The 57,671-nt window shown below is 65.3% G+C and carries 47 protein-coding genes and 3 tRNA genes (2 of these 50 running past the window's edge); 19 read left to right on the top strand and 31 right to left on the bottom strand.

All coding sequences use genetic code 11. The annotated features are described in order from the left end of the window. Positions 1-2,145, top strand: the 3' portion of a protein-coding gene (locus EEB18_RS18090; protein ID WP_187139816.1) for a DUF11 domain-containing protein. Its footprint begins 2,955 nt before the window's first position; the window shows 2,145 of its 5,100 coding nt (coding positions 2,956-5,100); the start codon falls outside the window, past its left edge; it ends in the stop codon at positions 2,143-2,145. A gap of 102 nt (positions 2,146-2,247) precedes the next feature. Here the strand turns inward: EEB18_RS18090 and EEB18_RS18085 are convergent, their stop codons facing one another. The 4 genes from EEB18_RS18085 to thyA form a co-directional block, all read right to left on the bottom strand. Further along, positions 2,248-3,531, bottom strand: a complete 1,284-nt coding sequence (locus EEB18_RS18085) for a dihydrolipoamide acetyltransferase family protein (protein ID WP_187139815.1) — start codon at positions 3,529-3,531, stop codon at positions 2,248-2,250. 4 nt (positions 3,532-3,535) lie between these two features. After that, positions 3,536-4,576: an alpha-ketoacid dehydrogenase subunit beta gene (locus EEB18_RS18080; RefSeq protein ID WP_410468110.1), complete on the bottom strand. Its 1,041-nt coding sequence runs from the start codon at positions 4,574-4,576 to the stop codon at positions 3,536-3,538. Further along, on the bottom strand, positions 4,573-5,868 hold the full coding sequence (locus EEB18_RS18075) for a thiamine pyrophosphate-dependent enzyme (protein WP_056351246.1): 1,296 nt from the start codon (positions 5,866-5,868) through the stop codon (positions 4,573-4,575). Before EEB18_RS18075 ends, EEB18_RS18080 begins: the two co-directional genes overlap by 4 nt. A 93-nt stretch (positions 5,869-5,961) precedes the next feature. After that, entirely contained in the window at positions 5,962-6,921 is a 960-nt protein-coding gene (thyA, locus tag EEB18_RS18070; RefSeq protein ID WP_187139814.1) for a thymidylate synthase, read from the bottom strand. Positions 6,922-7,025: 104 nt separating this feature from the next. On the opposite strand from thyA, the gene EEB18_RS18065 reads away from it, so the two are divergent. Both EEB18_RS18065 and EEB18_RS18060 read left to right on the top strand, forming a co-directional pair. After that, positions 7,026-7,454, top strand: coding sequence for a JAB domain-containing protein (locus EEB18_RS18065; RefSeq protein WP_187139813.1), 429 nt, complete (start codon positions 7,026-7,028; stop codon positions 7,452-7,454). A gap of 109 nt (positions 7,455-7,563) precedes the next feature. Beyond that, positions 7,564-7,640 (top strand) — tRNA-Pro (locus EEB18_RS18060). 183 nt (positions 7,641-7,823) lie between these two features. On the opposite strand, the gene EEB18_RS18055 is transcribed toward EEB18_RS18060, so the two are convergent. Then, on the bottom strand, positions 7,824-8,702 hold the full coding sequence (locus tag EEB18_RS18055) for an N-formylglutamate amidohydrolase (RefSeq protein WP_262407993.1): 879 nt from the start codon (positions 8,700-8,702) through the stop codon (positions 7,824-7,826). Between the two features lie 138 nt (positions 8,703-8,840). Here EEB18_RS18055 and cpdR point away from each other — a divergent pair, with 138 nt between their 5' ends. After that, positions 8,841-9,218, top strand: coding sequence for a cell cycle two-component system response regulator CpdR (gene cpdR / locus EEB18_RS18050; protein ID WP_056351240.1), 378 nt, complete (start codon positions 8,841-8,843; stop codon positions 9,216-9,218). Between the two features lie 71 nt (positions 9,219-9,289). Next, positions 9,290-9,364, top strand: a tRNA-Val gene (locus EEB18_RS18045). A 60-nt stretch (positions 9,365-9,424) separates the two neighbouring features. Here the strand turns inward: EEB18_RS18045 and EEB18_RS18040 are convergent. Next, positions 9,425-10,216, bottom strand: a complete 792-nt coding sequence (locus EEB18_RS18040) for an SDR family oxidoreductase (protein WP_187139812.1) — start codon at positions 10,214-10,216, stop codon at positions 9,425-9,427. Positions 10,217-10,316: 100 nt separating this feature from the next. Between EEB18_RS18040 and EEB18_RS18035 the strand changes: the two genes are divergently transcribed. The 5 genes from EEB18_RS18035 to EEB18_RS18015 all read left to right on the top strand — a co-directional run bounded on the left by EEB18_RS18035 (position 10,317) and on the right by EEB18_RS18015 (position 16,095). Continuing rightward, on the top strand, positions 10,317-11,186 hold the full coding sequence (locus EEB18_RS18035; RefSeq protein WP_187139811.1) for an alpha/beta fold hydrolase: 870 nt from the start codon (positions 10,317-10,319) through the stop codon (positions 11,184-11,186). A 19-nt stretch (positions 11,187-11,205) separates the two neighbouring features. Continuing rightward, entirely contained in the window at positions 11,206-11,952 is a 747-nt protein-coding gene (locus EEB18_RS18030; protein WP_187139810.1) for an energy transducer TonB, read from the top strand. 191 nt (positions 11,953-12,143) lie between these two features. Then, the gene (locus EEB18_RS18025) at positions 12,144-14,567 is read left to right on the top strand and encodes a TonB-dependent receptor (protein ID WP_262407992.1); all 2,424 of its coding nucleotides are present in this window, start codon (positions 12,144-12,146) and stop codon (positions 14,565-14,567) included. Positions 14,568-14,576: 9 nt separating this feature from the next. After that, positions 14,577-15,341 carry a tetratricopeptide repeat protein gene (locus EEB18_RS18020; protein WP_187139808.1) on the top strand — a complete coding sequence of 255 codons (765 nt, stop codon included), beginning with the start codon at positions 14,577-14,579 and terminating at the stop codon, positions 15,339-15,341. Between the two features lie 70 nt (positions 15,342-15,411). Further along, a complete protein-coding gene (locus tag EEB18_RS18015) occupies positions 15,412-16,095 on the top strand; it encodes a Fe2+-dependent dioxygenase (RefSeq protein WP_187139807.1) in 684 nt (227 codons plus the stop codon). Here EEB18_RS18015 and EEB18_RS18010 read toward each other — a convergent pair. The 8 genes from EEB18_RS18010 to hutI form a co-directional block, all read right to left on the bottom strand. Next, complete coding sequence (locus EEB18_RS18010; protein ID WP_262407991.1) at positions 16,092-16,955, bottom strand: FAD:protein FMN transferase; 864 nt, start codon at positions 16,953-16,955, stop codon at positions 16,092-16,094. The two genes, EEB18_RS18015 and EEB18_RS18010, sit on opposite strands and share 4 nt — an antisense overlap. A gap of 92 nt (positions 16,956-17,047) precedes the next feature. Next, a complete protein-coding gene (locus EEB18_RS18005) occupies positions 17,048-17,887 on the bottom strand; it encodes a DUF4198 domain-containing protein (RefSeq protein WP_187139806.1) in 840 nt (279 codons plus the stop codon). Positions 17,888-17,907: 20 nt separating this feature from the next. After that, positions 17,908-18,432, bottom strand: coding sequence for a DUF2271 domain-containing protein (locus tag EEB18_RS18000; RefSeq protein WP_187139805.1), 525 nt, complete (start codon positions 18,430-18,432; stop codon positions 17,908-17,910). An 11-nt stretch (positions 18,433-18,443) separates the two neighbouring features. Then, on the bottom strand, positions 18,444-19,085 hold the full coding sequence (locus EEB18_RS17995) for a PepSY-associated TM helix domain-containing protein (RefSeq protein WP_187139804.1): 642 nt from the start codon (positions 19,083-19,085) through the stop codon (positions 18,444-18,446). Between the two features lie 108 nt (positions 19,086-19,193). Further along, a complete protein-coding gene (gene hutU, locus EEB18_RS17990) occupies positions 19,194-20,855 on the bottom strand; it encodes a urocanate hydratase (protein WP_187139803.1) in 1,662 nt (553 codons plus the stop codon). Beyond that, positions 20,852-21,655 carry an N-formylglutamate deformylase gene (gene hutG / locus EEB18_RS17985; protein ID WP_187139802.1) on the bottom strand — a complete coding sequence of 268 codons (804 nt, stop codon included), beginning with the start codon at positions 21,653-21,655 and terminating at the stop codon, positions 20,852-20,854. Before hutG ends, hutU begins: the two co-directional genes overlap by 4 nt. Further along, positions 21,652-23,172, bottom strand: coding sequence for a histidine ammonia-lyase (gene hutH / locus EEB18_RS17980; protein ID WP_187139801.1), 1,521 nt, complete (start codon positions 23,170-23,172; stop codon positions 21,652-21,654). The genes hutG and hutH overlap by 4 nt, the downstream gene beginning before the upstream one ends. Next, complete coding sequence (gene hutI, locus EEB18_RS17975) at positions 23,163-24,350, bottom strand: imidazolonepropionase (RefSeq protein ID WP_187139800.1); 1,188 nt, start codon at positions 24,348-24,350, stop codon at positions 23,163-23,165. Before hutI ends, hutH begins: the two co-directional genes overlap by 10 nt. A 66-nt stretch (positions 24,351-24,416) precedes the next feature. Here hutI and EEB18_RS17970 point away from each other — a divergent pair, with 66 nt between their 5' ends. Both EEB18_RS17970 and EEB18_RS17965 read left to right on the top strand, forming a co-directional pair. Then, positions 24,417-25,766 (top strand): formimidoylglutamate deiminase, encoded by a 1,350-nt coding sequence (locus EEB18_RS17970; RefSeq protein WP_187139799.1) that lies wholly within the window; start codon positions 24,417-24,419, stop codon positions 25,764-25,766. Next, positions 25,763-26,422, top strand: a complete 660-nt coding sequence (locus EEB18_RS17965) for a UTRA domain-containing protein (protein WP_187139798.1) — start codon at positions 25,763-25,765, stop codon at positions 26,420-26,422. Before EEB18_RS17970 ends, EEB18_RS17965 begins: the two co-directional genes overlap by 4 nt. 3 nt (positions 26,423-26,425) lie before the next feature. On the opposite strand, the gene EEB18_RS17960 is transcribed toward EEB18_RS17965, so the two are convergent. The 4 genes from EEB18_RS17960 to EEB18_RS17945 form a co-directional block, all read right to left on the bottom strand. Continuing rightward, positions 26,426-26,872 (bottom strand): hypothetical protein, encoded by a 447-nt coding sequence (locus EEB18_RS17960; protein ID WP_187139797.1) that lies wholly within the window; start codon positions 26,870-26,872, stop codon positions 26,426-26,428. A gap of 78 nt (positions 26,873-26,950) precedes the next feature. Next, complete coding sequence (locus tag EEB18_RS17955) at positions 26,951-28,243, bottom strand: tetratricopeptide repeat protein (protein WP_187139796.1); 1,293 nt, start codon at positions 28,241-28,243, stop codon at positions 26,951-26,953. Positions 28,244-28,399: 156 nt separating this feature from the next. Next, positions 28,400-29,461: a helix-turn-helix transcriptional regulator gene (locus EEB18_RS17950; RefSeq protein WP_187669020.1), complete on the bottom strand. Its 1,062-nt coding sequence runs from the start codon at positions 29,459-29,461 to the stop codon at positions 28,400-28,402. An 80-nt stretch (positions 29,462-29,541) separates the two neighbouring features. Beyond that, positions 29,542-33,036, bottom strand: a complete 3,495-nt coding sequence (locus EEB18_RS17945) for an autotransporter domain-containing protein (protein WP_187139794.1) — start codon at positions 33,034-33,036, stop codon at positions 29,542-29,544. A gap of 317 nt (positions 33,037-33,353) precedes the next feature. Between EEB18_RS17945 and EEB18_RS17940 the strand changes: the two genes are divergently transcribed. From EEB18_RS17940 to EEB18_RS17920, 5 genes are read left to right on the top strand one after another with little or no spacing between them, the layout of a single operon-like run. Beyond that, entirely contained in the window at positions 33,354-35,573 is a 2,220-nt protein-coding gene (locus tag EEB18_RS17940) for a TonB-dependent receptor (RefSeq protein WP_187139793.1), read from the top strand. 2 nt (positions 35,574-35,575) lie between these two features. Next, complete coding sequence (locus EEB18_RS17935) at positions 35,576-36,787, top strand: cytochrome P450 (RefSeq protein ID WP_187139792.1); 1,212 nt, start codon at positions 35,576-35,578, stop codon at positions 36,785-36,787. Further along, positions 36,784-37,668, top strand: coding sequence for a helix-turn-helix domain-containing protein (locus tag EEB18_RS17930; RefSeq protein ID WP_262407990.1), 885 nt, complete (start codon positions 36,784-36,786; stop codon positions 37,666-37,668). The genes EEB18_RS17935 and EEB18_RS17930 overlap by 4 nt, the downstream gene beginning before the upstream one ends. Before the next feature lie 12 nt (positions 37,669-37,680). Further along, positions 37,681-38,793, top strand: a complete 1,113-nt coding sequence (locus EEB18_RS17925; RefSeq protein WP_187139791.1) for an NAD(P)-dependent alcohol dehydrogenase — start codon at positions 37,681-37,683, stop codon at positions 38,791-38,793. Between the two features lie 12 nt (positions 38,794-38,805). Continuing rightward, positions 38,806-40,239, top strand: coding sequence for an aldehyde dehydrogenase family protein (locus tag EEB18_RS17920; protein ID WP_187139790.1), 1,434 nt, complete (start codon positions 38,806-38,808; stop codon positions 40,237-40,239). 198 nt (positions 40,240-40,437) lie between these two features. Here the strand turns inward: EEB18_RS17920 and EEB18_RS17915 are convergent, their stop codons facing one another. The 12 genes from EEB18_RS17915 to EEB18_RS17860 all read right to left on the bottom strand — a co-directional run bounded on the left by EEB18_RS17915 (position 40,438) and on the right by EEB18_RS17860 (position 56,238). Continuing rightward, a complete protein-coding gene (locus EEB18_RS17915) occupies positions 40,438-41,436 on the bottom strand; it encodes a threonine/serine dehydratase (RefSeq protein ID WP_187139789.1) in 999 nt (332 codons plus the stop codon). 9 nt (positions 41,437-41,445) lie between these two features. Beyond that, complete coding sequence (locus EEB18_RS17910; RefSeq protein WP_187139788.1) at positions 41,446-42,576, bottom strand: DSD1 family PLP-dependent enzyme; 1,131 nt, start codon at positions 42,574-42,576, stop codon at positions 41,446-41,448. 34 nt (positions 42,577-42,610) lie between these two features. Further along, a complete protein-coding gene (locus tag EEB18_RS17905) occupies positions 42,611-44,041 on the bottom strand; it encodes a CapA family protein (protein ID WP_187139787.1) in 1,431 nt (476 codons plus the stop codon). Beyond that, positions 44,041-45,318: a M20/M25/M40 family metallo-hydrolase gene (locus EEB18_RS17900; protein ID WP_262407989.1), complete on the bottom strand. Its 1,278-nt coding sequence runs from the start codon at positions 45,316-45,318 to the stop codon at positions 44,041-44,043. Before EEB18_RS17900 ends, EEB18_RS17905 begins: the two co-directional genes overlap by 1 nt. 33 nt (positions 45,319-45,351) lie before the next feature. Further along, on the bottom strand, positions 45,352-46,656 hold the full coding sequence (locus EEB18_RS17895) for a dicarboxylate/amino acid:cation symporter (protein WP_187139786.1): 1,305 nt from the start codon (positions 46,654-46,656) through the stop codon (positions 45,352-45,354). 162 nt (positions 46,657-46,818) lie between these two features. Then, the gene (locus tag EEB18_RS17890) at positions 46,819-47,760 is read right to left on the bottom strand and encodes an alpha/beta hydrolase (RefSeq protein WP_187139785.1); all 942 of its coding nucleotides are present in this window, start codon (positions 47,758-47,760) and stop codon (positions 46,819-46,821) included. After that, entirely contained in the window at positions 47,760-50,651 is a 2,892-nt protein-coding gene (locus EEB18_RS17885) for a TonB-dependent receptor plug domain-containing protein (protein WP_187139784.1), read from the bottom strand. The genes EEB18_RS17890 and EEB18_RS17885 overlap by 1 nt, the downstream gene beginning before the upstream one ends. 524 nt (positions 50,652-51,175) lie before the next feature. Next, a complete protein-coding gene (locus tag EEB18_RS17880; RefSeq protein ID WP_187139783.1) occupies positions 51,176-52,159 on the bottom strand; it encodes an isoaspartyl peptidase/L-asparaginase family protein in 984 nt (327 codons plus the stop codon). Positions 52,160-52,212: 53 nt separating this feature from the next. Then, positions 52,213-53,349, bottom strand: coding sequence for an NAD(P)/FAD-dependent oxidoreductase (locus EEB18_RS17875; RefSeq protein WP_187139782.1), 1,137 nt, complete (start codon positions 53,347-53,349; stop codon positions 52,213-52,215). Continuing rightward, positions 53,346-54,515, bottom strand: a complete 1,170-nt coding sequence (locus tag EEB18_RS17870) for a P1 family peptidase (RefSeq protein WP_187139781.1) — start codon at positions 54,513-54,515, stop codon at positions 53,346-53,348. The genes EEB18_RS17875 and EEB18_RS17870 overlap by 4 nt, the downstream gene beginning before the upstream one ends. A gap of 223 nt (positions 54,516-54,738) precedes the next feature. Next, the gene (locus EEB18_RS17865) at positions 54,739-55,635 is read right to left on the bottom strand and encodes a LysR family transcriptional regulator (RefSeq protein ID WP_187139780.1); all 897 of its coding nucleotides are present in this window, start codon (positions 55,633-55,635) and stop codon (positions 54,739-54,741) included. Between the two features lie 510 nt (positions 55,636-56,145). Beyond that, positions 56,146-56,238 (bottom strand) — tRNA-Ser (locus EEB18_RS17860). A gap of 250 nt (positions 56,239-56,488) precedes the next feature. On the opposite strand from EEB18_RS17860, the gene EEB18_RS17855 reads away from it, so the two are divergent. Together EEB18_RS17855 and EEB18_RS17850 are read left to right on the top strand one after the other, a co-directional pair. Beyond that, on the top strand, positions 56,489-57,253 hold the full coding sequence (locus EEB18_RS17855) for a DUF1134 domain-containing protein (protein ID WP_187139779.1): 765 nt from the start codon (positions 56,489-56,491) through the stop codon (positions 57,251-57,253). Positions 57,254-57,409: 156 nt separating this feature from the next. Then, on the top strand, positions 57,410-57,574 hold the full coding sequence (locus EEB18_RS17850) for a hypothetical protein (protein WP_187139778.1): 165 nt from the start codon (positions 57,410-57,412) through the stop codon (positions 57,572-57,574). A gap of 28 nt (positions 57,575-57,602) precedes the next feature. Here EEB18_RS17850 and EEB18_RS17845 read toward each other — a convergent pair whose 3' ends face one another. Beyond that, on the bottom strand, positions 57,603-57,671 hold the end of the coding sequence (locus EEB18_RS17845) for an adenine phosphoribosyltransferase (RefSeq protein ID WP_187139777.1). It continues 486 nt past the right edge of the window; the window shows 69 of its 555 coding nt (coding positions 487-555); its start codon lies off the right edge, out of view — the gene reads right to left on this strand; it ends in the stop codon at positions 57,603-57,605.

The raw sequence follows: 57,671 nt of genomic DNA, 5'->3' as shown, positions 1-57,671 counted from the left end.
GTCGCGGCGACCGCTTTCGCCGCCGATACGCCGTACCGCTTCCGCCGCGACGAGATCCAGGGCAACGGCCTGACCGGTCCGTATCAGCTGGACGCCAAGGATATCTTGCCGAACAGCGAGCGGATCGTCATCGAGACGCGCGACCGGCTGCATAGCGAGCGGATTATCGAAACGCGCAGCCTGACGCGCCATATCGATTACGACATCGATTATTTCGCGGGCACATTGCGCTTCCGCGAGCCGGTGCTCAGCCGCTCGTCGGGGCTCGACCCGCAGTTCATCGTCGCCGAATATGAAGTCGACGGCATCGGCGAGCGTGTGCTCAACGCCGGTGGCCGCGTCAGCTATCAGTCGAACGACGAGAAACTGCGCGTCGGCGCGACGCTGATCCACGACGAAGACAGCAACGCCAAGACCAACCTCGGCGGTGTCGATGCGCGCTATCGCCCGAGCGTCGACACCGAAATCCGCGCCGAGCTGGCGGTCAGCGATGCCTCGGCCAAGGCCGGCAGCGCGGTCGCCGCTGCCGGGCGCGCCACCGCCTGGCTGATCGAGGCCGAGCATCACAGCAGCACGATGGATGTGCTCGCCTATGTCCGCGAACGCGAAACCGGCTTCGGCGCCGGCCAGCTCAACCGCGGCGAGGACGGCACGCGCAAATTCGGCGTCGATGCCCGGCTGCGCGCCACCCCTACGCTGTCGGTTACCGGCAGCGCCTGGCAGGAAGATTATCTCGACATCGGGTCGCGCCGCCGCGCCGCGCGCGCGCTGGTCGAGTATGACAATGGCACCACCGTCGCCCGCGCCGGGCTGACCCACGCCGACGACCGGCTGTCGGACGGCACAGGCAACACCTCCAACATCGTGCAGTTCGGCGCGACCCAGCGCCTGTTCGAAAAGCGCTTCGAGCTCGACGCGCAGACCGAATTCGCGCTCGGCGGCAAGGATGCGAGCGTCGATTTCCCGACCCGCCACCGCCTTGGCGCGCGTTTCGCGGTGACCCGCGACGTCAACCTCGTCGGCAGCTACGAGATCGCCGACGGCGACACGATCAAGGCGCGCACCGCGCGGCTCGGTTTCGATCTGGCGCCCTGGGCCGGCGCCCGCTTGCTCGCGACCGCGAACCAGCAGGAAATCGGCGAATATGGCCCGCGCAGCTTCGCGGCCTATGGCCTCTCGCAATCGCTCCAGCTCGGCAAGAAGCTGACGGTCGATATTTCGGTCGACGGCAATCGCACTCTCGGCGGCATCCGCGCCGGCGATGTGCTCAACGTCGAGCAGCCGGTCGCCTCGGGCGGTTTCCTCGGCGGAAACGGTATGCTGACCGAGGACTTTCTCGCAATCAGCACGGGCGCGACGTATCGTAGCGAGCGCTGGACGCTGACCGGGCGCGCCGAATATCGCGATGGCGAGCTTGCGAACCGTTACGGGTTGACGCTCGGCGGCCTCCGCCAGCTCGGCGAAGGCCGTGCGCTCGGCGCGCTCTTCACTTACGCCAAGGCGAGCGGTGTCGGCACCGTGCCGACCACCGAGGTCATGAGCTTCGAGATGAGCTGGGCGCACCGCCCCGCCGAATCGCGCGTGTCATGGCTCAACAAAAGCGAATTTCGTTCGGACAAGGTCCGCGATGCCATCGCCGGCCAGCCCGGCCCGATCGGCGGCGGCGCGCTGACCATCGACGGCGACGCGACGAGCCGCCGCGTACTCAACAGCCTGTCGATGAACTGGACCCCGATGGGCAATCGCGATCCGGACGGCCGCCGCAGCGACGACCGGATGTGGTATGAGCGCGGCGAGTTCGGCTTCTTCTGGGGCACGCGCTATAATTTCGACAAGTTCGGCGCCGACGACGTCAAAGGCTGGTCGAACCTGCTCGGCGCCGATTTCCGTTTCAACCTCGGCGAACATATCGATGTCGGCGCGTCGGGCACCGTGCGTGTCGGCACTGGCGGCGACACGGTCAGCTGGGCAGGCGGGCCGACTGTCACGCTGGCGCCGATGAAGAACGCCAATATCACATTGGGTTACAACTTCTCGGGCTTCCACGACCGCGATTTCGAGGACAGCCGCTATTCGCGATCGGGGGCCTATGTGACCTTCAAGCTGAAGTTCGACCAGACGAGTTTTCAGGGGTTGGGGTTGTAACCGGCCGAACAAATAGCTCCGTCATTGCGAGCGAAGCGAAGCAATCCAGAGTGGCGTAAACCGCTCTAGATTGCTTCGCTTCGCTCGCAATGACGAGGTGTCTCAGTCCGCGAACAGCAGAACCGGCGTCTCGACCAGCTTCTTGAGCGCCTGGACATAGCTCGCGGCGTCCCAGCCATCGACGACGCGGTGGTCGCAGCTGATCGACAGATTCATCAGCTTCGCGCGGCGAATCTCGTCGCCGTCGAACACGGGCCGCTCGACGATCTTGTTCGGGCCGATGATCGCGACCTCCGGCCGGTTGATCACCGGGGTCGTCGCGATACCGCCGAGCGGACCGAGCGAGGTCACGGTCAGCGTGCCGCCGGTCAGTTCCTCGACCTTCGCCTTGCCGGTGCGCGCAGCTTCGGCCAAGCGCGTGATTTCGCTCGCGAGTTGCCAGACATTCTTGTCCTGGGCGTCGCGGATCACCGGGACCATCAGTCCAGCGTCGGTCTGCGTCGCCATGCCGAGATGCACCGCGCCATAACGCGTCACCACGCCGCCCTCGTCGTCGTAGCGCGCATTGATCATCGGGAATTGCGGGATGGTGCGGCAGATTGCGACGATCAGGAAGGGCAGCATTGTCAGCTTGGGACGGCCGCCGCGATTGGCATTGAGGTCGGCGCGCATATCCTCCAGCGCCGTGACGTCCATTTCCTCGACATAAGTGAAGTGCGGGATCGCGCGTTTCGACGCCGCCATATTCTCGGCGATCTTGCGGCGCATGCCGATGACCTTGATCGGCTCGTCGGCGCGCGCGCGGCTCGCGCCGGGGGCATGATAGCCCTGCCCGCCGCTGTAGCGGAGGAAGGCGTCGAGGTCGGCATGGCGGATGCGGTCGCCCTCGGCGTGGATCTGGCCGAGATCGACGCCAAGATCCTTGGCGCGCGCGCGGACAGCGGGAGACGCGAGGACCTGACGGTCGTGTGCGGGCGCGGCTAACGGGGCCAACACAGGTGCAGGAGCCGGCGCAGGCGTCGCAGCGGGAACCGGCGCAGCGACTTCGGCGACCGACGCTTCCTCGGCACCCGGCGTTTCCGCGACGATTTCTTTCTCGACCGGCGTGTCGGCGGGCGGCGCTTCGATCTCGCCATCTCCATCGCCGTCGGTCTCGATCACCGCGAGGGTCGACCCGATCGGGATCAGGTCGCCGACCTCGCCCGCCAGTTCGACGACCACACCCGACACGGGCGATTCCATTTCGACGGTCGCCTTGTCGGTCATCATGTCAGCAAGCTGGGCGTCTTCCTCAACGCGCTCGCCGACCTTCACATGCCAGGCAACGATTTCGGCCTCGGCGATGCCTTCGCCGATGTCGGGCAGACGGAATGAATAGCGGGCCATGACGTCAGTCCTTCAAAATCTTGGTGAGCGCGGTCGCGATGCGCACCGGGCCGGGGAAATAGGCCCATTCGAGGCTGTGCGGATAGGGCGTGTCGAAACCGGTGACGCGTTCGACCGGCGCCTCGAGATGGTAAAAACAACGTTCCTGGACGAGCGCCGCCAGTTCGGCGCCGAAGCCCGAGGTGCGCGTCGCTTCATGGATGATCAGGCAGCGGCCGGTCTTTTGCACCGACGCCTCGATCGCCCCGATATCGAGCGGCAGCAGCGTGCGCAGGTCGATGATCTCGGCATCGATGCCCATTTCCTCGACGATCGTCTTGGTGACATGGACCATCGTGCCATAGACGAGGATGGTCAGCGCTTCGCCGGCGCGAACCGTCGCGGCCTTGCCGAGTTCGATGCGGTAATGACCCTCGGGAACCGCGCTCGCTTCATGCTTCGACCAAGGCTCGACCGGGCGGTCGTAATAGCCGCTGAACGGGCCGTTATAGATGCGCTTGGGTTCGAGAAAAACGACGGGGTCGTTATCCTCGATCGCCGCGATCAGCAGGCCCTTGGCATCATAGGGGTTCGACGGGATGACCGTCTTCACGCCGCAGATATGCGTCATGATGCTCTCGGGCGACTGGCTGTGGGTCTGACCACCGAAGATGCCGCCGCCGAAGGGGGTGCGCACCGTCATCGGGCAGATGAAGTCGGCCGCCGAGCGATAGCGCAGCCGTGCGGCCTCGCTGACCAGTTGGTCGAGCCCCGGATAGATGTAATCGGCGAACTGGATTTCGGGGACCGGGCGCAGGCCATAGGCGCCCATGCCGACCGCGACGCCGATGATGCCGCATTCGTTGATCGGGGTGTCGAACACGCGGGTCTTGCCATGCTTTTTCTGCAGGCCCGCGGTGGCGCGGAACACGCCGCCGAAATAGCCGACATCTTCGCCCATCACCACGGTGTTGGGGTCGCGTTCGAGCATGACGTCCATGGCGCTGTTGATCGCCTCGATCATGTTCATGGTCTTGGTGGTCGCTTGAGTCTCGGGGGCCATCATTCGGGCTTCCAATTGGGGCCGAATTTGGCCTCTTGCTCGGCGAGCATCTGATCGCATTGTTCCTTGAGGTGCCAGGGCATCTCCTCAAACACGTCCTCGAACATGGTCTCGAACGGCTGATGCATGCCGTGGCCAAGAATACCGAGCTTTTCCGATTGCTTCTGGGTCGTCTTGACCAGATCGTCGAGTTCGGTGCGCTGCGCCGCGTGACGGTCTTCATCCCATTCGCCGAGAATGATCAGATGCTGCTTCAGCCGCGCGATCGGGTCACCGAACGGCCAGATCGTCGGCTCATCGGACGGGCGATAGGCGCTCGGGTCGTCGGAAGTGCTGTGGCCTTCGCTGCGATAGGTGAAATGCTCGATCAAGGTCGGGCCATTGTTGGTGCGTGCGCGATCCGCCGCCCATTGCGTCGCGGCGTAAACCGCGAGCGGGTCATTGCCGTCGATGCGCAGCCCGGCAATGCCATAACCAACCGCACGCGCGGCAAAGGTCGTGCGCTCGCCGCCAGCGAAGCCCGAGAAGCTCGAAATCGCCCACTGGTTGTTGACGACGTTGAAGATCACCGGCGCGTTGTAGACGGTCGCAAAAGTCAACGCCGAGTGGAAATCGCCCTCGGCCGATGAACCTTCGCCGCACCAGACGGTCGCGATCCGGCTGTCGCCCTTCGATGCCGAGGCCATCGCCCAGCCCACCGCCTGCGGATATTGGGTCGCCAAATTGCCCGAGACGCTGAAGAAACCGTGCTCGGGTGCCGAATACATGATCGGCAGCTGGCGGCCCATCAGATGGTCGCCGCGGTTCGAGTAGATCTGGTTCATCATCTGGATCAGCGGATAGTCGCGCGTGATCAATATGCCCTGCTGGCGATAGCTGGGGAAGCACATGTCCGACCGGTCGAGCGCCATGGTCGAGGCGACCGAGGTCGCCTCTTCGCCGGTACATTTCATGTAGAAGCTGGTCTTGCCCTGGCGCTGGGCGCGGAACATGCGATCGTCGAAGGCGCGTACGAGCATCATAGTGCGGAGCATCGCGCGGAGACGCTCGGGCGCGATCTTCGGATCCCACGGCCCCTTCGCCACCCCGTCGAAATCGAGCACGCGGACGAGGCCGTAGCACAGCTCGCGCATCGCATCGGGTTTGGTGTCTTCGCTGGGGCGCGGGGTCGCATCGACGGAGGGCACCGCGATATCGCCGAAGTCGGGGGTGTCGCCCGGACGATAGCGCGGCTCGGGGATATGGAGCGACAGCGGCGGCAGGTTGCTCGCCGGCATCCGAGGCGTCTCGGGCATATCTTCTTCCCTTTTGGCGCGAATCGACGCGCCTAGTTATATTTCAACGTGGCGACATATTATTACCGTCTCCACAGGATTGCAACGCCGGCGTCAGACCGCCACCGGCGCTGAAATATGCGCTTGCGGGGCATAGGCTTCGACCGCGAAATCCTCGAATTTATAGTCGAAAATGCTCGGAGGCCGGCGAAGGATGCGCAGCTTCGGCGCCCCGCCGGGAATGCGCGACATCTGCTGTTCGACCAGGTCGGCGTGATTGAGATACAAATGCACGTCGCCCCCGGTCCACACCAGTTCGTGCGCGTGCAGCCCCGCCTGCTCGGCGACCATGCGCGTCAGCAATGCGGCTTCGAAGACGTTGAACGCGAAACCCAGGCCGAGGTCGCACGAGCGCTGGAAGAGCAGGCACGATAGCCCGCCATCGCTGCGGACGTGAAACTGATAGGTCATATGGCACGGGGGCAGCGCCATGCGGTCGAGATCGGCGACGTTCCAGCCGGTGAAGATATGGCGCCGCGACCCCGGATTGGTCCGGAGCGATTCGATGAGCGCCGCGATCTGGTTGTGCCCCTGCTCCGAACGGCGGAACAGCCCCTCACCCGCCGACTCGTAGCGCGGCCAGTTGACCCACTGGTGGCCATAGACCGGGCCGAGGTCGCCCCATTGCGCGGCGAAGTCGTCGTCCGCGATGATCCGCGCCTCGAAATCGGCGGCGTTGATGTCGTCGCCGGTCGCCTTGCGATATTTTTCGAGCGGCCAGTCGGTCCAGATTTTCACCCCCTGCGCCACCAGCGACCGGATATTGGTGTCGCCGGTGAGGAACCACAAAAGCTCGCGCAGCGCGGTTTTCCAATAGACGCGCTTCGTCGTCAGCAGCGGGATAGCATCGTCCGCAAGCGAGAAACGCATCGTCTCGCCAAACAGCGAGCGCGTGCCGACGCCGGTGCGGTCGACGCGCTCGTCGCCCTCGACCCAGATGCGGCGCATCAGGTCGAGATATTGCAGTTCATAATGGATGGACTCAGGCAAGATTCGCTCCCGGCTTCTCGTCATTGCTAGGCTTCATGCGACGAGGCGGCAAGACTCGCCCCCCGATCCTCCATTGCGGGCCAATCCTGCCTTGGGCTTTGCCCGGCGGCGGCGCATGAAGGCGCGTCATGACACGATATGAAACCATCGAGGCGCCGGGCGCGCAGCCGGCGTCGCCCGGCTTTGTGCCGCGCGACGACGAAGAAGAGTTGCCGCGGCTGCTGCTGCGCCCCTGCTTTCCGGTCGACGGCGAAATATTGCTGATTGCCGGATTCGACGCGTTCGACCGGTTGCTGTGCCTCGAACGCGCCGAAAGCGACCGCGCCGGGCGCTGTATCGTGCCGCCGCCGGTCTGGCGTGCGGCGCTCGAGACGAAACCCGCGCAGATCGTGATGGCGCACAACCATCCGTCGGGAATCGCGCGCCCGAGCGACGCCGACCTCGCCGCGACGCGCGAATCCACGCGTTTCCTGGCGCTGCTCGGCGTCACCCTGTCGGACCATATGATCTTTACTGCCGATGGACATTTCAGCTTTTGGCGTGCCGGATTGCTCTAGTTGCCGCAATCGTGGCGACTATGCCGATTGGCGCTTGAAGTTCGCAAGATGCACGTCTAGGGGACCGCTCTGCCTTCGCGGCGGCCCCAGGCCGTCCGCAAAGATCGGTCGGGGAGTAGCTCAGCCTGGTAGAGCACTGTCTTCGGGAGGCAGGGGCCGGAGGTTCGAATCCTCTCTCCCCGACCAGTTTCTTTTGCAATCATCACCCCCTTGTAACCTGACGGCAGACACCCTAGATTGGTGTTACGCCGCTGTGGTTTTCCCCCTTTCCATCGCGGCGCAGTGTCCCACCGAAAGGTGCGGGCGCGTCCTCCCTGGACCCTGGCCACCTCGTACTCCGGTACGAGGTGGTTTTTTATTGGGCAGTCGTTATTCGGCAGCTTGGGGCAGTGCCACGGCGCCCGGCCAGGCCCGCGCCACATCGCCCAACAACCCGTAAAACCAGTCGCTTAACGGACCCAGCTTGTCGGCGTCGGGCGACCGGTCGCGGCGCAGATAGAGGCTGCGGTCGATCTCGATCTGCACGGCGTGTACGCCGCGATCGGGACGGCCGTGGCTGCGAATGATATGTCCGCCGGCATAGGGCTGGTTGCGCGACACCGGAACGCCCAGCCGCTCGGCGGCCGTTACCACCGTATCGACCAGCCAACCGTCGGCCGTATCGCCGAATCGGTCACCGATGACGATCCGCGCGCCATGCCCCGCCTGCCCCACCGGAATCGACGGCATGCTGTGCAGGTCGATCAATATCGCATGGCCATGGCGCCGGCGCGCGCCCTCCAGCGCGTCGGCGAGCGCCTCGTGAAAGGGGCGATGCAGCGAATCGAGCCGCCAGGCGAGCGCCGCCCGGTCGATCGGCCTTTTCCATAAAGGCCCGACATCGGCGAGCCGCGTCGGCACGACGCCCAGCCCCGCGCGCTCCTTGCGGCCCGGTGCCGAATATTGCGGGCGCAGCGCGGGGGCGACTTCGCCCGGCGCCATCTGTCCTTCAGCGCGATTGCAATCGGCCACCGCACGCGCCCACAACGCTTGCACCACGGACGCGCCGGCCTCGCCTGCGCGCGCGGCGATCAGGTCGGACCAGCTGTCCTCGAGCCGTTCGAGTTCGAGCCGCGTCGCACGCGCCGCGGCGAGCAGTTCGGGCGGATAGATGCGCCCCGCATGCGCCACCGACACCACGATCGGCGTGGCTGCGGTGTCCGGACGCGTGACCGAAACGGCGTTGGTCGAAAGGAAAGGGCGCGTCATCGGCACGGGGTGGCAAAAATCCGACGGAGAATCCAGCGCCGCCTGAATTTGTTAAGTTTGTGGCGCTATGGGACGGTTTCGATATAACGGTGTCGCCGCGTGAAGGCGCCGCCGTGGGACCTGGGGGCTGTTATCCGCATGATTCGCATATTGCTGGCCGAAGATGACGATGTAATGCGCGAATATCTCGCGCGGGCGCTGACCAGCGCCGGTTATCACGTCACCGCGGTCGACCGCGGGACCGAGGCGGTTCCCTATATCGATTCGGGCACCTTCGACCTGCTCCTGTCGGACATTGTCATGCCCGAAATGGACGGAATCGAGCTCGCGCAGCACGCCGCGAAGGTCGCACCGCAAACGCAGGTCATGTTCATCACCGGTTTCGCCGCGGTTTCGCTGCGCGCCGAGGAAAATGTGCCGCAGGCGAAGCTGCTGTCGAAGCCGTTTCACCTCAAGGATCTGGTGCGCGAGGTCGACAATCTGTTCGGCCGCGCCGACCGTTCGAACCAACAATAAGGACGCCCGCTGCACCGAAGGGCTTGCCAAGCGGTGCGGGGCCTATTAGGGGGCGCGTCACCCCAAGGGATGGGCGTGTAGCTCAGTGGTAGAGCACTGTGTTGACATCGCAGGGGTCGCAAGTTCAATCCTTGCCACGCCCACCATTAAAAACGCCGCTACCCCAATGGGTTGGCGGCGTTTTTACTTTCCAGGTTCGTCGCGGTTTACGCCATGCCACGCGCCAGGTCGCCGCGCGATGCGTCGCCGATCTGGCTGCCCCCGTCGCAGTCGAGGATCGTCCCGGTGATATAGCCCGCAGCCGGGCTGCACAGGAACACGGCCGATTCGGCGACCTCCTCGACCTCGCCCCAGCGCTTCATCGCGATGCGGTCGAAATGCGACTGGCGCGACGCCGCGTCGGGCGCGAGCCGCGCCATGCCCTCGGTTCCCGCAATCGGCCCCGGCGAGATGCCGTTCACCCGCACCTCGGGGCCCCATTCGAGCGCGAGGACGCGGATCAGCTGGTTGATCCCCCCCTTCGCGGCGCAGGCGTGCGCCTGCAGCGCCGAGGCGTTGATCGCCTGCCCCGCGGTGATCGCGATCAGCGACGCGCCGGGTCGGTTGAGCAGGTCGTGGCAACCGCGGAACACGTTGAAGGTGCCGTTGAGGTCGATATCGACCACGGTGCGGAAGGCGTTCGCCGACATGCCGAGCACCGGGGCAAGGAAATTGCCCGCGGCGCCCGAAATGACGATGTCCATCGGCCCGAATTTGTCGGCGACGGTCTCCATCACATCGCGAATCGCCGCATAGTCGCGCACATCTGCCGACAGGCCGATCGCGTCATGGCCGATTTCACCGGCCGCGCGCTGTGCCTTGTCGGGGTCGCGGCCTGCGACCGCGACCTTGGCGCCGAGTTGGGCAAAGCGTTTGGCGATGCCCAGGTTGATGCCGCTGGTGCCGCCGGCGATGAACGCCGTCTTGCCCGCCAACAGATTGTCGCGAAAACTGCTCATGCTCTTCCTTCTCCCTGTCCTGTCCGCCATTCCTGCCCGCATGGGGTTGACGGAATGGAATCGGTGGCCTTTTGAAACCCGACAAGACAGCAAGGATCAAATGATGGCAAGCGGCCCCACTTCGAACAGCTTCATCTCGCAGCGGCTGAAGCTGCATTATGCCGATTGGGGCAATCAGGATGCGCCCCCGCTTTTGCTGGTCCATGGCGGGCGCGACCATTGCCGCAGTTGGGACTGGGTCGCCGAGAAATTGTGCGACCGCTATCACGTCATCGCGCCCGACCTGCGCGGTCATGGCGACAGCGCCTGGTCGCCCGACGGCAATTACGAGATCGGCGCCTTCGTCTACGACCTCGCGCAATTGATCCACCAGCTCGACCTCGCCCCGGTGACGATCGTTTCGCATTCGATGGGCGGCAATATTTCGACACGCTACACCGGCCTTTATCCGGAGAAGGTCCGGAAACTGGTATCGATCGAAGGACTCGGTCCCTCGCCCGCGGTACAGGAGGAGCGCACGAAGACCCCGTTCGACGAACGGATGCGCCAGTGGATCGCCGACAAGCGTCAGGCGGCGGGGCGGCAGCCCAGGCGCTATGCCACGCTCGACGAGGCGCTGGCGCGGATGATGACCGAAAATGCCTATCTGACCGAGGAACAGGCGCGCCACCTGACGATCCAGGGCGCGAGCCGCAACGAGGATGGCAGTTGGAGCTGGAAGTTCGACAATTACCTGAACATCTGGACGATCTTCGACATGCCGCAGGAGGAGTTGCACAAGCTGTGGGCGAATATAACGTGCCCGACGCTCCTTCTCTATGGTGCCGACAGCTGGGCCTCGAACCCCGAAAAGGACGGGCGCATCCAATATTTCAAGACCGCGCAGGTCATCGAATTCGAAAACGCCGGCCACTGGCTGCACCACGACCAGTTCGACCGGTTCATGTCCACGCTAGACACTTTCCTCTAAACCGACGCCGGTTGCGCGCATGGGCGCGCGGTTGGGCGTCGAAATGACCTATTCGGGGCAATTGCCGGCGCGGCAACGCGCCATCGCAGGCGGCGCTGCGCTGGCCGTCGTACTGACGGTCGGTATCGGGCTGGTCAGTGGGCTCGACTTCGCCGTGGTGCGCAAGGCGAGCGAGACGATCCAAGCCTTCGCCCTGCCCGTTCCCCCGCCCGAGCCGCGAGCGGCTCCCGAAAGCAAAAACTCTAACGCGCCCGCCGGTGATGCTTCGGCCGCCAACCGGCAAGCCAGGCCAGCGCCTCTCGAAGCGCCCAAGCCTATCATCCCGCCCGTCAAGCCGCCCCCGGTCGCAGCGGCGCCCAAAGCGGAAAGCGGTAACGACGCATCGGCAGGGGCCGCGCCGGTCGCGGGTCCGGGCAGCGGCGCCGGCGGGCGCGGCGACGGCTTCGGCGCGGGCGGATCGGGCAGCGGCACCGGCGGCGGCACGCGCCCGGTGTGGCGCAGCGGAGCGATCGCCGACCGCGATTATCCCAAAGCGGCGCGCCGCGCCAAAATCGGCGGTGAAGTCGAAGTCCGCTTCACCATCGAACCAAGCGGTCGCGTCACCCGTTGCCGCGTCACGCGATCGAGCGGCGACGCGTCGCTCGACGCGACCACGTGCGGCCTGATCGAGGAACGCTTCCGCTTCCAGCCAGCGACCAACGCCCGCGGCGATGCGATCGCCAGCGAATATGGCTGGCGCCAGCGCTGGTGGCTCGAAGGCCGCTGATCGTCGCGCCGATTGTAACAGAAACCGCAACGAATATGAGAATGATTATCAATATGGATTGACAGTGCGAACGACTCTCAATAGCGGACCCCTCGCAACGAAGGGGAAATATTCCAATGTCCAACAATTCAGCGGCTCTCCCGAGGCTTCTCGCACTCTCGTGCGTCGGCTTCATCGCCACCGCGCCGGCCATGGCAGCCGATCTGGCCGACGATTCGTCAGCCGACGGCGAACAGGACCGCGATACGATCGTCGTCAACGGCCAGCAGGTGCAGGTCGATACGCCCAAGGCCGTTGCGCCGCTGCTCGATACGCCGCGTTCGGTCGTCGTCGTCGACAAGCAGGTCATCAAGGAAACCGGCTCGGCCACGCTGGTCGAGGCATTGCGCACCGTTCCCGGCATCACCTTCGGCGCTGCAGAGGGTGGAAACCCGATCGGCGACCGCCCCTTCATCCGCGGTTTTGACAGCCAGGGCAGCACCTATCTCGACGGCGTGCGCGACATCGGCGCGCAGAGCCGCGAAGTATTCGCGGTCGAACAGATTCAGGTCGTGCGGGGTTCGGACTCGACGCTGGGCGGTCGCGGCAGCGCCGGCGGCTCGCTCAACATCGTGTCGAAAATGCCGCGCAACGAGAATTTCGTCGGCGGTTCGGTCACGGTCGGCACCGACAATTACAAGCGCGTCACCGGCGACGTGAACTATGTCATCGGCAGCAACGTCGCGGTCCGCATCAACGGCATGTGGCACGATCAGGATGTCGCCGGTCGCGACGCGATCTTCCAGAAGCGCTGGGGTGTTGCGCCGTCGATCACGATCGGCGTCGAAGGTCCGACGAAGCTGACGGCCTCCTATTACCACCTCGATACCGACGAGCTTCCCGACAGCGGCATTCCGTATTTCTACACCATCGGCAACGCGCCGCTTGGCGACGTCGTCTTTTCCGAACCGCTGATCGGTACCGGCACGACGCGCGACGGCACCACGGGCACCGTCGCGCGCGACACCTTCTACGGGCTGGTCAACCGCGATTTCCGCGAGAGCAAGACCGACCAGCTGACGCTGCGTTTCGATCATGATTTCGGCAACGGCATCAAGTTCCGCAACACGTCGCGCTACAACCACAATACGCAGGCCTATATCTACACGCAGCCTGACGACCAGCAGGGCAATGTGTTTGGAAACGCTGCCGCAGCGACACCTGCGAACATCACGGCCGGCGGCGGCTATGTGTGGCGCCGTGCCAACTCGCGCTATGGCTATACCAACAGCCTGACCAACCAGACCGACCTCTACGGCAAGTTCAGCACGGGCGGGATCGAGCACAGCTTTGCCACCGGCCTCGAACTGTCGTGGGAAAAAGCGCGCCGCGGCAGCTTCAACGTCACGACCCGCAATTTCGCGACGCCGGTCGCGAATCCGCCGGCAAACGCCGCAGCTTGCAACAATGTGCAGGTCGCGACGTTCAACTGCACCAGTCTTTTCAACCCGAATCCCAATGATCCGTGGGTGAATTATGCCAACGGCCTGTACACCGATATCGGACCGATCACGAAGACGCTGCCGATCCAGGAAACCCGCAACGGCGGCACGACCAAGTCGGTCTATGCCTTCGACTCGATGGCGATCGGCGACGCGCTGATCGTGAACCTCGGCCTTCGGTTCGACAGCTTCAAATCGAAAGTGACGCCGGGCCAGGCCGCCACGGCAACGAGCACATTCTCGCTGAGCCGCAAGGACGACATCGTCAACTACCAGGCGGGCGTAATCTACAAACCCGTCGCGAACGTGAGCCTCTATGCCTCCTATGCGACATCGGCGACCCCGCCGAACAGCTTGCTGGGCGAAGGTCAGGAGGGGAACAGCCTCGGGACCACGAACACCCAGGCGGCCGTCGATCTGCTGAACTCGCTCAAGGTCGAGAAGACGAAATCCTATGAATTCGGGGCCAAGGCCGACCTGTTCGGCTCGCGGCTGTCACTCACGGCTGCGGCCTTCCAGACGGAAACCCAAAATGCCCGCGTGACCGGTGAAAACAACACCGTCCAGTTCATCGGCGAACGCAAGATCAAGGGTATCGAACTCGGCTTCAACGGCACGATCATTCCGGGCTGGACCGCCTTCGGCGGCTATTCCTATCTGGATGCGGAGATTGTCGATGGCGGCTTTACCGCGTTGACGGCCGCCGCCGTTCCCGGACAGGCTGCCAAGACCGTGCTGGTTCCTTCGGTCAACAACGGCAAGCAGTTCCCGCAGACCGCCAAGCACAGCTTCACCATCTGGAGCAATGTCGAACCCACCAAAGGCCTGACGATCGGCGGCGGCGCCTTCTACACCAGCCGCGTCTTCGGCGGATATTCGGACAATCGTTCGGCGACACAAAATGCGGCGGGCGTCGTGACCGTGAACCCGGCGACCAAGGTCGTCTATCGCACGATTCCCGGCTACTGGCGCTTCGATGCGCGGGTCGGCTACAAGATCAACGATCAGCTCGACCTGTCGGTGAACGTCAACAACCTGACCAACAAGGTCTATTTCAATCAGGCTTATACGGCGCATTATGCCGGTATCGCGCCGGGCCGTTCGGCGATTGCGACGCTGAACTTCAAATACTAGGCCGATCCGATGGCGACGCTCGACATTGAACGGCTGAAAGCGATGAGTGCGGACGAACTGTCCGCGCTGCTTTCCCCCGACAATGTCGAGCGGTCCGCCGTCATAAAGCTGGCCGCCGAGGCCGGTTTCGCCGACGCACAGGCGCTCTACGGCCAGATGCTGCTCGACGGCAGTGGCATCGCGCAGGATCAGCGCGCGGCGATCGGCTGGTTCCACAAGGCCGCCGAACAGGGCCATGCGATGGCGATCAACATGATCGGCCGTTGTTACGACCTTGGCTGGGGCGTTGCGATCGACAAGGCGCGCGCCGCCGAATGGTTCAGGATCGCCGCCGACAAGGGGCTCGACTGGGGCCTGTATAATTACGCCACCCTGCTCGCGCTGGGTCAGGGCGTGGCCGAGGACAAGCCGGCTGCGCTGGCGCTGTTCCGGAAGGCGGCGGCGATGGGCAACGCCAAGGCGATCAACTTCGTCGGCAGCTTTTACGAGGATGGCTGGGTCGTCGACCGCGACATGGCGGTCGCCGCCTATCATTATCGCCGTGCGGCCGAAGGCGGCGATTTTCGCGGGCGGTTCAATCACGCCCGGATGTTGGCCTGCGCCGGGGACGTCGATGATGCACTGTTGTGGCTGGCGCGCGTAGGAGAAAACGCGACACCGGCCTTCATGACCAAGGCGGAGGCATGGCTATCCGCATCGGGCGATGAACGGTTGCGATCGGAAGGCATCGCCGCACTGAACCGCAACCAGTCCAGCGGCGACGCGACGATTTGATTGTCCACCCCCGCTGTGGCAGCAGCGTTTATCCATCTTATCCCGCGCCACGCGATTCAGGGACCCGGCCATGATGATTTCCGTCCCCAATCTTCTCGATGCCGAGGGCGTCGCCGCCGTCCGCGCGATCATCGATGCGGCGGACTGGATCGACGGAAATGCAACCTCCGGCCCTCAATCGGCGCTGGCGAAGAAGAACGAACAGCTCGCCGAAGGCAGTCCGGCGGCCCGCGAAGCCGCAGCGATCATCCTGAAGGCGCTGGGCAATTCCCCCTTGTTCTTTTCCGCCGCGCTGCCGCTCAAAGTCTATCCACCGCTGTTCAATCGTTATGGCGAGGGTCAGACATTCGGCACCCATGTCGACAATGCGATCCGCATCCAGCGCGGGTCCGACTTCCGTTTGCGCAGCGACCTGTCGGTGACGCTCTTCCTCGAAGATCCTGACGCTTATGACGGTGGTGTCCTCACCATCGAGGATGTTTTCGGTTCACAGCAGGTCAAGCTGCCGGCCGGCCACGCGGTCGTCTATCCGTCGTCGAGCCTGCACCATGTCACGCCCGTCACGCGCGGCACCCGCGTGGCGTCCTTCTTCTGGCTCCAGTCGATGGTGCGCGACGCCGGGGCGCGGCGGATGCTGTGGGATCTCGATCAATCGGTACAGCGGCTGACCGGACAGTTGGGCGGAGCCGACCGGTCGGTGATCGAACTGACCGGACTTTATCACAATCTGCTGCGGCACTGGGCCGACAGCTAGCCCAACATCTCGCGCCACGCGCGCGACACATATTCGCGCCCGTTCGCCAGCACACAGGCGGCGAGTTCCTTTTCGTCGGCGAGCGCGATCGCCGCATCGGCGCCGAGCACGGTCAGCGCCGTCGCCCAGCCGTCGGCCATCATGCAACGGCGATGCACGACCGTCACCGACCGCACGCCATTGGCGATCGGGCGGCCGGTGCGTGGATCGAAGCTGTGCGAATAATGCTGGCCATCGACCGCGAGCCCGCGGCGATAGTCGCCCGAGGTCGCGATCGACAGGTCGTGGAGCGCGATGCGCCATCCGGCACCGGCCCATGAAGGCGGCACCTCCACGTCGACCCACCAGGGATGGCCGTCGGGGCGAATCCCCTCGCCGCGCAACTCTCCCCCAACCTCGATCAGGAAATGGCGTACCCCGTTGGCGAGCAGCCAATCGGCGGCAAGGTCGACGCCATAGCCCTTGGCGATGCCCGACAGGTCGAGCAGCGCGCCTTTGCTGCGACGGATGCGCCGCGCATCACGGTCGAGATCGATACCCCCGTCGCTCGGCACCATGAAGTCGGGAAGCGTGTCGACGGGTCCGGCGGCACCGAAGCCCCACGCCTCGCTGAGTTCACCCATCGCGAGACTGAAAGCGCCCCCGCTGGCGGTTCCGATGTCGATGCCTGCGGCCACGACCTCGGCGAACTCGGCGGGAATGCCGTGCCATTCACCCGGCGGCGCGCGGTTGAAGCGCGAGAGGTCGGAAACCGCTTGCCATTGGCTCATCTGCGCCACGACGCGATCGAGCGCGGCCTGGACACCCCCACCCGTCCCGGCGGGCGGCGCAACGGCTTGCAGGGACCAGCTGGTCCCCATCGTTTCGCCGGCGAAGGTTTCGACGATCGCCCCGGCGTCGCGCCCGGCAAAAGCGGCTGGCGTGAGCGCGCGGGGGATCAGGATGCGATCGGTCAGGGCGCCAGCACTTCCAGCGTCGTGACATAGCTGGCGCGACGACGCGGCGGCGCATCGGCGGGCGGCGGGCCTTCACCCTCACCCTCGACCTGCGGCGTGGTAACATTCACCCAGTACATGCCGGCTTCGGGGAGTGTCAGCTCGACCTTGCCATCGGCACCCGTCCTGGTGTCGATCTGGCCGAGCTGGTCGCGATAGCGGATGCCGCCCGGGATGACGGTGACCGGCAGGTCGGCGGTCGGCTTGCCGTCGAGCAGGAACTGAAAGGTAAAGGCTTCGCCCGCGATCAGGTCGTTCGGATGTGTCACAGGAACCAGCTCGATGCCCTTGCCGGTCGGCTTGAACAGCGTGTTCGTCGGCTCGCCGACCGTCACGAAGATTTCGTTGCGGTTGTTCGATTCGGCGGTGCGCACATTGGTCGCGCCCGCAGGGATCTTTTCGGCGAGGTTGGCGGTCGTCGTGCCGCGCGGCAGGCGCTCGGTCTTGCCGTTCAGGTCATAGCTGCCCATCACGCCGTCGACGACCGAGGCGATCCGCCAGGTGCCCTTTTGCGTCAGGTGGACATCAAAAGTGCTGCGATAGCGACCGGTGGCCTTATTCTCGATCGTCGCCTCGCTGCCGTCGGGCGCCCAGGCCTTCAATGCGTCGAGGCGCATCGGCTGATGCTCGAAATAAAAGAGGTCGTTCGACACCGCGGCGTCGACCGTCACCCAGACGTCGTCGCCTGACAGCACCGTCGACGACGGCATCATCCACTGGCGGTGTGCGCTCGCCGGAACCGCGATCATCGCCGCGAGCACGGCGCCCGCCGCAAAACCCCAAAGCTGCTTTTTCATCGTCCTGCCCTTTCGATTGATCAGCGGAAGGCGACCGAAACGGTCCCCAATTCGGTCTTGCCCGCGGCGCGCCCGCCGGCCCCGGCCTTGCCCGGCCAGGTGAAGGGAATACGCAGCAATTCGCGGCCGCCGACTTCGCGTGCCGCCTCAACGACGAGCACATATTCGCCCGCCGCGAGCGCGCCGAGCTGGGCACGGCTGAAGCTGATCTTGTGAGTGCCCGGCGCACGCGTCGCGCCGGTAATGCCGTTGGCTGGAAATGTCATCGAGCGGCCCGAGGCACGCCACCACTGGCGCACGTCGCGCAGCCATTTGGTGCCTTCGTTCGCCTTCATGTCATGGTCGTACCAGACCGCGACGGTCTTCGCCGGGGCGCCTGCTTTCTCGACCCAGAAGGCGACATAGGGCTTGTGATATTCGGCAACCTTGAGCTGCGGAATGGTAATAGTGACGTCCATCGTCGCGGGCGCGGCGGCGAGCACCGGCACGGCGAGTGCGGCGCTCAGCGTTCCCCCGATCAGGATCGTACGCGTGGCTGGCTGCATGGACAAACTCCCTAGTGAATGAAGACGATGGCAATGGCGGCCGGGATCGCGAGCCCGGCGCCGACGAGCGGCCAGGTGCTCTTGCGCTTGGCCGAATGAAGCCACAGCAGGAACAGGCCGGTGATCCCGAAGACCAGGCAGGCGAAGGCGAAGATGTCGATGAACAGGCTCCACTCGCCGCCCGAATTGCGACCCTTGTGAAGATCGTTGAGATAGGAAATCCAGCCGCGGTCGGTGACCTCTCCGGTGACTTCGCCGGTCGCCCGATCAATGTCGACCCAGGCGTCTCCACCAGGCCGCGGTGCGGGCAGATAGACGTTCTCGGGCGCCCATTCGGCCTCGCCGGCCTTGACCGGGAAATTCGCCTCGACCCATGCGGCGACGGGCTTGGGAAGCGGTCCCTTGGCATCGGCGGGGTCGGCCTGGGCCAATTGCGCGAGCAGCGTCGGCGGGATCTGCGCGGTCTTTTCGGTGACAACGGGCGCCCCCTCGATGTCGGCGGCATGGTTCAGCGTGAAACCGGTGACCGCGAACAATACCAGCCCGATCAGGCTGATCGCCGAGCTCATCCAATGCCACATATGCAGCTGCTTCAACCAGAAGGTCTTGCGGCTCTTCTTGGTGGCCGGGCGCGAGGGAGAGGGTGCGTGCATGAAATCGTTCTGAAAGGAGGCGTTGCGCCGCCACTATCGAGAACGATTCTCAATTACAACAAATAATCCCGCATATCGGGCGCGTCATGCTTTGTTACAAAGCCCCCGTCACAGGCTTGGCAGATCCAGCCCCTTCTCGCGCGCGCAGTCGATCGCGATGTCGTAGCCCGCGTCGGCATGGCGCATGACGCCGGTACCCGGGTCGTTCCACAGCACGCGCTCCAGTCGCTTCGCCGCTTCGGGTGTTCCGTCGGCGACGATCACCATGCCGCTGTGCTGGGAATAGCCCATGCCGACCCCGCCGCCATGGTGGAGCGACACCCAGGTCGCGCCGCTCGCGGTGTTCAGGAGCGCATTGAGCAAGGGCCAGTCGGACACGGCGTCTGAGCCATCCTTCATCGCCTCGGTCTCGCGGTTCGGGCTGGCGACCGATCCCGAATCGAGATGGTCGCGGCCGATCACCACGGGCGCCTTGAGTTCGCCCGACGCGACCATTTCGTTGAACGCGAGGCCGAGCCGGTGGCGGTCGCCTAGCCCAACCCAGCAGATGCGCGCCGGCAAACCCTGAAACTGAATCTTTTCGCGCGCCATGTCGAGCCAGTTGTGGAGGTGGGTATTGTCGGGAAGCAGTTCCTTCACCTTGGCGTCGGTCTTGTAGATATCCTCCGGATCGCCCGACAGCGCCACCCAGCGGAACGGACCGATGCCGCGGCAGAAGAGCGGCCGGACATAGGCGGGGACGAAGCCCGGAAAGTCGAAGGCATTCTCCACCCCCTCGTCCTTCGCCACCTGGCGGATGTTGTTGCCATAATCGGTCGTCGGCACGCCCGCCGCCTGCAGGTCGAGCATTGCGCGGACATGCACCGCCATCGACGCCTTGGCCGCCTTCGCAACCGAAGCGGGATCGCTCTCGCGCTTGGCGAACCATTCGTCGAGGCTCCAGCCGGCGGGCAGATAGCCGTTGACCGGATCGTGCGCCGAGGTCTGGTCGGTGAGCAGGTCGGGGCGGATGCCGCGGCGGACCATTTCGGGCAGGATTTCGGCGGCGTTGCCGAGCAGGCCGACCGAAATCGCCTTGCCCTCGGCATGGGCTGCCTCGATCATCGCGATCGCCTCGTCGATGCTCGATGCCTGCTTGTCGAGATAGCCGGTGCGCAGGCGCATCTCGATGCGGCTCGGCTGGCATTCGATCGCGAGGCAGGACGCGCCCGCCATCACCGCGGCGAGCGGCTGCGCGCCGCCCATGCCGCCAAGCCCGGCGGTGAGCAGCCAGCGGCCCTCAAGACTGCCGCCATAATGCTGGCGGCCCATCTCGACGAAGGTTTCGTAGGTGCCCTGCACGATGCCCTGGCTGCCGATGTAGATCCAGCTGCCGGCGGTCATCTGGCCGTACATCATCAGGCCCTTTTTATCGAGCTCGTGGAAATGCTCCCAATTCGCCCATTCGGGGACGAGGTTCGAATTGGCGAGCAGCACACGCGGGGCGTTTTCGTGGGTGCGGAAGACGCCGACGGGCTTGCCCGACTGGATCAGCAGCGTCTCGTCGTCGTTCAGGCGACGCAATGCCTCGACGATCCGGTCATAGCTTTCCCAGTCGCGCGCGGCGCGGCCGATACCGCCATAGACGACGAGCTCGTGCGGTGCCTCGGCGACATCGGGATGGAGATTGTTCATCAGCATGCGCAGCGGCGCCTCGGTGAGCCAGCTCTTGGCGCTGATCTCGGGGCCGGTCGCCGGGCGGATCACGCGGCTGTTGTCGAGACGGGTCATGAACGTCCTTTCGCAAAATCGAGGGTTGCGGCGATCACTTGCTCCAGCACGGGCCGGATCGCGGGGCCGGGGTCGAGCGGTGATGGCCAGTTGACGGGCGTGATTGCATCGGGCTCGGCCATATAGCCGCGCTGCGCCAGCTCCATCTGGATCGCATGCACGCCGTCGTCGGGGCGACCATAGTGGCGCGTCGTCCACCCGCCCTTGAAGCGCCCGTTGACGACATGGCTGTGGCCGCTCGCGGCGCAGATATTGGCGACGACGGTCTCGAGTTCGGGGGCGCAAGCCGTGCCGCCGTTGGTGCCGATGTTGAACTGCGGCAGCTCGCCGTCGAACAGGCGCGGGACATGGCTGCGGATCGAATGCGCGTCGTAGAGGACGACCCGGCCATGCGCCGCTCTCAACCGCTCGAGTTCGGCGGCCAGCGTCTCATGATAGGGGCGGTGATAGAGGTTGAGCCGCTGCATGATCTCGGCTTCGTCCGGTTGACCGAAGCGGTAGAGCGGCTCGCCGTCAAAGGTGGTCGTCGGGCACAGCTCGGTGGTCGCCTGCCCCGGATAGAGCGACGCGCCCGACGGATCGCGGTTCATGTCGATCACGCTGCGGGAAACATCGGTCGCGATCAGGGTCGCGCCGAGGTCGGCGGCGAAGGCGTAGAGATCGGCAATCCACCAGTCGGTGTCGATCCGCGCATGCCAAGGCGAAACGAACTGGTCGTCGAAGCCCGCGAGATCTGCCCCGCCATGCGGGAAGGCGATGACCAGCGGCGCATCGCCGCGCTGGACGCGCAGCCAGGTCATGCCGCGAGGCCGGGCAGGTCCCCGGCGAGATCGACCAGCTTGCCCGACCGCACGATCACGCTCGCGGCTTCGATATCAGGCGCCATATGGCGATCTTCGTCGAGCGTCGGCACTTCGGCGCGCAGCGCGGCGCGAGCGCGTTCTACGGCTGCGCTCGATTTCAGGCCGCCATGGAAATCGCAGCCTTGCCCCGCCGCGAGCAATTCGATCGCCAGCACCGCGTCGACATTCGCCGCCATCTCGATCAGCCGTCGCGCGCCGTGCGCCGCCATCGACACATGATCCTCCTGGTTCGCCGAGGTCGGGATCGAATCGACGCTCGCCGGATAGGCGCGCTGCTTGTTTTCCGACACCAAAGCCGCAGCGGTCACCTGCGGGATCATGAAGCCCGAATTGAGCCCCGGCCTCGCGACGAGGAAGGCTGGCAGCCCCGACAAGGCCGGGTCGACGAGCATCGCGGTGCGCCGTTCGGACAGGCTGCCGATCTCGCACAGCGCCAGCGCGATCATGTCGGCGGCGAAGGCGACGGGCTCGGCGTGGAAATTACCGCCCGACAGCGCTTCGTCGGTTTCCGGGAAGATGAGCGGATTGTCCGATACGCCGTTCGCTTCGATGAGCAAGGTCGTCGCCGCCTGACGCAGCAGATCGAGCACCGCGCCCATCACCTGTGGCTGGCAGCGCAGGCAATAGGGGTCCTGCACGCGCACATCGCCGAGGATATGGCTCGCGCGGATTTCGGAACCCTCCATCAGCGCGGCGAGCGCCTCGGCGGTCTCGATCTGCCCGCGATGCCCGCGCAGCGCGTGGATGCGTGGATCGAAGGGCGTGTCCGATCCCTTGGCGGCCTCGGTCGAGAGGATTCCGGTGACGAGCGCGCTGCGGTACAGTCGCTCGGCCTCGAACAATCCCGCCAGCGCATAGGCGGTCGAGAATTGCGTGCCGTTGAGGAGCGCAAGGCCTTCCTTGGGACCGAGGACCAGCGGATCGAGTCCGACATCGGCGAGCGCCACAGCGGCCGGAACGCGTGCGCCATCAACGAAGATTTCGCCCTCTCCGATCATCGCCGCCGCCATATGCGACAGCGGCGCGAGGTCGCCCGAGGCGCCGACCGAGCCCTGCGCGGGAATGACGGGAATCAGCCCCTTGTCGAGCATCGCCTCAAGCGTCGCGATCGTTGCCGGGCGCACACCCGATGCGCCGCGCGCGAGGCTGGCGAGCTTGAGCGCCATCATCAACCGCGCGATCGGCACCGGCATCGGCGCGCCGACACCGGCGGCGTGACTGAGCACGATATTGCGCTGGAGCGTTTCGAGGTCGGCGCTCTCGATCCGGACGGCCGCGAGTTTTCCGAAGCCGGTGTTGATCCCATAAACGGCTTCGCCGCGCGCGAGGATGCGTTCGACCGAGGCGGCGCTTTCGGCGATGGCAGGACGGCAATCGGGCGAGAGGCGAACGGATCCGCCCTGATAGACCTTGCGCCATTCGGCGAAGCTGACCGATCCGGGGTTCAGTTGCATTGTCCGTCCTTGATGCGTGCGTGAAGCGGGTTGAAGCCGATGCGGTAAACGAGCTCGGCGGGTTCGGTGATATTCCAGATCGCGAGGTCGGCGGCCTTGCCGGATTCGAGCGTGCCGATTTCGCCTTGCAGGCCGAGCGCCCTGGCGGCGTTGATTGTCACCGCGCGCACACATTCGCCAACCGACAGGCCGAACAAGGTGGCACCCATGTTGAGCATCAGCAACAGCGAGGTCGTCGGCGAGGTGCCGGGGTTGCAGTCGGTGGCGAGCGCGATCGGCACCCCAGCGTCGCGCAGCCCAGCGACCGGTGGTTTCCGGGTCTCGCGCATGAAATAATAGGCGCCGGGCAACAGCACCGCCACCGTCCCTGCCTCGGCCATCGCGGCAATGTCGGCCGCGTCGATATGTTCGAGATGGTCGGCCGACAGCGCGCGGTAGGAGGCGGCAAGACTGGCGCCTCCGAGATGCGACAATTGCTCGGCATGGAGCTTGACGGGCAGCCCCGCAGCTTTGGCGGCGTCGAACACCCGCGCGATCTGCTCGGGCGAAAAGCCGATACCTTCGCAGAAGCCATCGATCGCATCGGCCAGTCCGACCGATGCCGGAATGATCTGCTCGCAGACCAGGTCGACATAGGCGTCGGCGTTGCCCTTATACTCTGGCGGGACCGCGTGCGCCGCGAGCAAGGTCGCGGCGACGCGGACGTTCCGCACCTTGCCCAGCGCCCGCGCCGCGCGCAGCATCTTGATCTCATCGTCGAGGGTGAGGCCATAGCCCGACTTGATCTCGATCGTCGTCACCCCCTCGGCGATCAGCGCGTCGAGCCGTGGCAGGGCGCTTTCGACCAGCGCCGCCCCGTCCATCGCCTGCGTCGCGCGCATCGTCGACACGATGCCGCCGCCCGCGCGCGCGATTTCTTCGTAGGTCGCGCCTTCGAGGCGCATCGCCCATTCATTGGCGCGGCTCCCGCCGTGGACCAAATGCGTATGACAATCGATCAACCCCGGGGTGATCAGCCGGCCTTCGCAATCGATGACCTCCGCCGCTTCGGGGACATCCGCCACGTCGCCGACCCAGGCGATCCGTCCATCGCGGACCGCTATCGCGCCGCGCTCGATCAGGCCCAGCCCGTCACCGGTCAGCGTCGCGATTCGGGCATTGGTCCAGAGTCGATCCATAGTTCATTCTTGCCCGCCATCGCCATTATGTCTAGACATAATAATCCAACACGAGGGAGCATGGCGATGACATCACTCTGGTTCGAACAGGCTCTGCTGCCCGATGGCTGGGCGCAGGATGTGCGCATCGCGGTCGACGCGGGCCGCATCGCCGCCGTCGCGACCGGCGTCGCCGCGCAGCCCGGCGACGAGCGCCACGCCATCGCCCTCCCCGGCCTCGCCAACCTCCACTGCCATGGCTTCCAGCGCGGCATGGCGGGACTCTCCGAATTTCGCGGGGCGCCCGACGATGATTTCTGGAGCTGGCGCGAGATCATGTACCGCTTCCTCGACCGGCTCACCCCCGACAGCATCGCGGCGATCAACGCGCTGGCCTTTGTCGAGATGATGGAAAGTGGCTTCACCCGCGTCGCCGAGTTCCATTACCTCCACAACGACGCCGACGGGCGACGCTACGCCGACCCTGCCGAAACCGCGAGCGCGGTGGTTGCGGCAGCGGACGAGAGCGGCATCGGCCTCACCCTCCTCCCCGTCTTTTATGCCCATGGCGACTTCGGCGGCGCCCCGCCCGCGCCGGGCCAGCGACGGTTTCTGTCCGATGTCGACAATTTCGCCACGCTCGTCGAAGCGAGCCGCGCGAAACTGCCCGTCGATGCCGGGTTCGGCATCGCGCCGCATTCGCTGCGCGCGGTGACCGCCGAAGAATTGGCGGCGATCCTGCCGCTTGCCGACGGCGGCCCAATCCATATCCACGCCGCCGAACAGCTGCGCGAGGTCGAAGCCTCGATCGCATGGAGCGGCGAGCGCCCCGTCGAATGGCTGCTCAACCATGCCGATGTCGATGCGCGCTGGTGCCTCGTTCATGCCACGCATCTGACCGACAGCGAATGCGACCGCCTCGCGGCGAGCGGTGCGGTCGCAGGGCTGTGCCCCGTGACCGAAGCCAATCTGGGCGACGGCATCTTTCCCGCGACCCGCTATCTGGCGGCGGGCGGACATGTCGGGATCGGCACAGACTCCAACATATTGATCGACGCGGCGGGTGAGCTTCGCGCGCTCGAATATAGCCAACGGCTCCGCGACCGCCGCCGCGCGATGCTCGGCAGCGAGGCGGTGCAGTCGATCGGCGAGCGCCTGTTCGGCGAAGCGCTCGCGGGCGGTGCCCGCGCAACGGGGTCGGGCACCGGCCTCGCCACCGGACAGCCCGCCGACCTCTTCACCCTCGCCGTTGCCGACCCGGTCTTCGCAGGTGCCGACACCAGCACGATCCTCGACCGCTGGATCTTCGCGGCGCGCAGCAACACGATCGACTGCGTCTGGCGCGCCGGACAAAAATGGGTCGTGGGGGGACGTCATGTCGCCCGCGACGCGATCGCCGCGCGCTATCGCGGCGTGGTGGCCGCGCTGCTCGCATGAGTTTCGACGCCCGCATCCGCGCCGCGATCGAGGGCGATATCCGCTCGGGAGCACTGCGCCCCGGCGACCGCCTGCTGTCCGAGCATGACCTCGCGGCGCTGCACGGCTGTTCGCGCGCCACGGTCAGCAAGGCGATGGCGGCCTTGCATCGCGCCGGTCTGATCGAACGGCGGCGCAAGGCGGGCTCGTTCGTCGCCGACCAGCATGTCCATTCGGCGGTGCTTGAAGTCCCCGACCTCGCGCAACTGATCGCGGCGCGCGGGCACGTCTATCGCTGGCAGCTTCTATCGCGGAAGAGAACGGGTTCGGAGCTTCTGATCGAGGGTCTGCATCATGAAGGCGACACGGCCCTCGCGTTCGAAACCCGCTCGATCACAATCGAGACGGTGCCCGACGCGGCAACCGAAAGCTTCGACGATGTGGCGCCCGGAACCTGGTTGCTCGCGCATATCCCCTGGACCTCGGCGCGGCATCGCATCCGCGCGGCGGGCGCCACCGTGGCCGAAGCGGCGGCTCTGGGCATCGCCGAACACACCGCCTGCCTGATCCTCGAACGCAGCACCTGGCGCGGCGATGCCGCGGTCACGACGGTGCGGCAGGTGTTTCGTGGCGATATGTTCGACATGGTCGCCCATTTCGAACCCAGCCTCGGCTGAGCGTTAGCCCGCCATCCGCGCTTCCCACGCCAGCATCGTCGTCCGCAACGCCACCGCGTCGTGCAACGCGTTGTGCGGGACCGCGCTCGGAACCATCGGCCCGATGATGTCGGGATCGACCAGCTCGAACCGCAGGCTGCGCACCGGCTTCATATAGCCCGGCCCGGTAATGAGCAGCCGCGCCGCGAGCGCGATATCCTCGGGCCAGTCGGCGACGAGCAGCGGCGCCGGATCGTCCATCAGATAGGCGGCGAACAGGTCGGTTACCTCCTTGCGGCTGCGCGGGCGGGTTTCGAGCACGGGAAGCGCATTGTCGCGCACCCAAGGGGTCGAATCCTCGACCGAGATCGCCTCATAGAAGGGCGGCAGGCCAGCATCCTCGGGCACAAGCGCGATCGAAATCAGCTCGCCGCAAAAGCCGTTGAACTCGGTATCGAGAAAATAGCGCATCGTCGCCCCGCTTGCCCGCAGGACCCTTTGCCCCGACCAACCGGACCTAAGCGCGCGGCGAAGCCGAGGCCAAGAAAATTATCCGGCGCCCAGCCGGGTCAGCAGGGTTTCGACCTGCGCGTCCCCGGCCCATTTTCTCCGCATCGCGCGGATCAGGCCGGCATCGCCCCATTTTTCGCGCCGCGCCTCGGCCGCGCGAAGAACGGCGAGCAGGCTGGCGCGGTCGCGGGCGGCCGATGCCACGAAGGCGGTCCATGCCGCGGTCCGGCTTTCGCCGCTCGCCAAATCGGCTTGGGCATATTCGAGCAGCAATTTTTGCGCGCTGCCTGACCCGGCGCTCAAGGCCTGCGAAAGCGCCGTCGTGCGCAAGCGCAGCGTGTCGTTCTGGCGAAGCTCGGCGACCTGCGCCTGCGCCCGGACATAGGCGGGATAATCGCCGTCGGCGAGATGGATCACGGCGAGGCAATCGTGGATCACCGCAAAATCGGGGTGACGGCGCGCAAGGTCGTTGAGTGTCGCCACGGCCTCGTCGCGCTCACCCGCCGACCACAAGGCCCAGGCGAGGTCGGTCTGGATCGGCACCGATCCGGGCATCATCGTCTGCGCCTGCCGCAAATGGGTCAGCGCCTCGGCACTCTCGCCATGATCGGCGAGAATGTTACCGAACCAGAAATGGCCGCCGGCGTCGCCAGGCGCGAGCGCGATCGCTTTTTCGAAATAGCGGCGCGCGGCGGGGAAATCGCGGTCGCGCCAATAAGCGATGAAGCCGTTGACGCGATGCGCCGACGCCTGCGACGGCGACAGACGCAGCGCGTCGCCCGCCGCGGCACGAGCTTCGGGGAAGGCCTGCCGGTCGCTGCGCGTGCCGAATTCGCGCGACAGCAACAGCGCCTCTGCCAGCGCGGCGTAGCCCGGGCCATAGCCGGGGTCGCGGCGCGTCACGTCGCGCAGCAGGTCGATCGCCTTTTCGATCGCCGCCGCCTCGCGATCGGCGAGCAGGTCGCGGCCTTTCAGGAACAAATCGGCGACCGCCGGATCGCCGGGCAGCGCGAGCGCCGTCCTGGTTTCCGCAGGCGCCGACGGCACGACCCACGGCACCGCGAACCAACCCCCGCCGATGACGCCGAGTCCGACCAGCGCCGCCGCGATCGCTTTCCAGCGGCGGCGAGGCGGCGCGGCAAGCGCGGGCTCGCTTGTTCCTCCCTGGGCCCACAGATCGAGCTCTTGGCGGAGCGCATAGACGGTCGCGGTCTTGCCGCCCGGGATACGATGGACCGGCAGGTCGCGCTCGCGCGCCCAGCGGATCGCGGTCGTCCGGTCGCGGCCGAAATGCGCGCCGATCGATTTCCAGCCGTCGATGCGATCAGGCAAGACCCTGCTGCCCCCCGTCATCGGAGAGTCGCGCTGCGCCGAAGCGCCCCGAACGAGATCATGATGCCACCCATCCCTTCCTGCGCTGGCGGACGCCAAGGATCGGGCGGGGCTATCATGCGCGGCCGGGGCCGGCATCCACCATCTGTTTAGATGTCAGCGCGCGGCGACGATGAAACGGTGCGCGAACAGGCAGAGGTCGGGAAAACCCGAGGTCCCAGTCTTGGCATAGATTTTGTGGAGATGGCTGCGTGCGGTGGCGCGCGCGACGCCCAGCCGCTGCGCCGTTCCGATCATCTCGCCGTTGGTCAGCACATCTTCGAGCACCCTCGCCTCGCCGCCGGTCAGCCCGTGCGCCTCCGCCATCGCGCCATAAGCAAAGCCCCAGCGGCGATCGACTTCGGTCACGCTGACCGCATGCGCGGCGCCGCCGCCTTCGCTGACGTCGCCGTAGCGGTTGCGCGAGAGTGGCTGCGAAGCGAGTAGCAGCCGAAGCTTGCGGTTGCCGAAGTCGAATTCGCGCAGGATGGGCGTTCCTGCGTCAGCAGCGCGCGCGAGCGCCCGTGCGAATGCCGACCGGCGCGCCGCCTCGATCGACGCGAAGCCGGTCATCCGTTCGATTTCGGGTCCAAGGTCGAGAATCTGTCCGTCGTCACCGAGCAACACCAATCCATCGCGCGCACCCTGTGCCGCCTCGCGATACGCCGCCATCAGGTCGGCCTGACGGATGCGGTGGCTCGACAGGATCACCGCGCGGCGCAGATGCGGCACCAGCCCACGCATGGTGGCCACGTCCTCTACCGAAAACGGCGCGACATCGCCGGTCCGCAGGATCGCGATCGTCGCGAACATGTCGTCGCGCTTGATCAGATTGACCGCGAGATTGTCGACGATGTGCTGCGGCGCGATATATTCGCGGTAGAAGCGGCTCTCGCGTACCTCGGCCGATTGCAGCAGCGGATAAGCGGGTCGCGGTTCACCCTCGGGCGTCTCCATCAACGCCGGGCGCAGGATATCGAGCGCCGCATAGGTTTCGACATAGGATTTCAGATAGGCGGGGTCGTTGCCATATTCGGCCTGGAAACCCGCGGTACTGGTGCCGCCCATCCAGCCGAGAAACCCTGCCTGTGCGCCGAAATGATCGCCGATCCGCCGCAGCAGGTCGGGAAACATCCGCTCGTCGGTGGCGGCATCATAGATGGATTCGACTGGAAACACGGTGGTTTGGCTATGGCGCGTCACAAGGACTCGCGCAATCCAAACCCGGTCCCCGCCGCCAGACGGGGACCGGGCCGGAGTCAGAAGGCGATCCGCAGCCCAGCCTTGATGCTGTGATCCTGCCCTGCCGACCCGATCACACCGTCATAGCTGACGGTGATCAGCGCCCCCTCACTCAGGCGAAGCCGCGCGTCGATCGTCGCGACGCCAGCATCGCGCGAGCGCGGCGTGCCGATGACCGTGAAGCCGGGTCCGGTCGCGAAACGCATCGAGGTCGCCGGGGTCAGGTCGCCGAACCCATGCTGCCATCCTACCGTACCGCCGACCGAGAAGACCCCCGACGTCGCGGTCGAGAAGCGGGCGCCAAGCGTCGAGAGGGTCGCATTCTCGTCACTCTTGGCGCCCGCAACCGCCGCGCTCCCGCCGGTTTCGGCGAAAGCATCGGTATCGGCGCGAACCGCGACGATCTGGGCAAAGGGTTCAACATGGCCGCCGCCGAGCGGCAGGCGATAGCCGAGGTCGGCAAAGCCGTGGACGACCGAACCGTCATAACCGGCGACAAGGCGCTGGCCGATGCCGGGGAAAGCGACGGCGCGGTCGGTGTCGATGCTGGCCGAGGCATAGCCGCCGCCGACCTTGAGCGCCGCGCCGCCGAACTGCACCCCGGCATAGCCCAGCACGTGCCAGCTCTTGAGCTTGGCGCTGCTGCTGCGCGCACGGGCATCGACGTCGGTTTCGAGATAGGATCCCGCTACACCGATCATCGCGCTGTCGCCGATAGCGAAATCCGCGCCAAGCACGCCGCCGATCGTCTCGCGGTCGAGGTCGGCAGTGCCGTTGGCGCCGTCGCTGTCGCCCCAATTGCCGAACAGCTGCCCCCAGACGGCCCCGCCGTTCCGGCCGTCGAGCCGCTCGAGCACCGCGTTACGCGGCAGGCGGCTTTCCTCGATCATCGCGGTGCGGACGCTCGGGTGGATTTCGCCGGACAGGCCGTCGAACGCCGCCTGCGCCGCCGCATCGCTGGGCAGCAACAGCGCCGCCGCGGCCAGCGGATCGGTCGCCGCCTGCCCGTCGAGCGCGGTGCCGACCGCGATCTGGTTCGGCGTGATACCCGCCGCCGCGAAAGCGCGCAGCTTGGCGAGTTCGACAAAGATCGTCGTCGCGGTGCGGCCCTGGCGATAGCCGAGGAAGTTCGAGAGCAACTGGTCAGCGAAGGTGAAGCTGCCGGTCACCCCGCCCGCCGATTCAAGCACCGTGTATCGCGTGCCGAGCACCGCCGGCTGCGGGTTGCTGACCTGAAGCCGCGCGCCCGCCGCGATGGTCGTGGCGCCGTCCGCGATAAAGCGGTCCGATCCGCTACCGCCGGCATCGACCGCGAGCAGAGATCCCGCCGCGAAGCTCGCGTCGCCGCCGGTCCGGACGACATCGCCGATGCCGCCATCGACCATGGTGATGATGCCCTGGTTGGTCAGCGTTTCGAGACCCGAATAGGTCGTCGTCTCGGCGGTCGCCGCCGCGGTGCCGCCGATCAGGCGCCCGCCGGCGACATTGACCAGCACATCGTCGACGCCGCCAAAGACATTGATCCCGCCGATGCTGTTCCAGCTGCCGGCGTTGGTGAAGCGATGGCTCGCCTCGATATCGGGCACTTCGGCGATGACGAAGGCGCCGCGCGCCGAACGGCCACGGGTTTGCTCACCGGGATCCTCGGGTTCCGGCTCGGGCTCGGGTTCGGGCGCGACGATCCCGGCGTCAAGCCGGATCGTGCCGAGCAGGGTGCCGTTGTTGAGGATATCGACCGGCCCGCCCGCCGCCTGGATCGCGAGGTCACTTGAAGCGCCAGAGCGGTTGCGGATCGTCCCATCGTTGGTCAGGCCGAACGCCAGCCCGCTTTCGGTGACCGCATCGATCGCGGCAATGCCGCCCTCGACCGTGCCGCGGGTGATCAGCGTCGTGCCGTCGCCCGCGTCCGCATTTATCGCCGCGATACGGCTGTCGGCGGCGCGCAGCAGGTCCAGACTCCCGCCGCCGTCACCGCCACCCCCGCCCGTGCCACCCGTCAGGATCGACACGCCAAATTCGTCGCCCGAGGCATTGTTGACGTCGAGCATGATCGGCCCCGAGCCGCTGACGAACAGACCGTCGCCAGCGGCGCCGGTCAGCGTGCCGGTCGACACGAGGCTGGTTGTACCGGTCCCCTGCGTCAGCAAGACGACGCCGCTTTGCGCGCCGGTGACATCACCCACCACGACGCGCGTGTCGCCGGTGGTTCCCGTCGGCCGTTCGATGCGCACCCCGTCGCGTCCGGCAACCACCGGCCCGGTCACCGTCAGGTCGACGTCGCCATCGCCCGGCGGGTTGATGAAGATGCCGTCGGTCGCCCCCTCGACCGCGGCAAGCTGGACCACGATGTCGCCCGCCGACGCCGCGGCGGTGATTTCCACGCCGCGTCCCTCACGCCCGCGTACCAGCCCGGTTGCGGTCAGCGACGTCGAGCCAATCCCGCCGTTGCGGATCAATATGCCCGCGCGACCCTCTACTCCCGCCACATTTGCGATCACATCGCCGGCGCCTCCGCCGGTGGTGATGTTCATGCCGTTGCCGCTGACCTCGGCGTCCTGCGGCCGAACATTGTTGCTCAGCAACCGGCCCTCAGCGGTCACGATAGTACGTCCGCTCCCCTGATTGCTGATCGCGATGGCGGTCGCGCCCGAGGTCACGGCGCCGCGCGTGGTGACGACGATATCCTTCGCCGAAGCGCTATTGCCGAGCGTGATACCCTGCCGACCGGTCACGTCGAGCGTGCCGTTGACCGTGATGCTCGTCGAGCCGGTGCCGAAATTGTTGACGTTGATACCACCGCCGACACCGCCGACATTGTTTGCCTCGATGACGACGTCGCTGCCCGCGCCCTGCACACTGTGAAAGCCGACGATCGCGAAGCCCTCGCTGCCGGTCGCGCTCGCCGTGCCCGTCGAGGTGATGCGGATCGCGCCGCTGCCGCCCCGGTTCTCGACCCCGATGCCCGAGTTGCCGCCTGCGGCATTGTTCGAGAGGACGTCGATGTCGCCATTGCTGCCGGGCAGCGCGACGACGGTGATGCCGGTGGTCGCACCCGTCACCGTGCCCGTCGCCTCGACCAGCACCCCGCCGGTGCCCGCGTTGTTGGTGATGATCCCCGCGCGTCCGCCGCCAGTCACGTCGCCCGCGGTGCGGATTTCGATGCGCGAGGCGCCGCCGCCATTGCCGACCGCAATCCCGTCGCGTCCGCGGCCGATGATGGTCGAGGCATTGGCATCGTTATAAGTGAGCGATCCAGGACCGGAAATGACGAGGCCGTTGCCAGGGCTGTCGATCTCAAAACCGGGCGCGGTGGTAACGGTAATCGTCCCGCCGTTTCCGACGCTCTGCTCGTTGGTATTCTCACCCGAACAGACCGCGGTGCCGCCCGGCTGGACGACGCATTCGGCCCATGCGGGCGACGCGTTCAACGCCGCGAAGCCCGCGGTGGCGGACAGGAGCGCGGCGCGCATCTGGGTGCGCCGGCGAACGGCGGAGAAATTGGTGATGGTCATCGGACGGAAACCCCAAGGCTGAAAGTCAGGACTGACCGGTCTTGGGGTTCATGTGAAATCCCGTCCGATCGGGAAATCCTCTGCCGCGTCGCGTCGCCGAGGACCAAGTTGCAACTTGTTGCAACGCGCGGAGACTTGTTGCGACGCCGCCGTCACCGACCCGCGATCGCGCCAGAACGCTGCGAGCGCCTCGCCGCCCAGCGCAAGAAATGTCAAAACCAGTTGCAAGTCGCGCTAAAGCCAAGGCCGGCCCGGTGGCCTAATCCTGATCGCAATGGAGGCTCACAATAGCCCCGATGCACAAGGGAGTAAGGACAATGGCACGCATCGCACTGACGCGCACCCTGATGGCGGCGCTCGCGGTTTCGACATCGACATTCGCAATGGCGCAGGACGCGCCGCCCGCCGAAGAGACGGCGAGCGACGGCGATATCGTCGTCACCGCGCAGCGACGCGAGCAATCGTTGCTCGACGTACCGCTCGCGGTCACCGCGCTTGGCGGCGACACGCTCGCCGACCGCGGGATCACCAATTCGGCGCAGCTCGGCAGCGCGGTTCCCAATCTCCAGATCAACAGCCCCTATGGCAATACGCAGCCGAACTTCTCGCTACGCGGGATCGGGGTCGCGAACGAATATAACAGCAACCAGGCCTCGCCCGTCGGCGTCTATCTCGACGACGTCTATCTGGCGCCGCGCACCAGCCACGGCATGGGCCTGTTCGACCTCGACCGCATCGAGGTGCTGCGCGGGCCGCAGGGGACTCTGTTCGGGCGCAATACCACCGGCGGCGCGATCAACTTCATCACCAAAAAGCCCAACCTGTCGGGCACCAACGGTTATCTGCAGGTCGGCTACGCCAATTTCGACACCTTCACCGCACAGGGCGCCGCCGAGGCGACGCTGGCCGAGGATGTCGCCGGACTGCGGCTCGCGGTTAACTACGCCAAGGGCGACGGGCAGATCAGGAATGTCTTCCCCGGCGGGCGCGATGCCGCCTCGGTCGACACGCTGCAGGGTCGCGCATCGCTGCGCGTCAAACCCACCGAGACGCTGGACATCGTGCTGCGCGCCTATGCCGGCCGCGACCGCGGCACGCAGGCCGCCGTGCATGGACTCCAGCCCTTCCGCGCCGGGCTCGGCTTCTTCCAGACCAACGAGAACCGCATCGGCGACAACAACACCGACGCCTGGGGCTTCTCGGCGAATATCGCGCTCGAACTCAGCGACACGCTAAGCCTGACCTCGATTACCAGCTACGACGGCGGCAAGCAGGATCTGCAGCAAGCGGCCGACGGATCGCCGCTCGACATCCTCGACATCAACTGGCGCTCGCGTTACCGGCAGTTCAGCCAGGAACTGCGCGCCAACTATGAAGGCGACGGGATCAATTTCGTCGGCGGTCTCTTCTACGGCTGGGACCGCAATATCACCGACAACACGTTTAACCTGCCGTTGCCCCCGGCGGGCGGCTTCTTCCAGCATTATCGGCAGGTCCGCAAAAGCTACGCCGTGTTCGGCCAGGCCGACATCGACCTCGCCGACCGCCTCGTACTGACGGTTGGCGCGCGCTATACCAAGGACAAGTCGCGCTACGACGACGCCTTCGCTTACCTGTTCGTCGGCGGGGTCGATGATCCGCAGACCCCGATCGCGACGACCGTCCCCTGTGCCGGCGTCGCGGGCACTTGCGCCTATGATCCTGATGCGCGCTTCGCGCTCGCCGACACGAACAATGCGCTGACCGGCCGTATCGCGCTCAGCTACAGCTTCGACGACGGCCCGCTGGTCTATGCGAGCTATAACCGCGGCTATCGCGCGGGTGCGGTCAATGGCGGCGGCTACACCTCGTCGGCGGGGATCGGCTATATCGAACCCGAGCGCGTCAACGCTTATGAAATCGGGATCAAGGGCCGCGCCGGCGGCCGCCTGCTGACCTACGCCGCCTCGGCCTTCTATTATGATTATTCGAACCAGCAGCTGCAGGACACGCGCGCCGGCCCGGTCTCCTTCCTCGTCAACGCTCCGTCGTCGGAGGTCTATGGCTTCGAGGTCGAAACGACGCTGCGTCCGGTCGATGGCTTCCGCATTGATGCGTCGCTCGGCTGGCTGCACTCGAAATATAAGGAGCTGACGCTGCAGGGTGCGGACCTGTCGGGCAATGAGTTGCCCTTCGCGCCCAAGCTCACCGCGCAGCTCGGCGTCGAATGGGACGTCGTGGAGGTCGCGGGCGGCACGATCACCTTCGCGCCGAATATCGCCTATTCGAGCCGCCAATATTTCTCGCCCTTCAACGAAATCGACGCGCCGGGCACGTCGCAGGTGAACAGCGAACTCCAGCAAGGCGCGAATGCCAAGGTCAATGCATCGCTCAGCTGGAGCAGCGACGCGCTGACGATCCGCGCTTTCGCGAACAACATCTTCGAGCGCAAGACCTATGGCTATGGCCTCGACCTGCGCGGCGCGGGCTTCCCCTATAACTTCCTCGTGCCGAGCGCGCCGCGCACTTACGGCGTCAGCCTCCGCTACAGCTTCTGACGATGACCGATCTCAAGGACCCCGATCTTTACGTCGGCGGCATGCCCTATGCCGAGCTCGCGGCGTTGCGCGAAGCGGGCTCGGTCCACTGGAACCCTGAAAGCGACGGTGCCGGGTTCTGGGCGGTGCTGGGGTTCGACGATATCGTCACAGTGTCGCGGCAAGCCGATCTCTTTTCTTCGGCGCACGAGAATGGCGGGCACCGCATCTTCAACGAGAATGAGGTCGGGCTGACCGGCGCCGGGGAATCCGCGATCGGCATCCCCTTCATCTCGCGCGACCCGCCGACGCACACGCAGTATCGCAAGTTCGTGATGCCCGCGCTGTCGCCGGGGCGGCTCGAAGGGATCGAGGCGCGGATCGCCGAACGGGTCGAGCGATTGTTCGCCGAGGTACCGCTGGGTGAGGCCATCGACATATTGCCGCTCCTCACCGTGCCGCTGCCGCTGCTCACGCTCGCCGAGTTGCTCGGGGTGCCCGCCGAGACCTGGCACGACCTCCACCGCTGGACCGACGCCTTCGTCGGCGAGGACGACCCCGATTTCCGCCAGTCGCCCGAAGCCATGCAGGCGGTGATGGGCGAGTTTATCGGGTTCGCCACCGCCTTGTTCGACGAACGCCGCGCCAACCCCGGCCCCGACATCGCATCGCTGCTGGCAAATACCGAAATCCACGGCGAACCCGTCCCGCTCGGCGACTTCGTCGGCAACCTGATCCTCGCGCTCGTCGGCGGCAACGAAACGACGCGCAATTCGATCAACCACAGCCTGATCGCTTTTGCCAACAACCCCGATCAGTGGGATGCGATCCGCGCCGACCCCGCGTTGCTGCCGAATGCGGTCAAGGAAATGGTCCGCTACGCGAGTCCGGTCATCCACATGCGCCGCACCGCGACGCGCGATACCGAGCTTGGCGGGCAGGCGATCCGCAAGGGCGAAAAGGTCGTCGTCTTCTACCCCAGCGGCAATCGCGATCCGTCGATCTTCGCCGATCCAGACGCCTTCGACATCACACGCCCGATCCGCCAGCATCTCGCGTTCGGCGCGGGCACGCACGTCTGTGTCGGCTCGCGGCTGGCTGAGATGCAATTGCGACTCGCCTTTGCCACGATGGCGCGCCATGTTCGGCGGATAGAGATCATCGGAGAGCCGAGCCGGGTGCGATCGAACTTCATCAACGGCTTCAAGCGGCTCGAGGTCAGGCTGACAGCGTGAAACACGAGAGCGTCTGGGACAACAAGGACATCATCTGCGACGTTCTCGGCCGCGCGCCAGATGTCGAGATGGGGTCGATCGGCGATGGCTGGTCGCTGTGCCGCTGGCGCCAATTTGTCGGCAGCTACACCCTGCCCGCACTGCCGCAGCCGATCTTTACCGTGCATGTCGCGGGCAAGCCGCAGGTCAAGACATGGGATCGCGACGGCTGGACCACCTCGAGTTCGATCCCAGGCTGCGCGACGATCGTTCCCGCGGGCATGCCGACCGGCTGGCTGGTCGACGGCGAACTTGACGTCGTGACGCTGTCGATGTCTTCCGATGTCCTCGCCGGGCAACCCTATGCCGACCAGTTCAACAAGCTGCGCTTCGCCTTCGCCGACCCGCTCGGGGTCGCGCTGACGCGCCAGATCCTTTCCGAACTTTATGCGCCGCAGGCGGACGAGCGCACCGCCTATGTCGCGGCGATGGTGAATGCGCTCAAGGCGCACATCCTCTCGGGCCCGCCCGCACACGGCAACCCGACCGAGATTCCGGTGTCCGATTTCTCGGCCTATCGGCTCCACAAGATCATGAACGCGGTGCTCGCAAACCCGGCCGAGGAGCATAGCCTTGAGGCGATGGCGGCCGTCGCGGGGGTCACGCCGTCGCACTTCTGCCGCCTGTTCAAGAAGGCAACGGGCATCTCACCGCACCAATATGTGATGAAGGCGCGGCTCGACCGTGCGCAAGAGATGCTCGTCCAGACCGACCTCAGCCTCGCCGCCCTGTCGGAGGCGACCGGCTTCACCAGCCAGAGCCATTTCAGCCGGGCCTTTCGCGCCTGGTTCGGCATGGCGCCCAGCGACTATCGCCAGCAGGAAGCGCGGCGACTCGACTAGACGGAGATGATGATGACACAGGCGCAAGCGGCCGTGGTGCGCGAACCCGGCGGCCCCTTCTCGATCGAAGCCATCGAGGTCGAAGCACCCCGCGCGGGCGAGGTCCGCGTCCGCATTGCAGGCGTCGGCCTGTGTCACACCGACCTGATCTTCCGCGACCAGTTCGCGCCCTTCGCATTGCCCGGCGTCCTCGGCCATGAAGGCGCGGGCGTGATCGAGGCGGTCGGCGAAGGCGTCGAGAGCCTTGCCGTCGGCGACGAGGTTGTCGTCGGCTTTTCAAGCTGCGGCGCCTGTCCGCGCTGCGCCGAACATCTGCCGAGCTATTGCCAGAGCTTCGTGCCGCTCAACTATGCCGGCATGCGGCTCGACGATGGATCGACCGCCTATGCAAAGGGCGAGGAACGGGTGACCTCGCACTTCTTCGGCCAGTCGTCCTTCTCGGCGCTCACCATCACCCGCGCGCGCAATGTGGTGAAGGTCGACACGTCGAAGGTTGCACTCGAACTGCTCGGGCCGCTCGGCTGCGGTTTCCAGACCGGCGCGGGCGGGGTGATGAACTCGCTCGCCTGCCCCGCGGGATCGAGCATCGCGATATTCGGCGGCGGCCCGGTCGGCCTTGCCGCGGTGATGGGGGCGGTGATCCAGGGCTGTTCTACGATCATCCTCGTCGAGCCGATCGCGGCACGGCGCGCCATCGCGCAGGATCTTGGCGCAACGCATGTCATCGACCCGACCGAAGCGGGCGATCTTGTCGAAACCTTGCGCGCGATCGTCCCCGCCGGGCTCGACTTCGCCTTCGACACCAGCGGCGTCGTTCCCGTCATCGAAGCCGGCCTCGCCGCGCTCGGCAGCCATGGCGCGATCGGCCTCGTCGGTGTGCCGTCGAAGGCCGACGCCGCGATCAGCGTCAATATCGCCGCGCTGATGACCCCCGGCCACCGCATCATCGGGATCATCGAGGGCGACAGCGACCCGCAGACCTTCATCCCCGAGCTGATCGCGCATCATGCAGCGGGGCGCTTTCCCTTCGACCGACTGATCAAGACCTTCCCGCTGGCCGAGATCAACGAGGCGCTCGCGGCGCAAGCGCGCGGCGAGTGCATCAAGGTCGTGCTGATTCCCTGAAGGAGACCCGATATGGATTTCGACCGCGACTATGCGATGCTGATCGGTGGCAAGCTCGAAGCCGGCGGCGCCCGCTTCGACGTCATCAACCCCGCAACCGAACAGGTGATCGGCAATGCGCCCGACGCGAGCGCCGGCGACCTCGACCGCGCCATCGACGCCGCGCGCGCTGCGTTCCCCGGCTGGGCCGCGACGCCGATCGCCGAACGCAAGGCAGCGCTCAACGCGATGGGACAGGCGGTGCTCGCGAACATCGACGCGTTCAAGCGCCTGCTCACCGCCGAACAGGGCAAGCCGCACAGTGAGGCGGAGGGCGAGATCATGGGCGCGGGCTACTGGCTGATGGGCGCGGCGTCGCTCGACCTGCCGGTGACGGTCAACGAAGACAGCGACGAGCGCTACAGCGAGACGCGCCATGTCCCGCTAGGTGTCGTCGGCGCGATCGCGCCGTGGAATTTCCCGATGATCCTCGCGATGTTCAAGGTCGGGCCGGCCTTGCTCGCGGGCAATGTGATGGTCCTCAAGCCCTCGCCCTTCACCCCGCTCGCGACGCTGAAATTCGGCGAACTGGTCAAGGACATCCTGCCCCCCGGCGTGCTCAACATCGTCACCGGCGGCGACGCGCTCGGCCCGTGGATGACGAGCCATCCGGGCTTCGACAAGATCAGCTTCACCGGCTCGACCGCGACCGGGCGCCGCGTGATGGAATCGGCGGCGCCGACACTCAAGCGCGTGACGCTCGAACTCGGCGGAAACGACGCCGCGATCGTCATGCCCGACATCGACGTCGAAAAGGTCGCCGAGGAGTTGTTCTGGGCGGCGTTCCGTAACAATGGCCAGATCTGCATCGCGACCAAGCGCATGTATGTACACAAGGATATCTACGAACCGCTCCGCGATGCGCTCGTTGCCTATGCGAAGACGGTGAAGGTCGGCGACGGGTCCGAACAGGGCACCCAGATCGGCCCGATCAACAACGAACCGCAATACCGCCGCGTGCTCGACCTGATCGCGGACGCGAAGGACAAGGGCTATACATTTCTTGTTGGCGGCGAGGCGGCCGAGGTGCCCGGCTATTTCATCCCGGTTACCATCCTCGACAACCCCCCGGAGGACAGCCGGATCGTCCAGGAAGAGCAGTTCGGCCCGGTGCTGCCGCTGATCAAATTCGACGATTATGATGATGTCGTCGCGCGCGCCAATGCGAGTGATTACGGCCTCGGCGGATCGGTGTGGGGCCATGACGAGGACAAGGCGTTCGCCATCGCCCAGCGCATCGCCAGCGGTACCGTGTGGGTCAACGAGACCCAGCATCTGTCGCCGACCGCAGCGTTCGGCGGTATGAAACAGTCGGGGGTCGGCGTCGAGGGTGGGCTGGAGGGTCTGCTCGAATATACCAACGCCCAGACGATCGTCCGGCGAAAATCCCGCAGCGTTCCGGCATAAACACTAATCAGGGCGTCGAAGCAGCGCACGGAGTATCCCATGCTCGCGTCAGCAGGCACCTTCGTTCGCGACAGCCCGTTTGGGCAGTCTTGGCCGCAGCCTCATGATTGCGACTTCCTGCACCCGAAATAGAATTTCGCAGATCTCCCGCCGCTGCTTACCAAGACAAGCTGCATCCACGGGGGGGCGCCATGGAGTTCATGCCCCGGCCCCCTCATCCAGGATATGGGCATAAAGCGCGGGATCGACATTGGATCCCGACACAACGACCGCAACCGGCAAGTCGGACATCGGCGCGCGGCCGTGCAGCAGTGCCGCAAGCGCAACCGCCCCGCCTGGTTCCATGACGAGCTTCAATTCCTCGAAGCCGTAGCGCATCGTCGCCTTCACCTCGTCATCGCTCACGCTGAGCCCGCCAGAAAGCAGGCGGCGATTGACCGGGAATGTCAGGCAGCCCGGCGTCGGAGCGAGCAATGCGTCGCAGATCGATGCAGCTCCCGTCGCCACCGTTTCGCGGCGCCCGCTGTCGAGCGATCGTGCCGTGTCGTCGAAGGCGCAAGGCTCGACACTGAACATCTGGAGATCGGGCAGCGCGTCCTTCATGGCCGTGGCGATTCCCGCCACCAGCCCGCCGCCACCACAGGCGACGAGCACCTGTGACAGTTCCGCTCCGGCCTGCCGCGACTGCTCGACCAGTTCGAGGCCGATCGTGCCCTGCCCCGCCATGACGAACGGATCGTCGTAAGACGGCACCAGAACGGCTCCGCGTTCGATCGAGAGCGCGGTGGCGATGTCCTCCCGGGATTCGGTGGTACGATCATAGAAGATGATCTCGGCCCCGAACGCCCTGGTGTTCCTGACCTTGATGGCCGGAGCATCCGACGGCATCACGATCGAGGCCCCGATTCCCAGAAGCCGGGCGGCCGCAGCCACGCCCTGGGCATGGTTGCCCGAAGACCAGGCGACAACGCCGGCCGCTCGTTCTTCGCCGGTCAAACGCGCCAAACGATTATAGGCCCCGCGAAACTTGAATGAGCCGGTATATTGCGCGCCCTCGAACTTCACGAGGACACGGCGTCCGGCGCGCTCGTTCAGCGACGGAAATTCCAGCAAGGGCGTGCGCACCACCTTGCCCGCGATCAGCAGAGCCGCCGCGCGGACATCTGCGGCGGAAATGGCAAGCTGGCGATCGGTCATATCCTGTCTCTACCAGCCGTTGATCCGGGGCCAGATCGCGGTCAACTGACCGTCGCCGTCCAGCACATGATAGCGATCATATTGCGCCCCGGTCGCGCATGCATGGTTCGGCAGGATTCGGAGCTGCGCACCGACCGGAAGGTCGGGTAATACGGCCGTCGATCCCGGACGCAGGGCGATGACGCCATGCTCCTGATTGGCCTCGACCATGATCAGGTCGTCAAAGACGCGCCCGGCGAAGTCGCACACCAGACCATAGCCCTGGTCGATAGCCTGGCCTGACGTCCCGCGGTCGCGCGACATCGCCATCCAACCAGCATCGACAAGAATCCGGCCCTTCGCAGGTTGATGTCCGATCACGCTGCAGAGCACCGACAAAGCGATGTCGTCGATGCCGACCGAGCCGACGCCGGCCTGATAAAGATCGCCGAACATGAACACGCCGGCCCGCACTTCGGTCACGCCAGCGAGATCGCGGGCGAAACGCGCGGTCGGCGTCGAGCCGACACTGACCACCGGGCAAGGCAGGCCGACAGCGCGCAAGATATCGGCGGCGGAAACCGCCGCGAAGCGCTCGGCTTCCGCCGCGGCCGCGAGCGTATCGGGGTCATCGAGGGCATAGCTGCCGCCCGCATGGATGAGGACGCCGCGCAATTCGGCGCCATCCGCCAGCGCGCGCGCGATTTCGACGAGCGTCGCGGCGTCGCCGGGCGCAACGCCCGATCGGTGGCCGTCGCCGTCGATCTCGATCAGCGCGGGAATCCGGTCTCCGCTGGCGCGCGCATGGCGGACGACAGCCTCCGCCTGGTCGATGCTGTCCAGAATGACCGCCAGATCCACTCCCCTGCCGCGGATCGCCGCGACACGCCCAAGCTTGGCCGGCACGATCCCGACGCCATAGATCATGTCCGTCACGCCGCCTTCGGCGAAATATTCGGCCTCACGCAGCGTCGAGACCATCGCGGGTCCCGTCGATGACGTCATCGCGACCCGCGCGACGTCGCGCGATTTGGCGGTCTTCAGATGCGGACGGAAGGCCACCCCCAGCCGCGCGAGATGGTCCTGCATCCCGGCAACATTGCGCCGCAGCTTCGCTTCGTCGAGAAGGAGGCAGGGTGTCTGCAAGTCCTGAAGTGTCATGATATCCTGCACCTGAATGTGTCGCCGTCGATGGCTATCGGCGCCCCTCGCCCGGCCGGATGATTCCGACATTTTTTTCGATGCTGATCGTCGTTCCGAACGGCGCCGACAGCCGCTGCAGCCGCTCGAGGATCGCCTGTGCCCGCGCGGGCGATGCCATTGCAGGAACGCCCTTGCCCGCGCCGCGCACGTCGACGCCCAGATCGATCGGGTAAAGCCTGATTTCGACGACCTGCCCGCCGACGTAGCGGCTGGTCGCGATCACCGATTCATACAGATTAGGGTCCGAGAAAGATCGCGTGTTGCGGGCTTGCAACAATTCGGGAACCGTCGCCGCGCCGGGCGCGACGCCATATTGCTGGAACATGTCGTCGGGAATTTCGTCGAGCGAATTGTTCATCATCGCAAAATTGCCGAGCGAATAGAAGATGGGCCGCCCCTTGTAGATTTCGATGCCGCGAAGCTGATGCGGGCCGTGGCCCATATAGACGTCGGCGCCCGCGTCGATCACATCATGCGCAAGCTGGATCGCGAAATCCGCCGGTTCCTGCGAAGCGTTCGAAGGTTCGTGATTGTGGACCGAGAAGATGACGAAATTGCCGTTCTGCTTCGCCTGCCGGACCGACAGAAAATTCTCGTCGACGTCGCGCTGGTTGACGCGATAGCTGAAGGCCAGCTTTCCTTCACGCACCGGCCCGGCCTTGTAGTGGCTGCCCATCAACATGACGCCGTCGTCCTTGCGCCCGTCACTGCGCAGTTCGGAGCGCGCGGCGAGGCCCGCCAGCATCTCCAGTTCGCCGGCCGACACGACCGTCGAGCGGCGCGTGCGCAGGCTGTTGACCCCGGGTCTGCCGGGAACGCTGCCGACCGGATTGGCGGCGACCGACATCGGCGTGAAGGTCGAAGTGGCCGAGACGATGGCGACACGGCCCTTGGCAGTGTCGAGGTAGCGCGGTGCGCGCGCTGCCGCCATCGTCTTGCCAGTTCCGCCCCAGACCAGCTTCGCCGCGGTCAGATGGCGCCCAGTCTCGTCCATCCCCTCGACGCCCCAGTCGGTGGCGTGATTGTTGGCATGGCTGACGATGGTGAAGCCCATGGCGCGCACATCGGCGGGAACGCCGGGATCGGCGTGCATCCAGGTGCCGCCCGATTCCGCCTGCGGCACCGCCTTGGTATCGGTCAGGTCGATGACGCTCGTCTCGAAATTACCGAAGGTGACGTCGGCACCGCGCAGCAGGCGCAGCAGATCGGGGCTCCGCGCTTCGATCGTCGGCAGCATCGGGCGCAGGTAGATGAGGTCTCCCGCACCCGCGATGGTGAAGCCGTCGGCGATCGGCACTGTCGGCACCGGCGCCGTTTCGAGCTTTTCCTGCGCCGACAGCGTCAGCGCGAGCGCGAGAGCGAACCCGGCCGCGACCGTCCCGGCGATCCGCGAGGCGCGGAGGTAGCGCGGCCGGGTGCCCATTATTGGACGCCTGCGGTGGCGAGCAGGATGCCGAGACCGACGGTGGCGCCGTGCAGGCTCTTGGTCTTTTCGACGTCGATCCATTCATCGAGCGAGTGCGCACGGCCGCCCTGTCCGCCCGACCCGATCGTCACCGCCGGGATGCCGAGGCTCATCGGAATGTTCGAGTCGGTCGAGGAGAAGGAGGGTCGCGGTTCCAGCCCCTTGGCGCGGATGATCGCATCCGCATTGCGGACGATCTGCTGCGTCGCGGCGGTCTCGCCCGCCGGACGGTCGCCGATCAGCTTGACGTCGGCGGTAACCGGTCCTTCCTTGACCGACCGAGCTGCATTCTCGCCGTCGACGCTGTTCTTGACGACGGCAAGGAACGCCTGTTCGAGCTTGGCGAGTTCGGCGGGGTTTTCCGACCGCATATCGAATTCCATGAACACTTCGTTCGGGATCGAATTGACCGAGGTGCCGCCGCCGGTGACGCTGGCGGCATAGGTGGTCTTGGGCTTGGCCGGAACGGGGATCTTGTAGAAGTCGACCACGGTCTGGCTCATCGCCGCCATCGGGTTGACCAGTCCGAACGCGCCATAGCTGTGCCCGCCCGGCCCCTTGTAGGTGATACGATAGCGCCGCGATCCGACCCCGCCGTTGACGACCCGCGATGCATCGGTCCCGTCCATCGAGAAGAAGGCCTTCACCCGGTCCTTATACTTGCCCTTGGTCAGCAGGTAGCGGACGCCGCGCAGGTCGCCCGGCCCTTCCTCGCCGACATTGCCGACGAAGACGATGTCCTGCTTCACCTTGATCCCGCTTTCCTTCATCGCGCGCGCATAGGCGAGCAGCACGGCCAGGCTGCGCGTGTCGTCGCCGATGCCGGGGGCATAGAGGCGCGTCCCGTCGCGGCGAACCTTGATCGGCGTGCCCTCGGGAAAGACGGTGTCGAGATGCGCGGCGATCATCACCGCCGGGCCGCCGGCGGGACCGGTGCCGCGATAGACGCCCATCGCATTGCCCTCTTCGTCGATCTCGACGTCCTGGAGTCCCGCGTCCTTCAGCATTTCGGCATAGGCGGCGGCGCGCGCGGCCTCCTTGAACGGCGGCGCCGGAATTTCCGTAAGCTTGATGATCTCTTCGATCATCCGGTCATGGTCGCGGTCGAGGATCTTGATCGCTGATTCATACCCCTTGGTCTTCAGCACGGCCTCGGGCTTCGCCTTGGGGGCGGCCTGCGCGGGGGAGGCTGCCATCAGGGCCGCGCCCAGGGTCAGCAACACCATGTTACGCATAAAAATTCCTTTCGCGAATTGGAGAAAAGCCATTCAGACTTTGGAGACCGGGGTGGTCTCGATTTCAAGCGCCAATGCGGCCGGTTCGGGTTCCTCTTCAACGCCGAGGACGCCCTCCCAGCGCGCGACCGCGGTGCAGGCCACCGCGTTGCCGACGACATTGGTCGCGGTGCGGCCCATGTCGAGAAAATGATCGATCGCGAGGATGAGCAACAATCCGGCTTCGGGCAGGTTCACGAACGACAATGTCGCCGCCACGACGACCAGACTGGCGCGCGGCACACCCGCCACACCCTTTGATGTCACCATCAGGATCAGCAGCACCGTGAACTGCTGCCACAAATCCATCTCGACGCCATAGGCCTGGGCGATGAACATGATTGCAAAGGCCATGTACATCATCGACCCGTCGAGATTGAACGAATAGCCGAGCGGCAACACGAAGCTGGAAATCCGCCGCGGCACGCCGCCCCTGTCGAGGGCCTCGAGCGTGCGCGGAAAGGCGGCTTCCGACGAAGCGGTCGAAAAGGCGAGCAGAATTGGCTCACGAATGTTGCGCAGCAGCACGATCGGGTTTGCGCGCAGCAATATCCATGCGGCGGAAAGAAGGACAACCCACAGGAGGGCCAGCCCCAGATAGAAGACACCAATGAAGTAACCGAAGGTCACGACGATGCCGACGCCGCGCTCGATCACCGCGGCGGCAACCGCCGCGAAGACGGCGATCGGAGCGACGCGCATGACATATTCGGTGATCTTGAGCATCACCGCGACCATTTCCTCGACCAGCCCCGCAAGCCGTTGGCCGCCACTGCCAAGGCTGGTAATACCGACGCCGACGAACAGCGACAGGACGACGATCTGCAATATCTCGTTGTTCGCCATCGCGTCGAACATCGATGTCGGCACCAGATGGGTGACGAATTTGGCGATGCTGAAATCAGCGGTGGCGAGGCTGGTCGATCCGGTCGCGGTAGGCAAATCGAGTTCGAGGCCGACGCCCGGCTTGAAGATGTTGACAAGCAGCAGGCCGAGCAGGAGCGAAATGAAACTCGCGCCGATGAACCAAGCCAGCGCCCGCCCCCCGATCCGCCCGAGCGCCGAGGTATCGGCCATATGGATGATCCCCGACACCAGAGTGGCGAACACCAGCGGTGCGATGATCATCTTGATCAACCGCAGGAACAACGTGCTGACGACAGAGAAATGGCCGGCGATCGTCACAAGCCGCTCCTGCGTCGCCGCGGTGCCGTCCGTCATTGCGGCGTTGATCGCCCAGCCGACCAGCAACCCGAGCGCGAGGCCGATAAAGATGTAAAGCGTCAGGCGCTTTGCCACGTCGATTCTCCATGACGGGAGTGAAGTTTACCGCTTTACCGGATGCGGGTCGGCGCAAGGTTCGGACGCAACCGCATTGTGCGGGCAGCAGGCGGCCGGACGCGACCGGCCCGCAATAGGGACGCCACGACCACCTGTACTCGACCACCCTGTTGGGTAGGGTTATTCCCAGACCAGCTTCTGCGCGTATTGGCTAATGCCCGTATTGCTATGTGCAATGTTCGGCGCGTAATCGAGCTTCCATGCGAATTTGGCGCCCAGTTCATGCGCCACCTTGCGGCCATAGGCATGGAAGAATTCGCCGCGCGCCAGCCGGTGGACGCCCTGCGTCATCGCTTCAGGCGTCCGCGAAAGCTGGTGATGATTGGGATCGGTGTCCGCTGTGCCGAGCAGGATCGTCAACGGTTTTTCCAGTGTCGCTTTCAATCCGGCGGCGTCGGTCGGTGCACCCTTCAGACCATAGGGATATTGGATCGCCAGATCGGGCATCGTGTACCAGCCGGCGTTGGCGGCGACCGCCCGGCTGTAGCGGGCGTCGGGCCACAGTTCGACGAAACGATGCACGAACTGCCCCCCTGCCGAGTGGCCATAGATCGCATATCGGGGCACCTTGGTGCCCGTCGCCTGGCGAACAGCATCGAACATCGGTTCGATCGACGCGAACGACCATTGTTCGCGCGGCCGCGGATTGCCGGCTTCGTCGACGATATGCCCGACATTATAGGTTAGCGAGGTCGGGAAATCCTCCTTCGAATATTCGGGAGTCAGGACGATATACTGCCCCTCGTTGGCGTAGGGGATCCACGCGTCGCGGTAACCGTCGGCATTGCGCCCGGCACCATGGATGACGAACAGGATGCGCGTGGTCTCGGTCACCTTGTCGGGCAGGTAATAATGGACGCGGAGCGGCTTTCCGGCCCAGCCGGAAAAAAGGAAGCTCCCCGCACCGGGTTTGAGGTCCGGCAAGGCCGGCGCCTTGTCCTTCGCCGCCTTGGCGGGGGCCGCCGCCCGGGCCAGGGCGGTGGAGCCGATGGTCCCTCCCGCCACGGCCAGGACCAGCATCGCCAGACCGATGGCTCGCGCCGACGCCTTCCGCCGGCGCATCAGAACTTCACCTCGATCGACGCGAAGCCCGAGCGTCCGACAACACCATAGTCGAGGATATAGCCATTGTCGTCAAAGGGCGTCGCACCTTCGGGCACATTCGGCCCGGTCTTGTCGAACAGGTTGGTGATGCCAACCGACAGGCGCCACTTGCCGCCACCGAATTCGGGCCGGATGCTCGCCCCGATGTCGTGCCGCCAATAGGCGCCATAATAGAGGTATAGCGGATTGGCGAACCCGGCCGCTTCGGCCGCCGCCACACGATCGTTCGACGACACCATCGGGCCGATGTAACGCACGCGCCAGTCGATGTTCCACAGCTTGTTCGTGTACCCGATCCGGGCGCGGACAACGTCGGTCGGCGAGGAAATCTGCCCCCTGGTATTGGAAATTTCGGTGCCGTTGATCCCCTGATACTGGGTTTCCTTCTTGATCACATGCGTCCAGTTGAAATCGAAACGCAGGTCGCCGGCGACACCGACCCCTTCCAGCGGCAGCCGATAGGCGAACGACGTATCGATGCCCGACGTCGAGATGCGATCGAGGTTCTGCGGCACCTGGTTGATCTGCAGGATCTGGCCGTCGGCCCCGCGGATCACCGACTGGCAGAACTCGTTGCCGGCGAAATTCGTCGCGTCCGAATAGCACTGACGCAGCAAAATCTCGTTATCCAGCGCCGAGATCGCATTGGTCACCTTGATGTTGTAATAATCGACCGACAGGTTGAGCCCCGGCAGCGCGCGCGGCGAGATCACCGTGCCCAGCGTGAAGGTCGTGCCTTTTTCCTCACGCAGAGCCAGGCTGCCCATATTGGGCGACTGGATCGAGGTGGAGGACTGGGTGAACACGCCGTTCGAGGCGATCGTCGCCGCGATGCCCGGGTTCAGGCGGCAATTGCCGGCAACCGTGCCGGCGGTCGTTGCCGTGATGCCCGAACAGATGTCGACCACCGTGTCGGTGTCGTCGCGCGGCGGCGAATAAAGTTCGGGAAGGCTGGGCGCGCGCTGCGCCGTGCCATATTGGGTACGGAAACGCAGCCCTTCCACGGGCATCCAGTCGGCGCCTGCATGATAGCTGTACACCGTGCCGACGTTCTTCTGGCTATAGTCGGACACGCGGCCCGCGAAATCGACCTTCAGTTCCTCGAAGAACGGCTTGCCGCTGAGCAGCGGGACCGAAAGTTCGGCAAAGGCTTCCTTGACGTTGAAGCTGCCGCTGAAGCTCGGAACCGCCGCAACGTTCGAGATGACCGCAAGCGTCTGCGCATCGCTGCCCGACGTGCCCTTTTCACGGCGATATTCACCGCCGAGCGCAAGCTGCACCTTGCCCGCCGGAAGCTCGAAGATCGAACCGGTGGCAAAGGCCTGGAACACGTCCTGACGCAGCTTGGTGTAGAATGTCGAATCATGGCGGATGTAATTCGCCGCCTCCGGCGTGATCGTCCCGACGCCGAAGATGTTGATCGGAACGCAGCCGGCAGCGCGCGCGGTGGCATCGCGACACTGGATCACGCCGCTCGCCAGACGCTCGGCATCGAGTGCATATTTCAGATTCTGCAGGTTGATATTGTTCAGTCGCGTCTGGACCTGGTCGAAGGTGCCATAGGAATAGGTCGCGTCATAGGTCCAGTCGCCGCCCAGCTTGCCGCGGACGCCGCCCCAGACGCGCAGCGTGTCGCGATCGCTGATCGTGTCGCGATTGCCCAGTTCGTCGAAGCGCCGCCGCCAATCGATGCCGCTGGCCGGAGCGCCGGCGCGGATTTCGGTCGGAACAAAGGGATTGTCGCGCGAGATGCGCCCGATCGCGAAGGTCGGCAGGCCCGGAAGCGGAACGCCGATCTCGTCGCGAAGGAACACCGTGCTCGAATCGCGATAGCCATAGGGCGCGCGGGTGTAGAAGGTGTCGAGGTCGGAGAATTGCACCTCGACATAGGGGACGAACGCCTCCGACACTTCGAAACTCGCTTTGCCGGCCAGCGCCATCACGGTGCGCGGCAGGCGCAGCGTGTCATCGAAGCGATCGTTATAGCCGTCGCGATTGGTCACAAATCCCGTGCGCAACGTGCCGGCGTCGTCATAGAAAAAGGCGCCGCCGCGAAAGCGTCCGCCCGGCGTATCGGTGCTCAGCGCGGGGTCGCTGATCGTGTTGGTGCCCGAAGCGAAAGTCCAGTTCTTGGTCGCGCGGGCAAGGCGGTCGCGCGCGAGCAGGCCGCCATCGTCGTCCCAGCTGCCGCTGATCGCGAAATAGCCACGGCCGTCTGCGAATTTGGCGCCGAAAGTGGCAGCAACCATCGCCTCCTCAGCCCCGCCGCCGCCGGTCAGTGCAGACCCGATGCGACCGCGCAGACGCAGGCCTTCGAGCTTGGATTCAGTGATGACGTTGACGACGCCCGCGATCGCGTCCGATCCATAGACCGCCGATGCGGCGCCGGTGATGACATCGACGCGCTCGACGAAATCGACGGGAATGGTGTTCAGGCTGACCACGCTGCGGTTCGCGGCATTGGCAACCGTGCGCCGTCCGTTGATCAGCGTCAGCGTGCGCGAACTCGACAGGCCGCGCAACGCGACCGTGCTGGTGCCGGCGTTCTGAATGGTCCCGTTCGGCTGCCCGACGGTGGTGTCGACGAGGTTAACGCCCGGCATTTCGGCAAGGATTTGGCCAAGATCGGTCTTGCCCGATGCTTCCAGTTCTTCCGCACCCAAAATGTTGATTGGCACCGTCGCCGAAAAACCATCCTGCTTGATGCGCGTGCCGGTGACGACGATGCTTTCACCGTCGGCCACGGCCTCACCTTCGGCCTCTGTGCCCGACGTCAGATCCTGCGCCATCGCGGTACTCGACACCATCGTCAGCAACGCGACCGCAAAAGATTTCCTGAAACTCACCATCTCGACCCCCTTTTTTTCACGACCAACAAGTGGCGTTCCTCCTTGAACAGGAAGAAGAAGACCGGGGCGCAAAGCCGCTCGTCGCTTCTCCTTCCGGCTTTTGGTGCGTATCAGCGGGTCCGGCGGGCATTCGCCGACCGACAGCCGTCGCAGCATAAAGCAGCCTCGGTCGATCAGGCAGACCAGCCCGACCGAGGAGGACAGTTGAACCGGCGAAGGGAAACAAGGCCAATATCAAGGCTTCCCCTACCTATAGAAATTTTCTATGGATTTTGAGCCAGACGCCGGCAGCGACCCAGGATTTCTCTCCCGATTTGGCGGAATGACGGCAATGCCCGGTGCCATGCACAGATGATCGGCAGCCGCTTGACCACGTCGGCATATGCCTGAGGGGAATAGGTCGCCGACGCCGTCCGTCGGCAGGAGCATATCCACGCTCCGCCGCCAACAAATATCCTGGCGCAATGCCGGCTATTTCGTGCGATGACACAGGCTTCCAGGCGGCTGTCCGCGCCTGGAAGCGTTCAGTCCTCGTCGCCGTAGAGGGCCACCTTGCGTTCGCCGGTGCTGCTGGCGCTACCGCGCGACATGCCGGGCGTGTTGAACGACCAGTCCGCCGTTCCGCCGGGTCCGGTGACGATCACCCCGCCGGTGCCGCCCAATTGCCCGATCTCGGCCATGACGGCATCCGCCGCCGCCTTTGGCGTCTCACCCTTCATGCGGATACGCGCGCAAATCTCGTGCGCCGCGCCGACGCGGATGAAATATTCGCCCGCCCCCGTTGCGGAGACCGCGCAAGCGCGGTTGTCGGCATAGGTCCCCGCGCCGATCACCGGAGCGTCGCCGATGCGTCCCCAGCGCTTTCCGGTTCGTCCGCCCGTCGACGTCGCCGCCGCGACATTGCCATCGGCATCGATCGCGACGGCGCCGACGGTTCCGAATTTCAGGTCGACGTCGTACCAGCTCAATTTGTCGGCCTTCATCCGTTCGAGCTGCTTGCGACGTTCGGGGGTCGCGAACCAGGAAGGATCGACTTGCGGCAATCCCTGCTCGATCGAGAAACGGTCGGCTCCTTCACCGCCAAGGAAGACGTGCGGGCTTTTTTCCATGACCGCCCGCGCGAGGCTGATGGGATTGCGCGTGCGCGTGATACCCGCCACCGCACCCGCCGCGCGGGTGCGCCCGTCCATGATCGCGGCGTCGAGTTCGTTGCGCCCGTCCCAGGTAAAGACGGCGCCGCGCCCCGCATTGAAGCGCGGATCATCCTCCAGCACCTTGATCGCCGCTTCGACGGCGTCCAGCGCGCTGCCGTCGGCGGCCAACACGCCGGCCCCCGCATCGAGCGCCGCATTCAGACCGGCACGAAGCGCTTGATCCTGCTCCGGCGACGTCTTGCCCCGGGCCATCTCCCCGGCCCCGCCATGAATGACGATCGTCCATTTGTCCTGCGCATAGGCGGAGGGTGTTGTCGCGACGCAGAGCGCGCCGAGCAGGGTCAGGAAACGCATGCAAGATTACTCCCGATAGGATCGTCCCAAAAACCATCTCCCGGCCATGGGCATCAGATGCGCAAGCGTTCGGGCCGGATCTGGCGCGGCTCGACGCCATGTTCGCGAAGCAGTTCGGGCCAGGGAAGCTCGAACAACAGGGCTTCGGCGGCCAGCGCCATCGCGGGCGACGTCTGCAGCCCGTAACCGCCCTGCCCGGCGAGCCAGAAGAACCCTGGCGCGTCGGGCGCGAACCCGGCGGTGGGCACCTTGTCCGCCACGAAGCTTCGCAGACCGGCCCATTTCAGCGCGATCCGGTCCACCGACAATGTCGTCGCCTCTTCGACGCGCCACGCGGCAAGCGCCGTTTCATAATCTTCCGGCTGGGCATCGCACGCCGGCGATGGCGTGACATCCATGGGAGAAGCCAGGAGCCGGCCGGCATCGGGCAACATGTAGAAGCCATCGTCGAAGACCGTCTTGAGAAACGGCCAGTCCGACACATCGAGACCCTGTGGCGGATCAAAGCCGATGATAGTCCGCCGGAGCGGGATCAATCCGAGCGGGCGGACGCCTGCCATCGCCGCGAATTCATCCGCCCAGGCGCCCGCTGCGTTGACGACGATCCGGGCTGCGTAACTCTCCTCCACCGTATCGACGATCCAATCGGCCCCGTCGTGCGCGATACCCGTAACCCCGGCGTGGAAATGTATCTCGCCGCCTGCCGCCCGCAGCGCGCGCGCATTGGCTTGGAGGAGCAGATCGGCGTCCAGCTTGCGACCACCCGTATCGACCAGTCCGGCAACCGCGCCGCCCGTCCCGACCTTCAGCACGGGGACAATCGCCTGCATCTCAGCCGGTCCCACTTGCGAGATATTGTCAGAAAAGCGCCGCATTTCGGTTTCGAGCGCCGTCAGTTGGTCCATCGTTTCGGCCGTTGCGAAGAACATGGCCGATTTCGTCTGCCACAGCGGCGGCAGTTCCTCTCCACCCGGCGGATTGGCGAAGAAGTGGCGGCTGGCCGCCGTCAGCCCGCGCACCGCATCATCGCCGATGCCGAAATGATAGAAGGTCGCGCTGCGCCCCGACGAATGATAGCCAAGCGCGCTTTCGCGTTCGAGCAAGATGGTTTCCGACCGCTGCGCGAACCGCGCCGCCGCCGACACGCCGGCAATCCCGCCGCCGATCACCAATATGTCGACCCGCCTCAACGGACATTCCCCTTCGCCGGCGCCGGGCGCCGTGTCGCCGCCGGTCGATAGCGTGCGATCGCCTGCCTGACCGCCGCGATGTCGAGCGCCTCTCCCCTCGCCGCTCCGGCTTCGGCCGTCGCCTGCCGGTCGATGGTCGTCGCCATCAGCAGCGAATTATAGATTGCTTCCTCGGCCGCTTCCGACACCGCCACGAACAGCGGCGACATCTCGTCATTGGCCAGTTCGGGATAGGCCGCGACGCCGGCTCGCCGTGCTGCCGTCCGGCGAACTCCGTCGGCGGTCGAGAAAGCGATGGCATAGTCGCCGGACCCGTTTGAAAAGGCTGCCCCGGTCCGCGCCAGACCTGCGATTGCACGATGGGCGAGCCGGGTCAGATTCCGGTCGCTGAGCGGCGCATCGGTCGCCACGACCAGAATGATCGACCCGTCGGCCGACGCCCGCTCGCTATGCTCGCGCAGATAATAGCGCCCCAAGGCTTTGCCGACGGGGACGCCATCCATCGTCAGCGTCCCGCCATAATTGGTTTGCACCAGCACGCCGACACGATAGCCGCCCAGCGCCGGTGGGAGCATGCGCGAACTCGTGCCGATACCGCCTTTCCAGCCAAAGGCCATGGTGCCCGTGCCGGCGCCCACGCTGCCTTCCGCAACCGGGCCGCCGGTCGCGGCCTCGATGGCCGCGATCACGTCAGACCGGCCGATCACCCGCTTGCGGATGTTGTTGAGCACACTGTCGTTGGTTTCGCCCACCACCGCATTGACCGACCGGACATGTTCATTGCCGGGCCGCGTCAGGGTCCAGTCGAGAATGCCATCGATCGCCGGCGCGACGCTCAAGGTGTTGGTCAGGACGATCGGCGTCTCGATCTCGCCCAGCTCGGCGATCTGCGTCGCGCCCGCAAATTTGCCGAATCCATTGGCGACGACGATACCCGCGGGCACCTTGTCCTGGAAAATATTGCCGCCGTGCGGCAAGATCGCCGTGACGCCGGTCCTGACGTCGGCGCCCTCGATACGTGTCACCTGGCCAACTCGCACGCCATCGACGTCGGTGATGGAATTGAGAGGGCCGGGCGCAAATATTCCCGGCGCGATACCAATGTCGCGAGCGTGGACGCGCGGCTGGTCGACGACCTGCGCCGAGGACGATCCGATTCCTCCCATGCCTATCGCAATCCCGGCACCGGCCAGCAATGCGGCCAGCGTCCCACGCCGCCCTCGCCTCAAGCGATGGCCAAGCCTGCCCAGGCCGGACCATTGGCTGGATACGACCCCGGAAATACCACAAATATCGAAGGACAAGCGCAATGATCCGCTTTGCTGACTGACAGATGTTGCTTGCCTAATCCGCGACGGACGATCCGAACAATATCTATGCGGCAGCGGCCTATAGAAATTTTCTATAGGCTTGAAAGGCGCTTTTCAGATGCTTCAGCAAAACGGTCGCCAATTTCGACGGGGGCCGGTTCTGCAGATAGATGGCATAAACGTTGAACGGGATGGGCGGCTGGAGCGGCTTGAAGGCGATGTCGGGCGTAGCGGTCGCCTGCGCCGTGAAACTGTCGACGATCGATACGCCCGCCCCGGACCGGACAAGCGCCGCCGCGACAAAGAAGGTCTGGGACGAGACGACGTCGTTCAGCATCACCCCCGTCTGGGCGAGTTCCTCGGACAGCAGATTGCCCATCGGACCGCTCTTGACGGTGGTGATGAACCGATGCCCCTCCAGAGCGTTCAGCGGCATGCGCGGCGCGTCGCATTGAATCGCGCCCGGTTTATAGACCGCGACCAATTCTCCCGTGCCCAGCACGTCGAAGCCGACGGGGGCGGTCGACGGCACGTCATAGCTGATGACCAGGTCCGTTTCCCGCTCGTAAAGCTTGCGCACCATGTCGTCGTGATGCGCCGTGTGCAGTTCCAGCGACACGCCTTCATGCTTGGCCAGAAACGCTGTCACCGCGTCCGGTATCGCCCCGAGCCCGAGGGACGGCAGCACCGAAACGCGCAGTGTCCGCCCTTGCCCGAACCGCAGGTTGCGGCTCGCCCGCCGGAGCTGGTCGACACGCTTCTGGACCTCCGCCACCTCCAGGAAAAGCTCGTGCGCATCCTCGGTGGGGACCAGGCGCCCCTTCGTCCGTTCGAATAACGACAGCCCGAGGCTGGTCTCCGCATAACGCAAGATTTTCGTGACCGACGGTTGCGAAATATTCAGCACCCGCGCCGCGGCGCTGACCGAGCCAGTCACATAAACGGCGTGGAAGATTTCAATCTGGCGAAGTTTCACTACGCATCCTGTTGTCGCTCGGACGAATATCGTGTCGCGATGGTTGCCTGACGTGCGAACGGCAAAATTGATTGCGCATTCAAAATGAACGCGAGCACTTACGCTCAGCTCCACTAGCCCGCCGGGCGAGTACCAGCAAGGACATGTCGCCGGGTTAAATCCGGCTTGGCGGATATAGTCGATGACGGTGAAATACGAATGTCCGCTTTCAAGGCACCCTGCCAATCCTCGTCGAGCACCGCATAACCGGACTCAATCTCCGCGAGGCCCCATGCAGGAGACGACCCGGCAGGGCATGGCCCGCGCGCTGTTCGGCAAGTCGATCGCGGCGAAACGCTGGCGGCGCGAGAATCCTCCTGCAAACCGCGCACCAAGCGGCTCTTCAGGCCGCACGCCGTCGCCTCGCCGAGCCGCGTAAAGACGTCGCGGACGAGCGAATCCGAAAAGCTCTGGTTTTCTGGGAAAAGCTCAATCTCTGTGGACTGAGACGGACCCCTGCGGAAGGGTAGGTGGCGGAGACGGAGGGATTCGAACCCTCGGTACCGGATTTACCAGTACGACGGTTTAGCAAACCGTTGGTTTCAGCCACTCACCCACGTCTCCGCATGGTCTGTCGCGCTAACGACAGGCTGGCTTAGGCGGGTCGCTATAGCCAGCCGCCTCGCACCCCGCAACGGCAAACATTGCCATTTTTTTGCACCCGAGCATCGGATCGGCGCCGAAATCGATTCGGCCTGGCGCAAAATCGACTCAGGTCATCGCCGGTTCATTGCCCGCCGGCCAATTGGAGTCATGGTAAATACTGCCCTGCGGCGCGATCGCGCGTCGCCGGCCCGGAATTTGGGGGAATATCATGCGTCAGTCGCTTTCCAGTCTCGCCTTGATGGCCATCGCTTCGATCGGCCTCGCCGTGTCGCCGCTACCTGCGGCGGCGCAAATGACGCAGATCGATCCCAACAGCGCGATCGATGCCGATCTCGACAACCCGGCCCCGCCGCCGCCAGCCACCAGCACGACGAGCGGCGATACGTCCTATGACAGTGATCTCGCGACCGGCGATCAGGTAACCTCACCCGACACGGCGGCGACCCCGACCACCGGTCCCGAAGCTGCGGCGACGAACGCACCCCCGGGCTCGACCTACAAGAAGGACGATCTGATCGGCGCCGCTGAGGGCGTGTTCGGTAAGGGCGCACAGGGCCTTGCCGGGCTGATCGAGGACATCCTCAAGAAACAAGGCGAACCCAATGCCTATATCGTCGGCCGCGAAGCCGGCGGCGCGCTGGTGCTTGGCGTGCGCTACGGCTCGGGCACTTTGTTCCACAAGATCGAGGGCGAGATGCCCGCTTACTGGACCGGCCCGTCGATCGGCTTCGACGCGGGCGCCAACGCGGGCAACACCTTCGTCCTCGTCTACAATCTGTTCGACACCCAGGATCTCTACAAGCGCTATCCGGCGGGTGAAGGCGCTGCCTATCTGATCGGCGGCTTCAACGCGTCGTACCTGCGCCGTGGTGACGTGGTGCTGATCCCGATCCGCGTCGGCGTCGGCGCACGGTTAGGCGCCAATGTCGGCTATATGAAGTTCCGCAAGAAGCAGAACTGGGTCCCCTTCTAAAAAGCGCCCTTCCCCCTTGGACGCTTCGAACGCCCGCGCTGAAAGGTGCGGGCGTTTTGCGTAGGACAAGAGTCGTGATAGCCAAGTCCGATGCTCCCACCTTCACGGCTTTTCAAATGGGGAATTTTCCTCGTCCTGATTGCGATCATCCGGGTCGTGGCATTTCCGGTAATCGAGCCGGCCAATCGCAACGATCCGGGTTTGGCGCTACAATTCTATAAATATTCGGTGCTGATCTGGGTTCCTGCCGCCATATTGCTTGCGCTCTCGGCCATCTTGCCACTGTGGGCGCGCATTGTGCGCTGGGCCGAGGGCGGCTAAACGGCCTCGAAGGTCCGAGACCAACCGCCTAATCTCCGTCGAAGGCGATCAGCGTCTCGCACGCCAGTCCGGCCGCCGTCAGCCGCTGCGACCCACC

Origin of the sequence: Sphingopyxis sp. OPL5 (assembly GCF_003797775.2) — a bacterium.
GTDB lineage: Bacteria > Pseudomonadota > Alphaproteobacteria > Sphingomonadales > Sphingomonadaceae > Sphingopyxis.
This window is presented reverse-complemented; position numbering and strand designations above follow the sequence as displayed.

Bases quoted from the DNA above. Each gene is read 5' to 3' on its own strand.
- EEB18_RS17925 (WP_187139791.1), top strand. From the start codon at position 37,681: ATGACACAGGCGCAAGCGGCCGTGGTGCGCGAACCCGGCGGCCCCTTC.
- EEB18_RS17960 (WP_187139797.1), bottom strand. From the start codon at position 26,872: ATGCGCTATTTTCTCGATACCGAGTTCAACGGCTTTTGCGGCGAGCTG.
- EEB18_RS17935 (WP_187139792.1), top strand. From the start codon at position 35,576: ATGACCGATCTCAAGGACCCCGATCTTTACGTCGGCGGCATGCCCTAT.
- EEB18_RS17920 (WP_187139790.1), top strand. From the start codon at position 38,806: ATGGATTTCGACCGCGACTATGCGATGCTGATCGGTGGCAAGCTCGAA.
- EEB18_RS18065 (WP_187139813.1), top strand. From the start codon at position 7,026: ATGACACGATATGAAACCATCGAGGCGCCGGGCGCGCAGCCGGCGTCG.
- EEB18_RS17910 (WP_187139788.1), bottom strand. From the start codon at position 42,576: ATGACACTTCAGGACTTGCAGACACCCTGCCTCCTTCTCGACGAAGCG.
- EEB18_RS17900 (WP_262407989.1), bottom strand. From the start codon at position 45,318: ATGCGTAACATGGTGTTGCTGACCCTGGGCGCGGCCCTGATGGCAGCC.
- EEB18_RS17965 (WP_187139798.1), top strand. From the start codon at position 25,763: ATGAGTTTCGACGCCCGCATCCGCGCCGCGATCGAGGGCGATATCCGC.
- hutH (WP_187139801.1), bottom strand. From the start codon at position 23,172: ATGCAACTGAACCCCGGATCGGTCAGCTTCGCCGAATGGCGCAAGGTC.
- EEB18_RS18085 (WP_187139815.1), bottom strand. From the start codon at position 3,531: ATGGCCCGCTATTCATTCCGTCTGCCCGACATCGGCGAAGGCATCGCC.
- EEB18_RS17905 (WP_187139787.1), bottom strand. From the start codon at position 44,041: ATGGGCACCCGGCCGCGCTACCTCCGCGCCTCGCGGATCGCCGGGACG.
- EEB18_RS18000 (WP_187139805.1), bottom strand. From the start codon at position 18,432: ATGCAGCCAGCCACGCGTACGATCCTGATCGGGGGAACGCTGAGCGCC.
- EEB18_RS17880 (WP_187139783.1), bottom strand. From the start codon at position 52,159: ATGCGTTTCCTGACCCTGCTCGGCGCGCTCTGCGTCGCGACAACACCC.
- EEB18_RS18005 (WP_187139806.1), bottom strand. From the start codon at position 17,887: ATGAAAAAGCAGCTTTGGGGTTTTGCGGCGGGCGCCGTGCTCGCGGCG.
- EEB18_RS18020 (WP_187139808.1), top strand. From the start codon at position 14,577: ATGGCGACGCTCGACATTGAACGGCTGAAAGCGATGAGTGCGGACGAA.
- EEB18_RS18015 (WP_187139807.1), top strand. From the start codon at position 15,412: ATGATGATTTCCGTCCCCAATCTTCTCGATGCCGAGGGCGTCGCCGCC.
- EEB18_RS18010 (WP_262407991.1), bottom strand. From the start codon at position 16,955: ATGGGGACCAGCTGGTCCCTGCAAGCCGTTGCGCCGCCCGCCGGGACG.
- EEB18_RS18040 (WP_187139812.1), bottom strand. From the start codon at position 10,216: ATGAGCAGTTTTCGCGACAATCTGTTGGCGGGCAAGACGGCGTTCATC.
- EEB18_RS17890 (WP_187139785.1), bottom strand. From the start codon at position 47,760: ATGCGCCGGCGGAAGGCGTCGGCGCGAGCCATCGGTCTGGCGATGCTG.
- EEB18_RS17915 (WP_187139789.1), bottom strand. From the start codon at position 41,436: ATGACCGATCGCCAGCTTGCCATTTCCGCCGCAGATGTCCGCGCGGCG.
- EEB18_RS18030 (WP_187139810.1), top strand. From the start codon at position 11,206: ATGGGCGCGCGGTTGGGCGTCGAAATGACCTATTCGGGGCAATTGCCG.
- EEB18_RS18025 (WP_262407992.1), top strand. From the start codon at position 12,144: ATGGCAGCCGATCTGGCCGACGATTCGTCAGCCGACGGCGAACAGGAC.
- hutG (WP_187139802.1), bottom strand. From the start codon at position 21,655: ATGACCTGGCTGCGCGTCCAGCGCGGCGATGCGCCGCTGGTCATCGCC.
- EEB18_RS17870 (WP_187139781.1), bottom strand. From the start codon at position 54,515: ATGGGAGGAATCGGATCGTCCTCGGCGCAGGTCGTCGACCAGCCGCGC.
- EEB18_RS17855 (WP_187139779.1), top strand. From the start codon at position 56,489: ATGCGTCAGTCGCTTTCCAGTCTCGCCTTGATGGCCATCGCTTCGATC.
- thyA (WP_187139814.1), bottom strand. From the start codon at position 6,921: ATGACGAGAAGCCGGGAGCGAATCTTGCCTGAGTCCATCCATTATGAA.
- EEB18_RS17885 (WP_187139784.1), bottom strand. From the start codon at position 50,651: ATGGTGAGTTTCAGGAAATCTTTTGCGGTCGCGTTGCTGACGATGGTG.
- EEB18_RS17940 (WP_187139793.1), top strand. From the start codon at position 33,354: ATGGCACGCATCGCACTGACGCGCACCCTGATGGCGGCGCTCGCGGTT.
- EEB18_RS18055 (WP_262407993.1), bottom strand. From the start codon at position 8,702: ATGACGCGCCCTTTCCTTTCGACCAACGCCGTTTCGGTCACGCGTCCG.
- EEB18_RS17970 (WP_187139799.1), top strand. From the start codon at position 24,417: ATGACATCACTCTGGTTCGAACAGGCTCTGCTGCCCGATGGCTGGGCG.
- EEB18_RS18080 (WP_410468110.1), bottom strand. From the start codon at position 4,576: ATGATGGCCCCCGAGACTCAAGCGACCACCAAGACCATGAACATGATC.
- EEB18_RS18035 (WP_187139811.1), top strand. From the start codon at position 10,317: ATGATGGCAAGCGGCCCCACTTCGAACAGCTTCATCTCGCAGCGGCTG.
- EEB18_RS18075 (WP_056351246.1), bottom strand. From the start codon at position 5,868: ATGCCCGAGACGCCTCGGATGCCGGCGAGCAACCTGCCGCCGCTGTCG.
- hutI (WP_187139800.1), bottom strand. From the start codon at position 24,350: ATGGATCGACTCTGGACCAATGCCCGAATCGCGACGCTGACCGGTGAC.
- cpdR (WP_056351240.1), top strand. From the start codon at position 8,841: ATGATTCGCATATTGCTGGCCGAAGATGACGATGTAATGCGCGAATAT.
- EEB18_RS17995 (WP_187139804.1), bottom strand. From the start codon at position 19,085: ATGCACGCACCCTCTCCCTCGCGCCCGGCCACCAAGAAGAGCCGCAAG.
- EEB18_RS17945 (WP_187139794.1), bottom strand. From the start codon at position 33,036: ATGACCATCACCAATTTCTCCGCCGTTCGCCGGCGCACCCAGATGCGC.
- hutU (WP_187139803.1), bottom strand. From the start codon at position 20,855: ATGACCCGTCTCGACAACAGCCGCGTGATCCGCCCGGCGACCGGCCCC.